The organism is Cognatiluteimonas lumbrici, from assembly GCF_006476065.1.
Classification (GTDB): Bacteria; Pseudomonadota; Gammaproteobacteria; order Xanthomonadales; family Xanthomonadaceae; genus Cognatiluteimonas; species Cognatiluteimonas lumbrici.
This window is the reverse complement of record NZ_ML636798.1, coordinates 591,385-647,443: the sequence shown is the minus strand read 5'-3', so window position 1 is coordinate 647,443 and position 56,059 is coordinate 591,385. Positions and strand designations below refer to the sequence as shown.

Below are 56,059 nucleotides of genomic sequence, written 5' to 3'. Positions count from 1 at the left end.
TCGCCGGCATCGGCGATCCCGAGCGCTTCTTCTCGATGCTGCGCGAACTGGGCATCGCGGTGGTCCCGCACGCCTTCCCGGACCACCATCGCTACCAGGCCGGGGACTTCGCCTTCGGCAGTGACCTACCGGTGCTGATGACCGAGAAGGACGCGGTCAAGTGCATCCCCCTCGCGACCGACCGTTTCCACAGCATCCCGGTCAGCGCGGAACTCCCCGAAGCCTTCTGGGTCGCGCTGCTCGACCGCATCCGCCCGGGTTGATCAGGACGCCGGCGCCTCCGCCATCAAGCGCTCCACGATCCCCGCGGCGGCACGGTCCACCAGCTCCCACGCGTGCTCGAACGCGTCCATGTCGAGCGTGTACGGATCGGGCACCTCGATCCCGCCGAGGCCGGCCCACTCGAGCAGCAGGCGCGCCTCGGCGGTAGCGCCGCCCGGGGAGCCCGTGCGCACGGCATCGAGCACGTCCGCGTCGGCGCACAGCAGGACGTCGAAGGCGGCATGGTCCGCTTCGGTGACCTGGCGCGCGCGGAGCGTCGAAATGTCCACGCCATGGCCGGCGGCGCACGCGATAGCGCGCCGGTCGGGCGGGAGGCCAACGTGCCATTCGCCGAGCCCGGCCGAATCCACCTCGACTCGGTCCCCGAGGCCCGCCGCCTGCAGGCGCGCGCGCAGCGCGCCTTCCGCCATCGGCGAGCGGCAGATGTTCCCAAGGCATACGACCAGCAGGCGCAAGCTCCGGTCCCGGCTCAACGTCGCGCCTCCGCCAGGTGGCGCTCGGCGCGCTCCAGGTCCTCGGGCGTGTCCACGCCGGGCGGGAACGCCGAGGGCGCGATGCCGACCGCGATGCGGTGTCCGGCCTCGAGCACCCGCAACTGCTCCAACGATTCGATCCGTTCCAGGCGTCCCTGCGGCAGCGTGGTGAAGCGCTGCAGGAAGCCGGCGCGGTAGGCATAGATGCCGATGTGGCGGAGCCAGGCGTTGTCGCCGACGGGCAGGGTGTCGCGGTCGCTTGCGAAGGCGTCGCGGGCCCAGGGCAGCGGCGCGCGGCTGAAGTAGAGCGCGTCGCCGTCGTCGCGGCGCACGAGCTTGACCACGTTCGGGTCGAACAGCGAAGCCGCATCGGTCACCGGGGTGGCGAGCGTGGCCATCTCGGCCCCGGACTCCAGCAGCGTCTGCGCGACCGCACGGATGCCCTCGGGCGGCGCGAACGGCTCGTCGCCCTGCAGGTTCACCACCACGGTGTCGTCGCTCCAGCCGGCGATGCGCGCGCACTCGGCGAGGCGGTCGCTGCCGGAGGCGTGGTCGGGCGAGGTCATCGCGACGCGCACGCCGCTGCCGTCCAGCGCGTCGGCGATGCGCGCGTCGTCGGTGGCGATCCAGACGGCGTCGGCACCGGCTTCCAGCGCGCGGCGCGCCACGTGCAGGATCATGGGTTCGCCGGCGAGCAGGCGCAGCGGCTTGCCCGGCAGCCGCGTCGAGGCGTGGCGGGCGGGAATGGCGACGACGAAGCCTGTCATGCCCGGATTATTACCGAAACGGGGATAATCGGGGCATGGCGGAGCAGGCCCCACAATTCGACGGCAAGGCATTCGTCAAGGGACTGAGCACGGCCCCCGGGGTGTACCGGATGTACGCGGCCGACGACAGCGTGCTGTACGTCGGCAAGGCCGGCGCCCTGAAGAAGCGGGTGGCCAGCTACTTCAGCGGCGCACCCAAGACCGCGCGCACCATGGCGATGCTGGCGCAGGTCGCGCGGATGGAGGTCACGGTTACCCGCACCGAGACCGAGGCGCTGCTGCTCGAGAACCAGCTCATCAAGTCGCTCAAGCCGCGCTACAACGTGATGCTGCGCGACGACAAGAGCTACCCGTACGTGCTGCTCACGCAGGAGGAGTGGCCGCGGCTGGCGCTGCACCGCGGCGCGCGCGCGATCCCGGGACGCTACTTCGGGCCCTATGCCAGCGTCGGCGCGGTGCGCGAGACCCTGAACCTGCTGCACAAGCTGTTCCGGCTGCGCAGCTGCGAGGACAGCGTGTTCCGCAACCGCTCGCGGCCGTGCCTGCAGTACCAGATCGGCCGCTGCAGCGCGCCCTGCGTCGGGCTGGTGTCGGCGGAGGACTACGCGAAGGCGGTGCGCCGGGTCGAGCTGTTCCTCGAGGGCCGCAGCGGCGAGCTCGGCGCCGAACTCGAGCGCAACATGGCCGAGGCGTCGGACCGGCTGGACTTCGAGGAGGCCGCGCGCGTGCGCGACCTGATCCAGATGATCCGCAAGCTGCAGGCCCGGCAGTACGTGGACGGCCGGGTCGCCGACCTGGACGTGCTCGCCTGCGCGATGGAAGGCACCCACGCCTGCGTGATGCTGCTGGCATTCCGCGACGGCCGCAACCTCGGCACCCGCGCCTTCTTCCCGCGCACCAACGGCGCCGAACGCTGCGAGGAAGTGCTGTCGGCGTTCGTGTCGCAGTACTACGGCGAACAGCCGGCCCCGGCCGAGATCGTGCTCGACCGCGACATCGACGACCGCGAGCTGCTGCAACAGGCCCTGTCCGAGGCCGCGGGCCACAAGGTGCGGCTCAAGTGCAACGTGCGCGGCGACCGCGCCGGCTACCTCGACCTCGCCAAGCGCAACGCGGAACTGGCGCTGGCCACCGAGCTCGGCAGCCAGGCCACCCAGCGCGCGCGGCTGGAGTCGCTGCAGGAACTGCTCGGCCTGGCCGAGCCGCCGCAGCGGATCGAGTGCTTCGACATCAGCCACACCATGGGCGAGGCGACGGTGGCCTCGCAGGTGGTGTTCAACCAGGACGGCCCGGTGCGCAGCCAGTACCGGCGCTACAACATCGCCGGCATCGAACCTGGCGACGACTACGCCGCCATGCACCAGGCGCTCGAGCGCCGCTTCCGGCGCGCGGTGGACGAGGGCGGGGTGCTGCCCGACGTCCTGCTGATCGACGGCGGCGCCGGCCAGGTGGCGCAGGCCCGCGGCGTGCTGGCCGAGCTGGGCATCGCCGAGCGCATCGTATTGGTCGGCGTGGCCAAGGGCCCCGAGCGGCGCGCCGGGCACGAGGCGCTCCTGCTGCCTGACGGCCGCGAGATCCGCCCGGGCCCGGAATCGCCGGGCCTGCAGCTGGTGCAGCAGGTACGCGACGAGTCCCACCGCTTCGCCATCACCGGCCACCGCGGGCGCCGCGCCAAGGCGCGCAACACCAGCCGGCTGGAGGACATCCCCGGCATCGGACCCCGTCGTCGCGCTAACCTGTTGCGGCATTTCGGCGGGCTGGGCGGGCTCAAGGCCGCGGGCGCGGAGGAGATCGCCCGGGTCGAAGGCATCAACGCCGCTCTCGCCGAGCGGATCTGGGCCAGCCTGCACGGGCTGCCCGAGGCTGGAGCCAGCGAGGACGCCATGGAGCGCAGACAAGGATGACCCTGACCCTGCCGACGATCCTGACCCTGATGCGGATCGCTCTGATCCCGGTGCTGGCGGCGGTCTACTTCCTGCCCTACGGCTGGACCAACTTCGCCGCCGCCGCGGTGTTCGCCTTCGCCTCGGCCACCGACTGGCTGGACGGCTGGATCGCGCGCCGCTTCGGCATGTCCTCGCCGTTCGGCGCGTTCCTGGACCCGGTGGCCGACAAGCTGATGGTATCCACCGCGCTGTTCCTGATCGTGCAGGGCCACCCGACCGCCTGGATGGCGCTGTGGGCGGCGGTCATCGTCGGCCGCGAGATCGCGGTCTCGGCGCTGCGCGAATGGATGGCGGAAGTGGGGCAGCGCGGCAAGGTCGCGGTCGCCGCCATCGGCAAGATCAAGACCATCGCGCAGATGGTGGCGCTGACCTGCCTGCTGTATTCGGTGACGCCGGCGGTCCCGCCGCACCCGACGCCGTGGATGGGCAACCTGATCTTCCACGTCGGCGACTGGCTGCTGGCCGGCGCGGCAATCCTCACCCTGTGGTCCGGCCTCGGCTACCTGCGCGCCGCCTGGCCGAGCCTGAGCGGTCGCGAAGGCTGAGCCCGGGGCGCCGGCGCAGCGTTCACCATCCGTATTGACAGACCTGCGGCCTCCCGTAAAATGGCGGGCTCCGCGGGAATAGCTCAGTTGGTAGAGCACGACCTTGCCAAGGTCGGGGTCGCGAGTTCGAGTCTCGTTTCCCGCTCCAGATCCAGACGAACCCCGGCTTGCCGGGGTTCGTCGTATTGGGAACAATCGAAAGTCCATCCGGCCGGGTGGCAGAGTGGTTATGCAGCGGACTGCAAATCCGCGTACGCCGGTTCAATTCCGACCCCGGCCTCCAGTCCAAAGAGCCCCGCCTCGCGCGGGGCTTTTTCGTTGTGGGATCATCGGCCCGCCGCCCGGGTGGCGAAACTGGTAGACGCAGCGGACTTAAAATCCGCAGGCCGCGAGGCCATGTGGGTTCGATTCCCACCCCGGGCACCAGTCGCGGCGCCAACGCCGCTCCTACAGGAGAAGGGATTGCGCTATAGCGCCTACATCATCAGCCTGGTCCTGACCGCGGTCGCCGCGGGGCTGGTGTTCGCGGGATACCGGGAATGGTGGTGGGTGCTGGCGGTCGCCGGCGCACTCGCGGCACTCGGCACCTGGGACCTGCTGCAGCGCCGGAGCACGCTGCGCCGCAACTACCCGCTGCTCGCGCACTTCCGCTACGGGCTCGAGTCCATCGGCCCCGAGATCCGCCAGTACTTCATCGAGTCCGACACCGAGGAAGCGCCGTTCTCGCGCGCCCAGCGCGCCCTGGTCTACCAGCGCTCCAAGGGCGTGATGGACGTGGTGCCGTTCGGCACCGAGCGCAATGTCTACGACGTGGCCTACGAGTGGATCAACCACTCGCTGGTACCGACCTACATCCCGTCGCACGATTTCCGCGTGCGCATCGGCAGCGGCGCCGAGACCACGCAGCCCTACGACGCCAGCGTGTTCAACATCTCGGCGATGAGCTTCGGCTCGCTCAGCGCGAATGCCATCCGCGCGCTCAACAAGGGCGCGAAACTGGGCGGCTTCTACCACGACACCGGCGAGGGCTCGATCTCGCCGTACCACCGCGAGCACGGCGGCGACCTGGTGTGGGAGATCGGCTCGGGCTACTTCGGTTGCCGCGATAGCGACGGCCGCTTCAGCGAGGAGCGCTTCGTCGCCAACGCGACCGACCCGCAGGTGCGGATGATCGAGGTCAAGCTGTCGCAGGGCGCCAAGCCCGGCCACGGCGGCATGCTGCCCGCCGCCAAGGTCAGCCCGGAGATCGCCGTCACCCGCGGCGTGCTCGAGGGGGTCGACTGCATCTCGCCGGCGCGGCACACGGAGTTCGCCACGCCGGTGGAATTGCTGCAGTTCGTCGCCCGGTTGCGCAGGCTTTCGGGCGGCAAGCCCACCGGCTTCAAGCTGGCCATCGGCCATCCCTGGGAATGGTTCGGGGTCGCCAAGGCGATGCACGAGACCGGGCTGCTGCCCGACTTCATCGTGGTCGACGGCGCCGAGGGCGGCACCGGCGCGGCGCCGGCGGAGTTCGTCGAGCACGTCGGCGTGCCCATGCACGAGGCGCTGATGCTGGTGCACAACACCCTGGTCGGGCTGGGCCTGCGCGACAAGGTCAGGATCGGCGCCGCCGGCAAGGTGGTCAGCGCCTTCGACATCGCGCGCACCCTCGCCATGGGCGCGGACTGGTGCAACGCCGGTCGCGGCTTCATGTTCGCGCTGGGCTGCATCCAGTCGCAGAGTTGCCACACCGACCGCTGCCCGACCGGCATCGCCACCCAGGACCCGCGGCGATGGCGCCAGCTCGACGTGGCGGACAAGGGGGTCCGGGTCCACCGCTTCCACCAGAACACCCTGCACGCGCTGCGCGACCTGCTGTGCGCCTGCGGCCTGGGCGGGCCGGAGGAGCTGGGTCCCGAGCACATCCTGCGCCGGGTCTCCCCGGTGGAAGTCCGCTCGCTGGCCGCCCTGTACCGGTTCCTGGCCCCCGGCGAACTGCTCGGCGGGGTTCCGGAGCACGCCGTGTTCCAGCAGTTCTGGGCCTCGGCCCGCAGCGACAGTTTCGCTCCCCCCGCCGGGGTCGCGGCGCTGCGCAGGGTCAAGGCGTTGTAGCGGACGCTACAGCAGTTCGAGGACGCGCTCGGGCGGACGGCCGATCACGGCGCGATCCCCGGCGACGAGGATCGGGCGCTCGATCAGCCGCGGATGACGGCTCATGGCTTCGACCAGCGCGTCCTCGCCAAGCGCCTCGTCCGCCAGTCCGAGCTCGGCGTATTCGGCTTCGCCCGTGCGCAGCAGCGCGCGGGCAGGGAGGCCGAGCTTGCGCAGCAGCGTCTTCAACTCGACGGGCGACGGCGGCTGCTCCAGGTACGCGACGATCTCCGGTTCGATCCCGCGTTCGCGCAGGAGTTCGAGCGCCCCGCGGGACTTGGAGCAACGGGGGTTGTGGTACAGCTGCATGGCGGCTCTCCCGGGTGCACTGGGGCAGATGGTACCCGTCGCCGCGGCGGCGGTCCCTTATGATTGCACCATGAAGGTCCTGGTCACCGGTTCCGCCGGCTTCATCGGCTCCGAGGTCGCGCTCTCGCTGCTCGCGCGCGGGCACGAGGTCGTCGGGGTGGACAACCTCAACGACTACTACGACGTCGGGCTCAAGCAGGCGCGGCTCGCGCGCGTCGCGGCGGCGGGCGGCTACACGCACGTGCACGGCGACATCGGCGACCGTGCCCTGGTGGAAGCGCTGTTCGCCGAGCACGGTCCGGCACGCGTCGTGCACCTGGCCGCGCAACCAGGGGTGCGCTATGCCGCGGTCAATCCGCATGCGTACATCCACGCCAACGTGGCCGGATTCCTGCACGTGCTGGAAGGCTGCCGCCGACACCCGGTGGAGCACCTGGTGTTCGCGTCCACGAGTTCGGTCTACGGCGCCGGGACCGCGATGCCGTATTCGGAACACCAGTCGACCGCGCATCCGCTGAGCCTGTACGCGGCGACCAAGAAGGCCAACGAGATGATGGCGCACAGCTACGCGCATCTCTACGGGATTCCCTGCACCGGCCTGCGTTTCTTCACCGTCTATGGCCCCTGGGGCCGCCCGGACATGGCGCCGATGCTGTTCGCCGGCGCCATCCTGCGCGGCGAGCCGCTGAAAGTGTTCAACCACGGGCGCCACAAGCGCAGCTTCACGTACATCGACGACATCGTGGAGGGCGTGGTGCGGACCCTCGAGCGTCCGGCGACGCGGGACCCGGCCTGGGACCCGCTGCAGCCGGACCCGGCCACCAGCGGCGTCGCGCCGTACCGCCTCTACAACATCGGGCAGGAGCAGCCGGTCGAACTGCTCGACTTCATCCGCGCGCTGGAACGTGCGCTCGGCCGCGAGGCGAAGCTCGAGATGCTCCCGCTGCAGCCCGGCGACGTGCCGGATACCGAGGCGGACACGAGCGAGCTCGTACGCGCCACCGGCTACGCGCCGCGCGTGCAGGTCGCCGAGGGCGTCGAAAGGTTCGCGCGCTGGTACACCGAGTACTACCACCCGGGGAAGCACTGACATGGGAGAGGCATTGCGCTGGAACGGGGAGGAGCCCCGGATCGCGGTGGTCGGGCTCGGCTACGTCGGGTTGCCGCTCGCGGTCGCGTTCGGTCGCCATTTCGACACCCTGGGCCACGACCTGGACGCGGCGCGCGTGGCGGCGTTGCGCTCGGGCCGCGACACCACCGGCGAGATCGGCGCCGACGAGCTCGCGGCCGCCGGGCGCTTGCGCCTGGGCAGCGATCCGGCCGCGCTGGCGGGCTGCAACGTGTTCGTGGTCGCGGTACCGACGCCGGTGGACGAGGCCAACCGCCCGGACCTGTCGCCCCTGGTCGCCGCCAGCGAAACGATCGGCAAGGTGCTGCGCAAGGGCGACCTGGTGGTGTACGAGAGCACCGTCTATCCCGGCACCACGGAGGAGGTCTGCGTCCCCGTGCTGGAGCAGGCCTCCGGGTTGCGTTTCGGCGAGGACTTCAGTTGCGGGTACAGCCCGGAACGCATCAACCCGGGCGACCGCACGCGCCGCCTCGGCGACATCGTCAAGGTGACCTCGGGCTCGTCCCCGGAAGCGGCGGCGTTCGTGGATGCGCTGTACCGCACGATCATTCCCGCCGGAACGCACCGGGCGCCGAGCATCCGCGTGGCCGAGGCGGCCAAGGTCATCGAGAACACCCAGCGCGACGTCAACATCGCGCTGGTCAACGAACTGGCCATGATCTTCAACGCGATGGGCATCGACACGGCCGAGGTGCTGGCGGCCGCCGGCACCAAGTGGAACTTCCTGCCGTTCCGCCCCGGGCTGGTCGGCGGACACTGCATCGGCGTGGATCCGTACTACCTGACGCACAAGGCTACGGTCCTGGGCTACCACCCGGAACTGATCCTGGCGGCGCGGCGGATCAACAGCCGGATGGGGCTGCACGTGGCCCACCAGGTGATGCGCCTGATGGCGCGCGAGCGGCTGCACGTGGTCGGCTCGCGGGTGCTGGTGCTGGGCTTGTCCTTCAAGGAGGATTGCCCCGACCTGCGCAACACGCGCGTGGTCGACATCATCGGCGAACTGCGCGCGGCGAACGCCGCGGTGGACGTGCACGACCCGCTCGCCGACCCGGTGGAGGCGCGCGAGCGGCTGGGCGTGGAGCTGCTGGATGCGCCCGAGCCGGGCGCCTACGACGCGGTGGTGCTGGCGGTGGCGCACGCCGCGTTCCGCGACCTCGACGTGCGCGCGCTGGCGAAACCCGGGGGCGTGGTCTACGACGTCAAGTCCGCGCTGGCGGACGGTGCCGCGGACGCGAGACTCTGAGGCGCGCCCCCTGAAGCGCGAATGGCCACCGCAGGGTGGCCGTTTCGTCGTCGATGGTGGGCGGTGCAGGGATCGAACCTGCGACCCTTGCCGTGTGAAGGCAATGCTCTACCGCTGAGCTAACCGCCCGAAGAGGGTGCCTGCCGGGGCAGGCCGCGTAGTTTACGGGGCGCCCTTGCCGGCGGCAAGCGACACGAACATCTTTGGCCGCAGGGCCTCGTCGCTGTCGGCGCGCGGAGGCCGCACCGCGTCCAGCGCGAAGCCGCGCGCGGCGGCGTCCTCGTCGTCCAGGCCCTCGTACGCCACGAACTCGGCGTCCATCAGCGCGGCGCGGGCGCTGTCCTCGCTGTCGTAGGCGAGGGTGTTGCCGTCGGCGTCGAAGACCTCGGCAGTGCCGGCCTCGCGCACGCGCAGCCGCGCCCACACGATGTGCCGGCCGAGGGTGGCCAGCCACCATTCGCCTTCGGACGCGGGCAGGCCGCTCATGGCGCCACCGACCACAGCCACAGGATCCCGGCCAGCGCGAGCCCGAGCAGGATCACCGAGAGCGCAATCCGCGCCGGGGTGGCCAGGCCGCTGAGCGAGCGGTCGGGGAACGCACGGTAGCCGCCGCGCAGCAGCCACCACAGCGCCGCCGGGCGCAGGAACGCGCCTTCGCCGAGCTGGGCCTTGATCGCCGGGTGGCGGTCGCGGATGTGCACCAGGGTCAGCGGCCAGAAGATCACGAACGCGGTGGCGCCGGCGATCGCCAGGGCCACGAACAGCAGCGCGAAGAACAGGATCAGCTCGGTAGCGACGACGGTCATGCCTAGAACTCGGCGTGGCCGGGCGCGCGCGGGTAGGGGATGGCGTCGCGGATGTTGGACAGGCCGCAGGTGTAGACCACCAGCCGCTCGAAGCCGAGGCCGAAGCCGCTGTGCGGGACGGTGCCGTAGCGGCGGAAGTCGCGGTACCACTGGTAGTGCGCGCGGTCGAGGCCGAACTGGTCCATGCGCTGGTCGAGCACGTCCAGCCGTTCCTCGCGCTGCGAGCCGCCGATGATCTCGCCGATGCCCGGCGCCAGCACGTCCATCGCGGCGACGGTCTTGCCGTCGTCGTTGAGGCGCATGTAGAAGGCCTTGATGTGCTCGGGGTAGTCGGTCACCACCACCGGGCGGCCGACGTGCTCCTCGGTCAGCCAGCGCTCGTGCTCGGTCTGCAGGTCCAGGCCCCATTCCACCGGGAACTCGAACTTCTTCCCCGACTTCTGCAGCAGGGCCACGGCCTCGCTGTAGGTCAGGCGCTCGAACGGCGCGTTGACGAAGGCCTCCAGGCGCGTGATCGCGTCCGGCTGCACGCGCTGGGCGATGAACGCCATGTCGTCGCCGCGCTCGTGCAGCACCGCGCGGAACAGGTACTTGAGGAAGTCCTCGGAGACGCGCGCCGTCTCGAGCAGGTCGGCGAACGCGATCTCCGGCTCCACCATCCAGAACTCGGCCAGGTGGCGGGTGGTGTTCGAGTTCTCGGCGCGGAAGGTCGGGCCGAAGGTGTAGACCTTGCTCAGCGCCAGCGCGTAGCCCTCGACGTTGAGCTGGCCGGACACGGTGAGGAAGGCCTCGCGCCCGAAGAAGTCGTTGCCGAAATCCGGGCGGCCGTCGTCGCCCAGCGGCAGGTTGCACAGGTCCAGGGTCGAGACCCGGAACATCTGCCCCGCGCCCTCGGCGTCGGAGGTGGTGATGATCGGGGTCGAGATCCAGAAGTAGCCCTGCTCGTGGAAGTAGCGGTGCACGGCCTTGGCCAGGCAGTCGCGGATCCGGGTGACGGCGCCGAACAGGTTGGTGCGCGGGCGCAGGTGGGCGACCTCGCGCAGGAACTCGAGCGAGTGCGCCTTGGGCTGGATCGGGTAGGTCTCGGGGTCCTCGACCCAGCCGACGACCTCGATGGATTCGGCCTGGATTTCGAACGCCTGGCCCTGGCCCTGGGAAGGGGCGAGGGTGCCGGTGCAGATCACCGAGCAGCCGGCGGTGAGGCGCTTCACCTCGGACTCGTAGTTGGGCAGCGAGGCGGGGGCCACGACCTGGATCGGGGCGAAGCAGGAGCCATCGCTGACGTTGACGAAGCTCAGCCCGGCCTTGGAGTCGCGGCGGGTGCGCACCCAGCCGCGGACGGTGACTTCGCCGCCGACCGGCAGCTTGCCCGTGAGTGCGTGTTCGACGCTGACTGTGGTCATCCGCGCAGTTTAGCTGAACCTCGGGCCGCTGCCCGGGGGAAGTCATGGTCGCGAGTGGCTACAATGGATGGATGGCCATCCAGCTCGCTCCCGCCGCCCTCGAACGCGTTCGCAGCTACCTTGCCGCCGATCCGTCGGCGCTCGGGCTGCGCTTCGGCGTGCGCCGCACGGGCTGCTCGGGCTGGGGCTACCTGGCCGAGCTGGCCAGGGACCAGCGCGAGGGCGACACCGTGTTCGAGTCCGGCGGGGTCCGCATCTACGTGGACGCCGACAGCCTGGCCCTGGTCGACGGCACCACGATCGACTTCCTCAAGGCCGGCCTGAACGAGCAGTTCACCTTCGCCAACCCCAACGTGGCCGGTGAGTGCGGCTGCGGCGAGTCCTTCACCACCGACGCCGAACGCGCCGCCTGACCCGGTCGCGGCTTCCGCCGCCCTCCAGAAGCCTCGAAATTCCTTTATAATGCCCGGCTCCCTTCGGGGAGACCCTTGCTCCACCGGCGCCGCCGGGGGGCTGCCTGGCCGGGCCACCGGCCGACATCCACAAGGAAACGACAATGCGTCATTACGAGATCGTGTTCCTGGTCCACCCGGACCAGAGCGAGCAGGTGCCCGCGATGATCGAGCGCTACAAGGCGCTGATCGAGGGCGGCAACGGCAAGATCCACCGCCTCGAGGACTGGGGCCGTCGCCAGCTGGCCTACCCGATCGACAACCTGGTCAAGGCCCACTACGTCCTGTTCAACATCGAGACCGACCAGGCCGTGCTCAACGAGCTGGTCGAGACCTTCCGCTTCAACGACGCGATCCTGCGCCACCTGGTCATCCGCCGCGACGAGGCCGTGACCGAGCAGTCGCTGATCATGAAGAACAAGGACGAGAAGGGCGACAAGCCCGAGCGCGGTGAGCGTCGCCCGCGCCGCGACGACGACAGCAGCAGCGACGGTGACGGCGACGCGGACGACAAGTCCGACGACAACGCCGAAGCCGCCTGAGCCCGCCCTTTAGGAGCACACCCATGTCCAAGTTCTTCCGCCGCCGCAAGTACTGCAAGTTCACCGCCGAGGGCGTCAAGGAGATCGATTACAAGGATCTCAACACCCTGCGCCAAAACCTGACCGAGACCGGCAAGATCGTCCCCAGCCGCATCACCGGCACCAAGTCGCGCTACCAGCGCCAGCTCGCCACCGCCGTCAAGCGCGCGCGTTATCTGGCCCTGATTCCGTACACCGACAACCACAACGCCTGATCCGTTCGGACAGCAGCTGTTGCGGCGCCCCGCGCCGCTAACGAATAGGAACCGATAGAAATGGAACTGATCCTCCTGCAGAAAGTGACCAACCTGGGCAACCTGGGCGACAAGGTCACGGTGAAGCCGGGCTACGGCCGCAATTTCCTGGTGCCGCAGGGCAAGGCGGTGCCGGCCACCGCCGCCAACCTGGCCGAGTTCGAGACCCGTCGCGCCGAGTACGAGGCCAAGGCGCAGGCCCTGTTGGGCGAGGCCGAGCAGCGCAAGGCCAGCCTGGGCGAGGAAGCGTCGGTCACGATCTACGCCAACGCCTCGACCGAGGGCAAGCTGTACGGCTCGGTCGGCCCGCGCGAGATCGCCGAGGCGCTGACCAAGCGCGGCACCGAGGTCGGCAAGTCCGAGGTGGTGATGGGCGAGGGCGCGATCCGCCAGGTCGGCGAGTACAACGTCATGCTGCATCTGCACGCGGACGTCGAAGTGCCGGTCAAGGTGATCGTCGAGGCCGAGCCGGCCTGAGTCCCCGCGACATCGCGACACCCGAACGGGCGCCCACGAGGCGCCCGATTCTTTTGGCGTGTTCTTTTGGCGTGAGTCTCAGCCTGTGCAACGGGTCGGGGTTATCCACAGGTTGGCGACAGAGTTATCTGCAACCACTGTGGGGCAGGCCCGACTACGATGACGATCGGCACACAACAACAACAGGATCGCCGCGACGGTCCGGCCAGGGGAGTTGCATCGCTGATGAGCGCACGCCAGGGGTTCCGCGCAGAGTTCCAGGGACACAACGAAAGCCGGGTCGAGCAGCTCCGCCTGCCGCCGCAGTCGGTCGAGGCCGAGCAGGCCGTGCTGGGCGGGCTGATGCTGTCGCCCGATGCCTTCGACCGCATCGCCGACATCGTCACCGACGACGACTTCTACCGCCGCGACCACCAGCTCATCTTCCGCGCCATCCGCGAGCTGGCCGAGAAGAACCGGCCCTACGACGCGGTCACCCTCGGCGAGTGGTTCGAGTCCATGGGCCAGGCCGAGCTGGTCGCCGGCGGCGGCTACCTGGTCGAGCTGGCCAGCACCACGCCCTCTGCCGCCAACATCACCGCCTATGCCGAGATCGTTCGCGACAAGGCGGTGCTGCGGCAGCTGATCGAGGTCGGCACCGGGATCGTCAACGACGGCTTCCAGCCGGACGGGCGCGAGACCCGCGAGATCCTGGACGCGGCCGAGTCCAGCGTGCTCGCCATCGCCGAGCACAGCGCCCGCGGGCGCATGGACTACGTGTCCGTGCACAGCGCGCTGGCCGAGGCCTTCGACGTGCTGCAGAAGCGCTTCGAGAGCGGCGGCAACGTCACCGGCCTGCCGACCGGCTACACCGAGTTCGACGAGATGACCGCCGGCCTGCAGCCGACCGACCTGCTGATCCTCGCGGCCAGGCCGAGCATGGGAAAAACCACGCTGGCGCTGAACATGGCCGAGTACGCGGCCATGAAGTCGAAGCAGCCGGTCGCGATCTTCTCGATGGAAATGTCGGCCAGCCAGCTCGCGCTGCGCCTGATCTCCTCGGTCGGCCGGATCAACGCCACCCGCCTGCGCACCGGCCAGCTCGAGGACGAGGACTGGAGCCGGGTGACTAGCGCCATCCGGCTGCTGCGCGAGGCCAGGATCTTCATCGACGACGAGCCGGCGCTGTCGCCAGAGAAGCTGCGCGCCAAGGCGCGCCGGATCAAGAAGGAGCACGGGCTCGGGCTGATCGTGATCGACTACCTGCAGCTCATGGCCGTCCCCGGCAACAACGAGAACCGCGCCACCGAGATCTCGGAGATCTCGCGCTCGCTCAAGGGCCTGGCCAAGGAGCTCAACGTCCCGGTGATCGCGCTGTCGCAGCTCAACCGCTCGCTGGAGACGCGCACCGACAAGCGCCCGATGATGGCCGACCTGCGCGAGTCCGGCGCCATCGAGCAGGACGCGGACGTGATCGTCTTCATCTACCGCGACGAGTACTACAACAAGGAGAATTCGCCGGACAAGGGACTGGCCGAGATCATCATCGGCAAGCAGCGAAACGGCCCCACGGGCTCGATCAAGCTCAAGTTCTTCGGCGAGTACACCCGCTTCGACAACCTCGCCCACGACTCCATCGGCAGCTTCGAGTAACGCGCGACTCTTCGGGTGGGCGCTTCTTGCCGGGTGGGGTAGCCCTTTGGGCGAATGTCCCCCGGCCTTCGGCCTCCTCCTTGATTTCGCCCAAAGGGCTACCCCACCCGGCAGCGCGTTCACAAGCGGATAGCGTGCCTCCGGCAACAAGAAGCCACAGGCTTCGAGTGCCGGCGGAGCGTAGCGGGAAAGGCGGTGCCCCTGACCGACGACTCAAAACGCTCTGGAGGAGGGCAGGGGCACCGCCTTTCCCGCGGGAGCGCCCACCCCGAAGCCGGCCCTACAATCGTCGGATGAGCCAACGGCCTACCCGGATCCTCGTCGACCTCGACGCCATCGGCCACAACCTCGCCGCGGTCCGCGGCCGGGTGGGGGTTCCGGTCATGGGCATCGTCAAGGCGAATGCCTACGGCCACGGCCTCGTCCCCGTGGCCCTGCACCTGCAGGCGCAAGGCATCGACCAGCTCGGCGTCGCCTTCCTGGAGGAGGGCATCGCCCTGCGCCAGGCCGGCGTGCGCGTCCCGATCCTGGTGCTCGGCGGCCTGTTCGGCCCCCAGCTCACCGGCTTCCTCGAGCACGACCTCGAGATCACCGTGTCCTCGATCGCCAAGCTGCGCCAGGTCGAGGCCGCGGCCGAAGCGCTCGGGCGCAAGGCCGTGGTGCACCTCAAGGTGGACACCGGCATGGAGCGGATCGGCGTGCACAGCTATTCGTGCCGGCCCTTCATCGAGGCGGCCGTGGCCTCGCCCTGGTGCACGATCAAGGGCGTCTACTCGCACCTGGCCTGCGCCGACGATCCGGCCTCGCCGATGACCGCGCTGCAGGTGGAGCGCTTTGCCGAGGCCTGCGCGCACTTCGAGCGCCTGGGCGCGCCGATGCCGCTGCGACACCTGGCCAACTCCGGCGGCGTGCTGCACTTCCCGGAGACCTGGCTGGACCTCGTGCGGCCCGGGATCGCGCTGTACGGGGTGCAGCCCGACCCGGCGAGCGCGCGTCCGCTGGCGTTGCGGCCGGCGCTGTCGCTGGTCTCCCAGGTGGTCTACTTCAAGGTCGTGCGCGCGGGCAGCCCGGTGAGCTATGGCGCGACCTGGGCACCCCGGCGCGACACCCGCGTGGTGACGGTGCCGGTCGGCTACGGCGACGGCTGGCCGCGCGCGCTGTCCTCGCGCGGCGAGGTACTGGTCGGTGGCCGCCGCCGCCCGATCGCCGGGCGCGTGTGCATGGACCAGTTCATGGTGGACATCGGCCAGGACAGCGCGTTCAACGAGGACGAGGTGGTCCTGGTCGGGCGGCAGGGCGGGGAGGCCATCGGTGTCGAGGCCGTGGCCGAGGCGGCGGGGACCATTCCCTACGAGATCCTGACCGGCCTCAACGAGCGGATCCCGCGCATTTACCTGGGCGGCGGTCCGACGGCATGAACCCGACCGGCGGCTAAACACGAGCCCCCTGCCATCACCGCCCGGCGACGCTTCCGTGGTTACCTTGGCGTGCGTATTCAGGTCCGACCCCGGGACCGTTTTCCCACCCAAGGAGAAGCCCATGAACAAGCTCCACACCACCGGCCTGTGCGCCGCGCTCGCGGGCGCCGTCATGCTTGCCGGCTGCGCCACCTACACCGGCCAGACCAGCGATCCCAACGATCCCAACCGCACCCGCACCGGTGCCCTGATCGGCGCGGGCATCGGCGCGGTGGCCGGCCTGCTGACCGGCGACGACGCGGTCGAGCGCCGCCAGCGCGCGATGGTCGGCGCCGGCGTCGGCGCACTGGCCGGCGCGGGCATCGGCGCCTACCAGGACCGCCAGGAGGCCGCGCTGCGCCGCGAGCTCGCCGGCACCGGCGTGGACGTGGTCCGCCAGGGCGACAACATCACCCTGAACATGCCGGGCAACATCACCTTCGCGTTCGACAGCTCGAACCTGCAGTCGCAGTTCTATCCGGTGCTGAACAACGTCGCCGACACCCTCAACGAGTACAACCAGACCGTGATCGAGGTGGCCGGCCACACCGACAGCGTCGGCACCGACGCCTACAACCAGACGCTGTCCGAGCAGCGCGCCCGCTCGGTCGCCAACTACCTGTCGAGCCGCGGCGTCAGCATGCAGCGCATGATCGTGGTCGGCGCCGGCGAGTCGCGCCCGATCGCGAGCAACAGCACCGACGCCGGCCGCGCGCAGAACCGCCGCGTGGAGATCACGATCGTCCCGATCACCGGGTAAGTCGTATGCCAGCGTCGCTTCCCTTTGTGGGAGCGGCGGGAGCCGCGATGGCGATATCGCGGCTTCCGCCGCTCCCACATTGGTTTTGGCACATCCGCCTCATGGCCGATCTGGTATGACTATGCGTTCTCCAAGGACAGGGAGCATGCATTGAACGGGGATGGCGAGCGCGCCGGCGACCGGCCCGGCACGGCGTCGGACGCGCTGGTGTTCTTCGGGGCCACCGGCGACCTGGCGCACAAGAAGATCTACCCGGCGCTGCAGGCGCTGTCGCGCGACGGCGCGCTCGACATGCCGGTGATCGGGGTGGCCCGCGCCGGCTGGGACACCGACACCCTGCGCGAGCACGTGCGCAAGGCGCTGATGGAGTCCGATGCGCCGCTCGACGAGGCCGCCTTCGCGCGCCTGGCCGCCAACCTGCGCTACCTCGACGGCGACTACCGCGACCCGGCGACCTTCGCCGCGCTCAGGCGCGAGCTCGACGCCGCCGGCGCCAGGCGCCCGCTGCACTACCTGGCGATCCCGCCGGCGCTGTTCGCCACCGTGGTGGAGGGCCTCGGCGCCTCCGGCTGCGCCGAAGGGGCGCGGGTGGTGGTGGAGAAGCCGTTCGGCCGCGACCTGGCCTCGGCACGCGAGCTCAACCGCGCAATCCATGCGGTGTTCGACGAGGAGGCGATCTTCCGCATCGACCATTACCTGGGCAAGGAAGCGGTGCAGAACCTGCTGTATTTCCGCTTCGCCAACGCCTTCCTCGAGCCGCTCTGGAACCGCAACTACGTGGACAACGTGCAGGTCACGATGGCCGAGGCGTTCGGCGTGCAGGGGCGGGGCAGCTTCTACGACGACGTCGGCGCCATCCGCGACGTGGTCCAGAACCACCTGCTGCAGGTGGTCTCGCTGCTGGCGATGGACGCGCCGATCGACGACGATGCGGCCGCGGTCCAGTCCGAGAAGCTGCGCCTGTTCCGGGCGATGAAGCCGCTCGACCCGCGCCACGTGGTGCGCGGCCAGTTCCGTGGCTACCGCGACGAACCAGGGGTGGCCGGCGACTCGAACGTCGAGACCTACGTCGCGCTCAAGCTCGGGATCGACACCTGGCGCTGGGCCGGGGTGCCGTTCTACATCCGCGCCGGCAAGCGCCTGCCGATCACCGCCACCGAGGTGGTGGTCAACTTCAAGCAGCCGCCGCTGGCGATCTTCGACGAGGACCAGCGGGCGCATGGCGGCGCCCCGTCCGCCAACTACGTGCGCCTGCGCCTGGGACCGGAGGTGGTGATCGCGATCGGCGCACGGGTCAAGCGCAACGGGGAAGCGATGCGCGGCGAGGACGTGGAACTGGTCGCGCGCCACCAGCCGGCGGGCGCCGCGCCGCCGTACGAGCGCCTGCTCGGCGACGCGCTGCGTGGCGACGGCGCGCTGTTCACCCGCGACGCCGCGGTCGAGGCGGCCTGGGAAGTGGTGGACCCGGTGCTTGGCCTGCCAGCGCCGGTGGAACCGTATGAGCCCGGGACCTGGGGGCCACCTTCGGCCCGTGCCCTGGTCCCCGGCGATGCATGGCACGATCCGCGCGAGGAATCGAGCGCGCCGTGCTGAGCAGCATCGAAGGAATCGGAAGAGGATTGCAATGAACCAGAACCTGCAACGACTGCGCGCCATCGGCCAGAGCCTGTGGCTGGACAACATCACCCGGCAAATGCTGGACGACGGGACCCTCGAACGCTGGATCGCCGAGTACGGGCTGACCGGTTTGACCTCTAATCCGTCGATCTTCGACGAGGCCATCGGCAGCTCCGACGCCTACGACGCCGGCATCCGCGAGAAGCACGGCGCCGGCGCCTCCGGCGAGGCGCTGTTCCTGGAGCTGGCGCTGGAGGACCTGCGCCGCGCCGCGGACCTGTTCGCGCCCGTGCACGAAGCCACCGGCGGGGTCGACGGCTGGGTGTCCATGGAGGTCTCGCCGCTGCTGGCTGACGATGCCGCCGGCAGCGTCGAGGCCGCCCGGCGCATCCACGCGCAGGCCGGACGCCGCAACCTGTTCGTCAAGATCCCGGGCACGCCGGCCGGCAACCAGGCGATCGAGGAGGCGATCTACCAGGGCGTGCCGATCAACGTGACCCTGCTGTTCTCGACCGCACAGTACCTGGCCTCGGCCGAGGCCTACCTGCGCGGCATCGAGCGCCGCCTCGCCGATGGCCTGGACCCGGTGGTCGAATCGGTCGCCTCGGTGTTCGTCAGCCGCTGGGACCGCGCGATCGCGGACAGCGCGCCGGAGGAGCTGCGCAACGGCCTCGGGATCGCCATGGGCATGGACAGCTACCGCGCCTATCGCGAGTTACTGGCCTCGCCGCGCTGGAAGGGCCTGGAAGCGCGCGGCGCGCACCCGCAGCGCCTGCTGTGGGCCAGCACCAGCACCAAGGACCCGTCGGCGCCGGACACGCTGTACATCGAGGCGCTCGCGGCACCCGACACCATCAACACGATGCCGCCGAAGACGCTGCAGGCCTTCGCCGAACACGGCGACGCCGGCGCAGTGCTGCCGGTGGACGGCGGTGACGCGCGCGAGCGCCTGCAGCGCTACGCCGACGCCGGCGTGGACACCGCGGCGCTGGCGCAACGCCTTCAAGAGGAGGGCGCCGAGGCCTTCGTCAAGTCCTGGCGCCAGTTGCTCGCGCGGATCGACGAGAAGGCCGGCCGGGTGGAGGGTTGAGCATGCGGCTGGTCGCACGGCCGGAATGGCAGGCGCTGCAGCGCCACGCCGAGGCAAGCGGGGGCCGCACCCTGCGCGGGTTGTTCGACGCCGATCCCGGCCGCGGCGAGCGCCTCGCCGCGGAAGGCGCCGGCCTGTACATGGACTACGCCAAGCAGCGCGTGGACGACGAGACCCTGCGCCTGCTGTTCGCGCTCGCCGAGGCCCGCGGCCTGGAAGCGCGGCGCGAGGCGATGTTCGAGGGCGCCGTGGTCAACGCGACCGAGGACCGCGCCGCGCTGCACGTGGCGCTGCGCGCGCCGGAGGACGCTCGCATCGTCACCGGTGGCGAGGACGTGGTGCCGGCGGTGCATGCGGTGCTGCGGCGCATGGCCGGCTTCAGCGAGCGCGTGCGCGACGGGCGCTGGACCGGCGCAGACGGCCGCCGCATCCGCAACATCGTCAACATCGGCATCGGTGGATCCGACCTCGGGCCGGCGATGGCGTACCAGGCGCTCCGCCACTACAGCCGCCGCGACCTGTGCCTGCGTTTCGTGTCCAACGTGGACCCGGCCGACTTCCACGAGGCGGTGCGCGACCTCGACCCGGGCGAGACGCTGTTCATCGTCTGCTCCAAGACCTTCACCACCCAGGAGACCCTGGCCAACGCACGCGCCGCGCGCGCCTGGTGCGTGGCCGCGCTGGGCGAGGACGCGGTCGCGCGCCATTTCGTCGCGGTCTCCACCAACACCGAGGGCGTGCGCGCGTTCGGCATCGACCCGGACAACATGTTCGGGTTCTGGGACTGGGTCGGCGGGCGCTACTCGATGGACTCCGCGATCGGGCTGTCCACGATGCTCGCGATCGGGCCGGAGCGGTTCCGGGAACTGCTGGACGGCTTCCACGCGATGGACCTGCATTTCCGCAGCGCGCCGATGGCGCGCAACCTGCCGGTGCTGCACGGGCTGCTGGCGATCTGGAACACCAACTTCCTCGGCGCCGGCTCGCACGCGGTGCTGCCCTACGCCGATTACCTGGCGCGCTTCCCGGCCTACCTGCAGCAGCTCGCGATGGAGAGCAACGGCAAGTCGGTCACCGTGGACGGCGAACCGGTGGACTACGCCACCTGTCCGGTGGTCTGGGGCGAGCCGGGCACCAATGGCCAGCACTCGTTCTACCAGTTGCTGCACCAGGGCACGCCGCTGGTCGCCTGCGACTTCATCGGCTTCTGCCAGCCGCTGGCGGGCGAGGCCGGGCAGCACGACCTGCTGATGGCCAACCTGTTCGCGCAGGGCGAGGCGCTCGCGTTCGGGCGCCAGGATCCCGGCTTGCCACCGCATCGCCATTTCGCGGGCAACCGGCCGAGCACCACGCTGCTGGGCGACCGCCTCACGCCGCACGCCCTGGGGGCGCTGGTCGCGCTGTACGAACACAGCGTGTTCGTGCAGGGCACGATCTGGGACATCGACAGCTTCGACCAGTGGGGCGTCGAGCTCGGCAAGCAACTCGCGAAGACGACCGAAGCGGAGCTGGCGGACCCCGGGGCCGCGCTCGGCCACGATTCGTCCACCAACGCGCTGATCCGGCGCTACCGCGAACGCGGCAAGGGTGGCGCTACGAACGCTTGATCGCGTGCCCGCCGAACTCGTTGCGCATGGCGGCGAGCAGGCGGTCGGCGTAGGAGTCGTCGTCGCGCGAGCGCAGCCTCGAGATCAGCGACAGCGCGATCACCGGCGCGGGCACGTCGAGGTCGATCGCCTCCTGCACGGTCCAGCGGCCCTCGCCGGAGTCGTTGACCCACGGCGAGATGCCCTCCATGCCCGGATTCTTCGCCAGCGCGTCCGCGGTCAGGTCCAGCAGCCAGGAGCGCACCACCGAGCCGTGCCGCCAGATCTCCGCGACCTGGTGCAGGTCGAAGCCGAACTCGCGCTTGTGCTGCAGGATCGAGAAGCCCTCGGCGTAGGCCTGCATCATTCCGTACTCGATGCCGTTGTGGACCATCTTGGTGAAGTGGCCCGCGCCGACCGGGCCGACGTGGCCCCAGCCCTGGTCCTTGCCGGGCGCGAGCACCTCGAACAGCGGGCGCAGCCGGGCGACCACCGCGTCGTCGCCGCCGACCATCAGGCTGTAGCCCTGTTCCAGGCCCCATACGCCGCCGCTGGTGCCGCAGTCCACGTAGCCGATGCCCTTGCCGCGCAGCGCTTCGGCGCGGCGCAGGGTGTCCTTGTAGTTCGCGTTGCCGCCGTCCACGACCACGTCGCCTTCGGACAGCAGCGCCGACAGCGCCTCGACGGTGGCGTCGGTGATCGCGCCCGCGGGCACCATCATCCACAGCACCCGCGGCGCGGGCAGGGCGGCGACCAGTGTCTCCAGCGAACCGGCCGGGTGGCCGCCGTCGGCGGCGAGCGCGTCGCGCGGTTCCGCCGCCGGGTCGAAGCCGTGCACCCGGTGCCCGCCGCGCAACAGGCGGCGGGCCATGTTGCCGCCCATCCTGCCGAGGCCGACCATGCCGATGTCCATGCCAACTGCCATTGCCTGCTCCCTGCGTGCCTGCCTGCCGCCATGATGCAACAGCGCGCGCAACGACGTCGGCTTCACGCGGCCTTCATACACTGGCGCGACGCCACACGTCCGCGCTCGGCGGGCACGCAGGGGACGGCATTGCAATGAGAGGATCCACGAGGAGGCCGGTGCGCCGGGCGCTGGCCGCGACGCTTGGCATCGGGCTCGCGTTCGCGCAGGGCCAGGCCGTCGCCACGGAGCCCGGCACGGATCCTCCGGAACAGTCGCTGGCCCGCCTGGCGGCGATGAGCCTGGAAGAGCTGATGCGCACCGAGGTGGTGACCGTGTCCGGCCGCCCGCGCCCGCAGATCGCGACGCCGGCGGCGGTGACCGTGATCACCGGCGAAGACGTGCGCCGCAGCGGGCACCGCAGCATCGTCGAGGCGCTGCGCATGGTCCCGGGGATGTACGTGGGCCGCATCAATTCCGGCAGCTGGGTGGCCGGCGCGCGCGGCCTCACCGGGACCTCGCTGACCTCGAACCGCTACCTGGTGCTCGTGGACGGACGCCTGGTCTACGACCCGCTGGTGTCCACCACTTTCTGGGACACGGTCGACGTGCCGCTACCGGACCTCGACCGCATCGAGGTGGTGCGTGGGCCGGGCGCGACGCTGTGGGGCGTCAACGCCATGAACGGCGTCATCAGCATCATCACCAAGCGCGCCTCCGCCACCGCCGGCACCCTGGTGCAGGCCGGCGGCGGCAGCAACGGCGAACACGGGCTGCTGGTCCGCCACGGCGCCGCCGACGCGGACGGCGGCTGGCGGGTGTGGTTGAAGTACGACGCGCACGGCGATTTCGAGGACCCGGCCGGCGACTCGCTGGACGATGTCTGGTCGGCGCTGCGCGGCGGGTTCCGCCGCGACGGCCAGCTCACCGGCACGGTCGGCTACACGCTGCAGGGCGACGCGTATGCCCATCCGCGCGCCGGCCAACGCGTGCAGCTGCCGGTCCCCGGCGAGAACATGCGCTTCGAGCAGGTGGCCGGGGACGCGACCGTGGAAGGCGCCAACCTGCTGTTCCGCGCGCACAGCGGACGCGATGCCGAGGAAGGCTGGATGCTGCGCGCGTACTGGGACCACACGCGCCGCGACAGCCCGCGCTACGGCGCCAGCCGCCACGCCACCAACCTCGAGTACCGGCGCTGGCTCGGCTGGGGCGAGCGCCATCAGCTGATCTGGGGCGTGCAGTACGACCTCACCGGCGACCGCATCGACAACGGCCCGGTGCTGCGGTTCGATCCCTCGCGGCGGCACTGGGACACGCTCAACGCCTTCGTCCAGAACACCACGGAACTGGTGCCGGAACGGTTGTTCCTGATGCTCGGCAGCAAGTTCACCGAACACAGTTTCGTCGGCTTCCAGGTGCAGCCGAGTGCGCGGCTGTGGTGGACGCCGAGCGAGCACCAGACGCTGTGGGCCGCGGTGTCGCGGCCGGTGCGCGTGCCATCGCGCTTCGAGGAGGACGGGCTGCTGGTGTTCGCCTATGCCGACATCGGCGGGCGCAACGTGCCGATCGGCCTCGCCGGCGACAAGGACCTGCGCCCGGAACGGCTGCTGGCCTGGGAAGCCGGCCACCGGGTGCAACTCGGGCCGCGCTGGGTGCTGGACACCGCGTTGTTCTACAACGACTACCGGCGCCTGATCGGGGTGCCGGAAAGCATCGTCGGCAGCTTCACCGATGCCGCTTCCGGCGCGACCTGGGGCGGCTCGGTCAGCGCCTCGGCGCGGTTCGGCGAGCGCCTGCACGTCGAGGCCTCCTGGAGCGAGCTGCGCACGCGCATCGACGGCCCGGTGTACCCGTACGAAGAGACCGGCACGCCGGAGCGGCTGGCGCAACTGCGCGGTTACCTCGACCTTGGCGACAACGTCGAACTCAACGGCGCGCTGTACCACGCAAGCCGCGTGCCGCTCACCGGGACGCCGGCCTACACGCGCGCCGACCTGGGCCTGGCCTGGCGGCCGCGCCCGGGCCTGGAATTCTCGCTGTGGGGGCGCAACCTGCTGGACGCCTCGCACCCGGAAGCCTCGGGCGCGCAGGTACCGCGCAGCGTTTACGCCCAGGTGGTGTACTCGCTTGCGCCCTGATCGCGCCAGCACCGGAAGGCGCTGGTGGCGCGGCCTGGCCGCGGCGCTGGCGCTGGCTGCTTCCCTGCCGGCACAGGCGCAAGCGCCCACGGCGAGCGAACTGCGGCTGCGGGTCGAGGGCGCGTTCCTGGTCAACTTCGTCCGCTACACCGACTGGCCGGAGCAGCGCTTCACGGAGCCCGGCGCGCCGTACGTCGTGAGCGTGGTGGGCGACGCCGAGGCAACCGATGCCATCGCCGCGGTCGCGACCGCGGCCGGCAGCATCCGCGGCCGCCGGATCGTGGTGCGCCGGGTGCGCTTCGATGCGCGCCTGGATCCGGCCAGCCGTCGCGTCGCCATCCGCCGCCTGCGCGAGAGCCACGTGGTGTTCGTCGCCGGCGGCGACGTCGAGGGTGCGCGCCTGGTGCTGCGCGCCGTGGCCGGCGCGCCGGTGCTGACCGTCAGCGACGTGCCCGGTTTCGCCGCCGCGGGCGGCATGCTGGGCCTGGTGCGCTCGGGCCGCAACCTGGCGATCGAGGCCAATCCGGCCGCGATCCGCGACTCCGAAATGCAGGTCAGCGCCAAGGTGCTGAAACTGGCACGCCTGTGGGGCGCGCCATGAGCCACGCCATGAACCGGGTGATCCCGCACTGGCCGCCGCGCAGCTTCAGCGACAAGCTGGCCTGGCTGGTGGCCGGCACCAGCGCGACCGCAATCCTGCTGGTGGCGGCGCTGCTGGCGGCCGCCAACCATGTCAACCTGCGCAGCGCCGCGTTTGCCGCGCTCGATGCCCAGGTGGCCACCACCGCGCTCAACAGCGGCGCGCCGCTGGTGTTCGGCGACCGTACCACCGCGGGCGAGGTGCTTTCGGCGTTCCGCGCCATGCCGAGCGTGGATTCGGCCACCCTGTACGCGCTCGACGGCACGCCGTTCGCGCGCTACCAGCGCGCCAGTCCCGGCGACGGCCTGCTGCGCACCGGGGCGCGGCTGGTCACGCGCGTGGTCCCGGTGGAGGAGCGCGGCCAGGTGTTGGGGCGGTTGCGCGTGGTCTACGACCTGACCGACCTGCGCGAGCTGCTGTGGCGCAACGCCCTGCTGAGCGCGCTGGTCGCGGGCGTGGCGATCCTGCTGTCGTTCCTGGTGTCGCGCTACCTGGCCGGGCTGGTGACGCGGCCGGTGGCGGAACTCGCGCGCACCGCGCGCCGGGTCTCGGAGAGCCGCGACTACAGCCTCCGCGCGGACACCGTCGGCAGCGGCGTGGACGAGCTCGGCGCGTTCACCGACACCTTCAACGAGATGCTGGCGCGGGTCGAGCGCCAGGACCGCGACGTCAAGGCCTCGCGCGCGGAGGCCGAGGCCGCCAGCCGGCTCAAGGACGAATTCCTGGCCACGCTGTCGCACGAACTGCGCACGCCGATGACCCCGATCCTCGGCTGGGCGCAGATCCTCAAGCGCCTGGTCCACGAGGACGCCAAGCTGCTGCAGGCGGCCGAGGTGATCGAGCGCAACGCGCTGGTGCAGACGCGGATCATCGACGACCTGCTCGACATGAGCCGGATCGTGTCGGGCAAGCTGCGCCTCGACGTGCGCGGCTACGACCTGCGCGAGGTGGTGGAGGCGGCGGTGGAGGCGGTGCAGGCCGCGGCAGCCGCGCGCGAGCTGGTGCTCGAGGCGCGCGTGGACCCCGGGGTGCCGCCGATGCACGGCGATCCCGGGCGCATCCAGCAGGTGCTCTGGAACCTGCTCTCGAACGCGATCAAGTTCACCCGCGAGGGCCGGGTCGCGCTGGTCGCCGAGGTGGTGAACGACACCGTGCGCATCACCGTCACGGACACCGGCCTCGGCATCGCGCCGCAGTTCCTGCCGCACGTGTTCGACCGCTTCCGCCAGGCCGACAGCACCGCCACCCGCGAGCACGGCGGCCTCGGGCTGGGGCTGGCGATCGTGCGCCAGCTGGTCGAGATGCACGGTGGTTCGGTTGCGGTGGACAGCGCGGGCGAAGGGCAGGGCGCGACCTTCACCGTGGTCCTGCCGGTGGTGCGCGGGGCGCGCGTCGCGCATGCCACCCGGCATCCTTCGTCCGGCCCCGGTTTCTCGCCGGGCGGCGGTCGCCCGTTGTCGGGCCTGAGCGTGATGGTGGTGGACGACGAGGCCGACGCGCGCGACTGGATCGGACGGGTGCTGTCCGACGCCGGCGCCCACACCTGCACGCTGGGCTCCGCCGCCGAGGCGCTGGAGCGCATGCCCGCGTTCCGCCCGGACGTGCTGGTGAGCGACATCGGCATGCCGGGCACCGACGGCTACGGCCTGTTGCGCGCGCTGCGGGCGCTGGCCAAGGAGAGCGGTGGCGAGACCCCGGCGATCGCGCTGACCGCGTTCGCGCGCAACGACGACCGCGCACGTGCGCTGGCCGCCGGCTTCCAGATGCACCTGGGCAAGCCGATCGACGAAGAGGAACTGGTGGCCGCGGTGGCCAGCGTCGCGCGCGGCGGCTGACGCGCCAGCCCGGCCGGACCACGCGCTTTGCACATGCCGCGCGCCGCCAGCGCGCCGGCCCGCGCAATCCTGTCCCCGAGCCATAACGGGGGAGTCCTGCCATGCGCCTGGCCGTTCCCGATAGCGCGCCGCCGCTGCAGCTGGTCGACATCCACGGCCGTCCGATCGCGATCGGCGACAGCGGCCGCCGGACGCTGCTGTCGTTCTTCCGCGACGCCGCCTGTCCGTTCTGCAACTTCCGCATCTTCGAGCTGACCCACCACTACCGGGCGCTGTCGGCGCTGGGCCTGGACGTGGTCGCGGTGTTCGGCTCCAGCCGCGAGGACGTGCTGCGCTTCGTGGCGCGGCACCCGCGGCCGTTCCGGATCGCGGCCGACCCGCTCGGCGCCAGCCACTCGCGCTACGGCATCGAGCGTTCGCTGGCCGGCAAGCTGAAGGCGATCGTGCGGCGGGTGCCGACGCTGCTGCGCGGGCTGCGCATCGTCGGCCTGGCCGGGCTCAACACCAACAACCTGATGCCCGCCGATTTCCTGATCGACGAGCACGGGCGGGTGGTGGAGGCGTGGTACGGCAGCGATGCCGGCGACCGGATCCCGCTGGAGCGGGTCGAGCTGTTCCTGGCGCGCGGCCTGCTCGAGCGCGGCGCGAGCCTCGCCGCGGTGGCCGGCCGCGCTCCCGAGGCGGGGGCGGCCGGCACGTGATTGGTGGAGGTGGGCGGAATCGAACCGCCGTCCGAAGGCACTCCATCCCCGGCACTACATGCTTAGTGCGGTGTTCGATCTCGGACCGTGGCAACACACCGCACGAAGCACGCCACGATCCATACCGGCTTTGGTTTCGGCAGCGACTGACCGGTCGCCATCACTGCCTGTTCCCTTGATGATGACCCTACATCCACGAGCAAGGGCACAAGTGGGTTCGGGGCTTACGCCTTAAGCGGCGAGAGCGTAGACGTCGTCGTTGGCGTCTGGTTTTTTGCAGCTGGATTAACGAGGAAAGCTACCCCCTCGGCATGCGCCAGGCAATTTCGCAACCCCCGTCGAAGCCAGTGCACCCCCGGGAATCGTCGACTTTGCCGACCACCCCAGTATAGGCCGCGGGGCGGGCGCGGCAAGGACCCGGGGAATGGCAGGTGCAGCGGGGATTCACGCATGCCGCCCGGAAGCCCGGCTATCCTGCGCCGGATGCCTCCCGCCAAGGTCGACGACACCGCGAACGCCCCGCGCAGTGCCCTTATCGGCCCTGCGCTGGCGCTGCTGGTGCTGGCCGCCTCGCTGCTGCTGGTCTGGCTGTACTGGCGCTCGGCGCACGCGCGCGAGATGGAGGCGGCCCGGGTCGAGTTCGAGGCGCGCGCCGACGAGGCGACCGCGTTGCTCGGGCAGCGCCTGGGCGAGTACGAGCTGGTCGCGCGCGGCGGGGTGTCGCTGTTCGCCTCGGTGGCGCGGCCGAGCGCGCGCCAGTGGCGGGACTATGTCGACGGCCTGAGCCTGGACCGGCGCTACCCGGAGATGGTCGGACTCGGCTTCGCCACCTACGGTACGCCGGGCGAGCTGGCGGCGCTGCAGGAACTGCTGCGCGACAGCGGACAAGGGCTGTTCAGCGTCTGGCCGCGGGGCGTGCGCGAGCACTACGGCGCGATCCTGTACCTGGAGCCGCATTCGCCGGCCAACGTCGGCGCCATCGGCTTCGACATGTTCTCCGATCCGGTCCGCAACGTGGCGATGGAAGCGTCCAGGGACAGCGGGCTGCCGCGGCTTTCCGGCCAGGTCGAACTGGTGCAGGACCGTGGGGTCGCGGTCTCGGGGCCGGCGATGCTGCTGATGTTGCCGGTCTACCGCTTCGGGGACCGCCCCGGCAGCACCGCGGCGCGGCGCGAGTCCCTGCAGGGCTGGGTGTACGCGGCGTTCCGGGTGCGCGGCTGGGTCGACGCCACCTTGCGCACCATGGTGCAGCGGCCGGCGATGCGGATCGAGGACGTGACCGGCGGCGCATCCCGCCCGCTGTACGACGACCTGGCCAGGGAGGCGCCGGCATTCACCACCGAGGGCACCCTCGAGGCCTACGGCAGGACCCTGCGGCTGGAATACCGTTCGCGCCCCGAGTCGGCGATCACCGCCGGCATGACCAACCTGCGCAGCACCGTGGCGGTCGGCGTGCTGGCCTCGCTGCTGCTGTTCGCGGTCGCGCTGGTGCTGGCCCGCACCCACCTGCGCGCGGAGCGGCTGGCCGCGCGCATGACCGAGTCCTACCGGCGCAGCGAGCAGCGCTTCCGCGCGGCGATGGAATACTCGGCGATCGGCAAGGCGCTGCTCGACAACCACGACCGCATCGTCGACGCCAACCCGGCGATGGCGCGGATCCTGGGCCGGCCGCTCGAACAGCTCGTCGGCACCCGCTTCGACGACTGGTTCCTGCAGGGCGAGGACGGCCAGCGCCGCCCCGGCGGCGTCCATCGCAGCACCCGCTCGCTGCTGAGCGAGGGCGGCGGCCTGCGCCAGGTGCAGATGACCTACGCGCCGGTACCGGGCGAGATCGGCGAGGACTTCGCGCGCCTGGTGCAGGTCGAGGACGTGACCGACCGGCTGCGCGCGGAAGCCCAGGTGCTGGCCTTGAACCGGACCCTGGAGGCGCGGGTGCAGGCCCGTACCCGCGAGCTGACCAGCGCCAACCAGGACCTCGAATCCTTCGCCTACAGCGTGTCGCACGACCTGCGCGCGCCGCTGCGCGCGATCGACGGCTTCAGCCGCCTGCTGCTCGAGCGGCACGGCGAGGCGATCGGCGAGGACGGCCGCGAGCACCTGGTGCGGGTGCGCAACGCCGCCGCGCGCATGGGCTCGCTGATCGAGAGCCTGCTGAAGATGGCGCGGCTGGGCCGCGGCGGGCTCAAGCCGGCCGCGCTCGACCTGTCGCGGATGGCGGCCGAAGTGGTCGCCGAGCTGCGCTCCAACGAGCCCGGTCGCGAGGTCGACGTCGTGATCGAGCCGGGGCTGTCCGCCACCGGCGACCCGCACCTGGTGCGCAACCTGCTCGAGAACCTGCTGGCCAACGCCTGGAAGTTCACCCGCGACCAAGTGCAGCCACGCATCGAGGTCGGCCGCGACGGCGAGGAGTTCTTCGTGCGCGACAACGGCGCCGGCTTCCCGGCCGCCTATGCCGACAAGCTGTTCCGCCCGTTCCAGCGCCTGCATGCGCAGGAACAGTTCGCCGGCGACGGCATCGGCCTGGCTTCGGTCAAGCGCATCGTCGAGCGCCACGGCGGCACCATCCGCGCCGAGGGCGCGGAAGGCGAGGGCGCCACATTCCACTTCACCCTGCCGGAAACACCCCAGGAATAGCCTCACCAGGCGGCGAAGCCGCCGCTCACAGGGCGCGAAGCGGCCGCTGACAGCGAGCGCAGCGAGCGACCTAACCGGCCTTGTTGTGCTGCCGCAGCACGCGCGCCTTCTCGCGGTTCCAGTCGCGGTCCTTGGCCGCCTCGCGCTTGTCGTGGGTCTGCTTGCCCTTGGCCAGCGCGATCTCGGCCTTGACCTTGTTGCCCTTCCAGTAGAGCGCGGTCGGCACCAGGGTGTAGCCCTCGCGCTGCACGCGCCCGATCAGGGTGTCGATCTCGCGTCGGTGCAGCAGCAGCTTGCGGGTGCGGCGCTCGTCGGCGACGACGTGGCTGGAGGCCGAGATCAGCGGCGTGATCTGCGCGCCGAACAGGTACAGCTCGCCGTCGCGGATCACCGCGTAGGCTTCGGTGATGTTGGCGCGGCCGGCGCGGATGGCCTTGAGCTCCCAGCCCTGCAACGCCAGCCCCGCCTCGTGCCTGTGCTCGAGGTGGTAGTCGTGGCGCGCGCGCTTGTTCAGCGCGATGGTGCCGCCGCCGTTTGCCTTATCCTTGGATTGCTTCTTCGCCATCGCGTCCATTGTCCAGCCTTCCCATGCCGAGAATCCAGCGCAGCGCCCTCGTCGAGCATTCCGCCGCCCGCATGTTCGAGCTGGTCAACGACATCGAGGCCTACCCGCGCCGCTTCGACTGGTGCGAGGGGGCGCAGGTGCTGGAGTCCGGCCCGGAGCGGGTGGTGGCGCGGCTCGACCTCGGGTTCGGCGCGCTGCGCACCTGGTTCACCACCGAGAACACGCTCTCGCCCCCGCACCGCATCGACATGGACCTGCGCGACGGGCCGTTCAAGCGGCTCAGCGGCCAGTGGACCTTCCACGCCCTGGACGAATCCGCCTGCCGGGTCACGCTCACCCTGGACTTCGAGCCGCGCAGCCGCCTGCTGGGCCCGGCGATGGCGCTCGGCTTCCAGGGCCTGGCCGACCGCATGGTGGACGACTTCGTGAAGGTCGCGGGGTGACTGGCGGCATGGGCCGCCGGACGCTCCGGGTCGAGGTCGTGCGCGCCTGGCCGCGGCGCTTCGAGCGGGTGGCGCTGGAGTTGCCCGAAGGCGCCACCCTGGGCGATGCGCTGGCAGCCAGCGGGCTGCCGCTGGACGGGATCGCCGGCTACGCGCTGCACGGCGAGCGTGCGGGCCCGGAGGTGGCGTTGCACGACGGCGACCGCGTCGAGCTGCTGCGGCCGCTGGTCATGGATCCGAAAGAGGCCCGGAGGAAGCGGGCGGCGAAAGACGGGTAGGGGTCTATTTCTTCTTGTCGTCCGGCGACAGGTTGCCGTAGCGGGCCATGCGTCGCGCCAGCTCCTCGTCCTGCTCGGGGAAGTACTCGCCTTCCCAGCGGGTGACGACGTCGTTCTCGAAGTACACCGTGAAGTTGCGGATCTCGACGTGGCCGAGACGGTCGGTGCGCTCGCTGGCGGTGTAGTCCCAGCGGTCGTGGTGGAACGGGTCGGCGATGGACGGCGAGCCCAGCAGCACCTGGACCTGCTGCTTGCTCATGCCCACCTGGAGCTGGTCGACGGCCTCCTTGTCCATCAGCGTGCCTTGGTAGATGGGCTGCTTGTAGACGATGCCGCAACCGGCGGTGGCGACCGCAACGAGGGCGGCCAGGGCGGCGGCGAGGGGGATCCTGGGCATGCGCGATTCGCGGAAGTGGGGAAACGTGCCGATAATACACGCAAGCCCCAGACGGAGTCGCACCCGCCATGGAATCCCAGGAACTGCGCAAGGCCGGACTCAAGGTGACCCACCCGCGGATGCGGATCCTGTCGCTGATGGACGAGATCCGCCCCCGGCACATGACCGCCGAGGACATCTACCGCCACCTGATCGAGCAGGGCGACGAGATCGGCCTGGCCACGGTGTACCGGGTGCTGACCCAGTTCGAGGCCGCGGGGCTGGTGCTCAAGCACAACTTCGAAGGCGGCCAGGCGGTCTACGAACTGGACCGGGGCGAGCACCACGACCACATGGTGGACGTGGACACGGGCAAGGTCATCGAGTTCCACAACGACGAGATCGAGCGGCTGCAGCACGTGATCGCGGCCCAGCACGGCTACGAGATCGAGGACCACTCGCTGGTCCTGTACGTCAGGAAGAAGAAGCGTCCCTGAGCAACCGGCGCGCGGCGGCGCGCGCCTCCTTGCCGACCTCGACCCCGCCGAGCATGCGCGCCAGCTCCTCCTCGCGCGCGGCGGCGTCCAGGCGCTGCACTGCGCTCTGGGTCATGCCCTCGCGCTCGGCCTTGCTGACCCGGTAGTGGGCGTGGCCCTGCGCGGCGACCTGCGGCAGGTGGGTCACGCACAGCGCCTGGCGCGAGGCGCCGAGCGCGCGCAGCTTCTCGCCGACGATCTGCGCGACCGCGCCGCCGATGCCCGAGTCGACCTCGTCGAACACCATGGTCGGCACCGCGTCCTTGCCCAGCGCGGCCACCTCGATCGCCAGCGAGATGCGCGACAGCTCGCCGCCGGAGGCGACCTTGCGCAGCGGCCGCGGCGGCTGCCCGGCATTCGCCGAGACCAGGAACTCGGCGCGCTCGGCGCCCTGCGGATCGGGCTGGCTGCCGCCGGCGGGCTCCAGTTGCACCTCGAAGCGACCGCCGCCCATGCCCAGTTCGGACAGCAATGCGGTGGTGGCCTTCGAGAGCGCCTTCGCGGCCTTGGCGCGGGCCGCGGACAGGGTTTCGGCCGCCTTGCGCCAGGCGGCCTCCGCGGCGGCGATTTCGCCATCCAGCTTGCGCAGCCGTTCGCCGGCGCCGCGCAGCGCCTCGAGCTCGGCGGCGAGCGCGTCGCGTTGCGCGGCCAGGCCCTCGGGCGGCACCCGGTGCTTGCGCGAGAGTTCGTGCAGGCGCCCGAGCCGCTGGTCGAGCTCCTCCAGCGCGCCCGGGTCGAGGTCGAGGTCGCCGCGCACCTGGTCGAGCAGGGCCAGCGCCTCGTCCACCTGGATCGTGGCCGACTCCAGCATCGCTTCGACCTCGCCCAGGCGCGGCTCGTGCGCGGCCTGGCGCGAGAGTTCGGCGCGCACCGAATGCAGCACGCGCAGCGGCGCGGCCTCGTGCTCGTCGCCCAGGCGCGCCACCGCGGTCTCGCAGGTCCCGATCAGTTCGGCGGCGTGCGCATGCCGGCGGTGGCTGCTGGTGAGCTCCGCGATGTGCTCCGGCTCCAGCGACTCGCGCTGCAGTTCCCCGAGCTGGTGCTCGAGCCAGGCGATGCGGTCGCCGACGTCGCCCTGGCCGGCCAGCTGCTCGCGCTCGCGCAGCAGGGCGCTCCATTCGCGCGCCGCCTGGCGCACCGCGGAGAGCGGCGCCTCGGTGCCGCCGAAGGCATCCAGCAGCGCGAGCTGGCTGGCGCGCGACAGCAGCGCCTGGTGCTCGTGCTGGCCGTGGATCTCGACCAGCAGCGCGGCCAGTTCCGAGAGCTGGGCCATGGTCGCCGGGCGCCCGTTGATCCACGCGCGCGAGCCGCCGTCGGCGCGCAGGGTGCGCCGCAGCTGGCACTCGCCGCCGTCGTCGAACTCGGCCTCGCGCAGCCACGCCAGCGCGTCGGGGGCGTCGTCGAGGGAGAACTCGGCGACCAGCTCGGCGCGCGGGGCGCCGTGGCGGACCATGCCGCTGTCGGCGCGCAGCCCGGACAGGAAGCCGAGGGCGTCCACCAGCAGCGACTTGCCGGCGCCGGTCTCGCCGGAGATCACGGTGAGACCGGACCCGAATTCCAGTTCGGTGACGGCGACGACGGCGAAGTCGCGGATGGCCAGGCGGGTCAGCATGGCAATAGCGTAAGAGATCGGCGTCGCAACCGCTGCGCCTGCGACTTGCGCCGCTACCGGGCTGGGGCTATATCCCGGGCATGGCCAAAGACGACCTGCTGGACCCGCGCGCGCGGCAATTGCTGCGCACGCTGATCTCGCGCCACATCCGCGACGGGGCTCCGGTCGGGTCGCAGACCCTGGCCCGGCACGCGGGCCTGGACGTGAGCCCGGCCACCATCCGCAACATCCTCGCCGACCTCGAGGAGGCCGGCCTGCTCAGCTCCCCGCACACCTCGGCCGGGCGCGTGCCCACCGCGCAGGGCTACCGGGTGTTCGTGGACTCGCTGCTGCAGCCGCGGCCGCTCCCCGAGGCGGAAGTCGCGCGCCTGCGCCAGGAGCTGCCGGCCGGCTCGGGCACGCGCGCGCTGCTCGGCAACGCCTCCGAGCTGCTGTCGGCGATGAGCCGCTTCGTCGGCGTGGTCAGCGTGCCGCGCCGCGGGCACTTCGCGTTCCGCCACATCGACTTCGTGCCGCTGGAGCCGGGCAGGGTGCTGGCGATCCTGGTGTTCGCCGACAACGACGTGCAGAACCGGGTGCTGCAGACCCGGCGCGCCTACGACGCCGGCGAACTGGAGCAGGTGGCCAACTACCTGAACCACCATTTCGCCGGGCGCCCGCTGGCCGAGATCCGGGTGGCGCTGGTGGCCGAGCTCAAGGCCGCGCGCGACGAGATGGAGACGCTGCTGTCGCGCAGCGTCGAGCTGGCCGAGCAGGCGCTGGCCGAGGACGAGGACGGCGCGGTCGCGGACCCGGCCGAGGGCATGGTGCTGGCCGGGCAGACCCGGCTGATCGGCGTCCAGGACCTCGCCGACCTGGAGCGGCTGCGCGAGCTGTTCGAGGCGTTCGCGCGCAAGCGCGAGATCCTGCAGTTGCTGGAGCGGACCATGGCCGCGCCCGGCGTGCGCATCTTCATCGGCGAGGAAACCGGGCTGGCGCCGCTGGAAGGGATGTCGCTGGTGACCGCTCCGTACGCCGCAGGCGACCGCCCGCTGGGCGTGCTCGGCGTGATCGGGCCGTCGCGGATGGCCTACGACCGGGTGATCCCGATGGTGCAGGCCGCCGCCGACGTGCTCGGCGCGGCGCTCGACCGGGGTTGAAGCCGCCCGCGGCGGCCCCCATAGCTCCCCCGGGGCGGCAGTCGGCCGCGAACGGAACCCGAGCATGACCCAGAGACCCGAGACCGACGAGCGCGGCGAGCAGCCGCAGGACGTTGATCGCGACGCCGCGCAGGACCCCGGCCGCGGCGAGGAAGTGGAAGCCCTCCGCGCCGAGAACGAGCAGCTGCGCGCGGACATGCTGCGCGAACGCGCCGACCTCGAGAACCAGCGCAAGCGCATGGCGCGCGAGCTGGACCAGGCCCGCCGCTTCGCCAACGAACGCCTGCTGGCCGACCTGTTGCCGCTGTTCGACGCGATGGAAGCGGGCCTGGCCACGGCCGCGAGCAACGACCCGCTGCGCGCCGGCCTCGAGCTGACCCTGCGCGAGCTGCACCGGATCGCCGCCGCCAACGGCCTGACCGAGGTCGCGCCGGCGCCCGGCGAGGCCTTCGACCCGGAGCGCCACCAGGCCATGAGCATGGCCGCGGCCGAGGGCATCCCCTCGGGCGCGGTGTCGCAGCTGTTCCAGAAGGGCTACGTCCTGAACGAACGCCTGCTGCGCCCGGCCCTGGTCGTGGTCGCGGAGTGACCGCGCCCGGTTGAACCTCCGCGACACGCCCCCAATTCAACAGCATCGGCGCAAGAGCGCCCCCAGACACAGAGATCCAGCAAGGAGCCAGCAATGGGCAAGATCATCGGCATCGACCTCGGCACGACCAACTCGTGCGTCGCGGTCATGGAGGGCGGCAAGGCCCGGGTCATCGAGAACAGCGAGGGCGACCGCACCACGCCGTCGGTGGTCGCCTGGACCAAGGACGGCGAGGTCCTGGTCGGCGCCTCGGCCAAGCGCCAGGCGGTGACCAACCCCAAGAACACCTTCTACGCGGTCAAGCGCCTGATCGGCCGCAAGTTCAGCGACGCCGAGGTGCAGAAGGACATCGGCCTGGTGCCGTACGCGATCGTCGAGCACGACAACGGCGACGCCTGGGTGGCGACCGCCGACGGCAAGCGCATGGCGCCGCAGGAAGTGTCCGCCAAGACCCTGGAGAAGATGAAGAAGACCGCCGAGGACTACCTGGGCGAGAAGGTGACCGAGGCCGTGATCACGGTGCCGGCCTACTTCAACGACTCCCAGCGCCAGGCGACCAAGGACGCCGGCCGCATCGCCGGCCTCGACGTCAAGCGCATCATCAACGAGCCGACCGCGGCCGCGCTGGCCTATGGCATGGACAAGAAGGGTGGCGACCGCAAGGTGGCCGTCTACGACCTGGGCGGCGGCACCTTCGACGTCTCGATCATCGAGATCGCGTCGGTGGACGGCGAGATGCAGGTCGAGGTGCTGTCCACCAACGGCGACACCTTCCTCGGCGGCGAGGACTTCGACAAGCGCGTGATCGACTACCTGGTCGAGGAATTCCAGAAGGACCAGGGCATCGACCTGCGCAAGGATCCGCTCGCGCTGCAGCGCCTGAAGGACGCCGCCGAGCGTGCCAAGATCGAGCTGTCGAGCGCGCAGCAGACCGAGGTCAACCTGCCGTACGTGACCGCCGACGCCAGCGGCCCGAAGCACCTGAACATCAAGCTGACCCGGGCCAAGCTCGAGGCGCTGGTGGACGACCTGGTCAAGAAGACCATCGAGCCCTGCCGCACCGCCCTCAACGACGCCGGCCTGCGTGCCAGCGACATCGGCGAGGTGATCCTGGTCGGCGGCCAGACCCGCATGCCCAAGGTGCAGCAGGCGGTCGGGGAGTTCTTCGGCAAGGAGCCGCGCAAGGACGTGAACCCGGACGAGGCGGTCGCCATCGGCGCCGCGATCCAGGGCGGCGTGCTCGCCGGCGACGTCAAGGACGTGCTGCTGCTCGACGTGACCCCGCTGAGCCTGGGCATCGAGACCCTGGGCGGCGTGTTCACCAAGATCATCGAGAAGAACACCACGATCCCGACCAAGGCTTCGCAGACCTTCAGCACCGCCGAGGACAACCAGTCCGCGGTGACCGTGCACGTGCTGCAGGGCGAGCGCGAGCAGGCCCGCTACAACAAGTCGCTGGCCAAGTTCGACCTCACCGGGATCGAGCCGGCGCCGCGCGGCATGCCGCAGGTGGAGGTGTCCTTCGACATCGACGCCAACGGCATCCTGCACGTCAGCGCCAAGGACAAGAAGACCGGCAAGGAGCAGAAGGTCGAGATCAAGGCCGGCTCGGGCCTGTCCGAGGAAGAGATCCAGCGCATGGTGCAGGACGCCGAGGCGCACCGCGAGGAGGACCGCAAGTTCCAGGAGCTGGTCCAGGCCCGCAACCAGGCCGACGCCCTGATCCACGCCACCCGCACCGCGATCAAGGACAACGGCGACAAGGTCGGCGGCGACGTCATCGGCAACGCCGAGGCCGCGATCGCCGAGCTCGAGACCGCGATGAAGGGCGACGACAAGGCCCAGGTCGAGGCCAAGTCGAAGCAGCTCGAGGAAGCCAGCCAGGCCCTGTTCGCGGCCGTGGCCGCCGCCTCGCAGCAGCAGGACGCCGGCGGCGAAGGTGCCGCGGGTGGCGGCGGTTCCCCGGCCGGGGACGACGTCGTGGACGCGGAATTCACCGAGGTCAAGGACGACGACCGGAAGCAGTAAGGGCACCAGGTGACCGGGGGCATGGCCCCCGGTTCGCCGTCGAGGGGACACGATGTCGAAGCGGGATTACTACGAAGTACTCGGCGTTGCCCGCAACGCCGGCGACGACGAACTGAAGAAGGCCTACCGGCGCTGCGCGATGAAGTACCACCCGGACCGCAACCCGGGGGACGCCGCGGCGCTGGAGTCGTTCAAGGAGTGCAAGGAAGCCTACGAGGTGCTGTCCGACCCGTCGCGGCGCCGGCTGTACGACGCCCACGGGCATGCCGCGTTCGAGCACGGCATGGGCGGCGGCGGTGCCGGCCCGGGTCCCGGCTTCGGCGACATGGGCGACATCTTCGGGGACATCTTCGGCAACATCTTCGGCGGCGGCGGCGGCGCACGCGGCCCGCGCCGCGGCGCCGACATCGGCTACGTCATGGAGCTCGACCTCGAGGAGGCCGTGGCCGGGGTCGAGAAGCGTATCGAGCTGCCCACGCTGGCGGCCTGCGGCAGCTGCGACGGCAGCGGCTCCGAGGACGGTCGGCTGGAGACCTGCGGCACCTGCCACGGGCGCGGCCAGGTGCGCATGCAGCGCGGCATCTTCACCATGCAGCAGCCGTGCCCGCACTGCGGCGGCCGCGGCCAGACTATCGCCAACCCGTGCAAGACCTGCCACGGCAACGGCCGCGTGGAACAGGAGAAGGTGCTGTCGGTGAAGGTCCCCGCGGGCGTGGACAGCGGCGACCGCATCCGGCTGGCGGGCGAGGGCGAGGCCGGGCCCGCCGGCACCCCGCCCGGCGACCTGTACGTCGAGGTGCGAGTGCGCCCGCACCCGATCTTCGTGCGCGACGGCGACGACCTGCACTGCGAGGTGCCGATCCGCATCTCGCAGGCGGCGCTCGGCGACGTCATCCGGGTGCCGACGCTCGACGGCGAGGTCGAACTGCGGATCCCGGCCGAGACCCAGACCGGCAAGCAGTTCCGGCTGCGCGACAAGGGCGTCAAGTCCGTGCGCAGCCGTGCGCCGGGCGACCTGTACTGCAAGGCGGTGGTGGAGACGCCGGTCAACCTGACCGCCGAGCAGCGCGAACTGCTGGAGCTGTTCGAGGCCACCTTCGTCGGCGAGGGCGCGCGCCGGCATTCGCCGAAGGCCAGCACCTTCCTCGACGGCGTCAAGGGCTTCTGGGACCGGATGGTGTCGTAGTGGGAGCGGCGGAAGCCGCGATTCGGCATCGCGGCTTCCGCCGCTCCCACAGTGATAGCCTTTCGCGGATGGACGCCCCCCTCCGCGTGCTGATCCACGGCTCCACCGGCCGCATGGGCCAGGCCCTGCTGCGCCTGTGCGCGGAGCAACCCGCGCGCTTCGCGGTGGCCGGGGCGGTCTCGCAGCAGCCCTCGCAACGCGTGGTGGACGGCGTGCCGCAGTTCTCGGCGCGCGAGCTTTCGGGCGTGCCGGCGTTCGACGCATTGGTGGACTTCAGCCGCCCGGACGCCTTCGACCGCGTCCTGGCGCTGGCGGTCGCGCGCGGCGCGGCCTTCGTGTCCGGCACCACCGGGCTCTCCGAAGCCCAGCGCGATGCGCTGCGGCTGGCCGCGGAGCGGGTGCCGGCGTGCTGGGCATCGAACTTCAGCCTCGGGGTGGCGGTGCTGGCCGGGCTGGTCGCGCGCGCGGCGCATGCGCTCGAGGGCTGGGACTGCGACATCGTCGAGGCGCACCACGCGGGCAAGGTGGACGCGCCCTCGGGCACCGCGCTGACCCTGGGCGCGGCGGCCGAGGAGGGCGGCGCGACACCGCGCTACGCCTCGCTGCGCGCCGGCGACATCGTCGGCGAGCACCTTGTCCAGTTCACCGGGCAAGGCGAGCGCCTCGAACTGGTGCACCGCGCCGGCAACCGCGACGTGTTCGCCCGCGGCGCGCTGCACGTGGCCTCGCGACTGGCGGGTCGCGATCCGGGGCTCTACGGCGTCCGGGACCTGCTGTAGGCGCCGCAGGCGCGCTCGCGCGCGTTTCCACTGGCGGGGCAGGCCACGCGCCGGTATCATTCCCGCTCGCCTGATTCCTTCGCCTCCGGACGGTTCCGCCCGCTCCGGCGGTCTTCTGCAACCCGACGTAGGCGAACCCCCCGTGACCCAGCCCGCAATCCTCGTCCTCGAAGACGGCACCGTGTTCGAGGGGGACTCCGTAGGCGCGCCCGGCCTGTCGGTCGGCGAGGTGGTGTTCAACACCGCCATGACCGGCTACCAGGAGATCGTCACCGATCCCTCGTACGCGCGCCAGCTCGTGACCCTGACCTATCCGCACATCGGCAACACCGGCTGCAACGCGGCCGACGACGAGTCCACGCGCGCGTGGGCCGCGGGGCTGATCGTGCGCGACGTGCCGCGCCGGCCCTCGAGCTGGCGCAGCGAGGTGGCGCTGCCCGACTGGCTGCGCGCGCGCGGGGTGGTCGCGATCAGCGGCATCGACACCCGCCGCCTGACCCGCCTGCTGCGCGACCGCGGCGCCCAGAACGGCGCCGTGATGGCGGGCGACATCGACGCGGACGCCGCGATCGAGGCGGCGCGCAAGTTCCCCGGGCTCAAGGGCATGGACCTGGCGCAGGAGACCTGCACGCGCGAGGCCTACCAGTGGAATGCCGGCGAGCTGGACCTGGACGCCAACGCGTTCGCCGGCGGCGGCGGCAAGTACAAGGTGGTCGCCTACGACTTCGGCACCAAGCTCAACATCCTGCGCATGCTTGCCGCGCGCGGCTGCGACATCACCGTGGTGCCCGCCCGGACCCCGGCGGCCGAGGTGCTGGCCATGCGCCCGGACGGCGTGGTGCTCAGCAACGGCCCCGGCGACCCGGCGGCCTGCGACTACGCCATCGCCGCCACCCGCGAGCTGGTCGCGGCGAAAGTTCCGCTGTACGGCATCTGCCTGGGCCACCAGCTGCTCGGCCTGGCCATGGGCGCGCAGACGGTGAAGATGAAGTTCGGCCACCACGGCGCCAACCACCCCGTCATCGACCTGGACACCGGCCGCGTGCTGATCACCAGCCAGAACCACGGCTTCGCGGTGGACGAGGCGACGCTGCCGTCGAACGTGCGCGTCACCCACCGCTCCCTGTTCGACGGCTCCAACCAGGGCATCGCGCTGACCGACGCCCCGGCGTTCTCGTTCCAGGGACACCCGGAGGCGAGCCCCGGGCCGCACGACGTGGCCTATCTCTTCGATCGCTTCATCGATTCCATGGAGGCGCGCTGACATGCCCAAGCGCACCGACATCAAGACCGTGCTGATCATCGGCGCCGGCCCGATCGTCATCGGCCAGGCCTGCGAGTTCGACTACTCCGGCGCGCAGGCGTGCAAGGCGCTGCGCGACGAGGGCTATCGCGTGGTGCTGGTCAACTCGAACCCGGCCACGATCATGACCGACCCGGGGATGGCCGACGCGGTCTACATCGAGCCGATCAACTGGCAGTCGGTCGAGAAGATCATCGCCAAGGAGAAGCCCGACGCGCTGCTGCCGACCATGGGCGGGCAGACCGCGCTCAACTGCGCACTCGACCTCGCCGACCACGGCGTGCTCGAGGAGCACGGGGTGGAACTGATCGGCGCCTCGCGCGACGCGATCCGCATGGCCGAGGACCGCGAGCTGTTCAAGCAGGCGATGGCCGAGATCGGGCTGGAGTGCCCGATCGCCGAGGTCGCGCGTACCTTCGAGGAGGCGGTCGCCGCGCAGGCCAAGGTGGGGTATCCGACCATCATCCGCCCGAGCTTCACCCTCGGCGGCAGCGGTGGCGGCATCGCCTACAACAAGGAAGAGTTCGAGGAGATCGCCAAGCGCGGCCTCGAGCTGTCGCCGGTGCACGAGATCCTGGTCGAGGAGTCGGTGCTCGGCTGGAAGGAGTTCGAGATGGAGGTGGTCCGCGACAAGGCGGACAACTGCATCATCGTCTGCTCGATCGAGAACCTCGACCCGATGGGCGTGCACACCGGAGATTCGATCACGGTGGCGCCGGCGCAGACGCTGACCGACAAGGAGTACCAGCGCCTGCGCGACGCCTCGATCGCGGTGCTGCGCAAGATCGGCGTGGACACCGGCGGCTCCAACGTGCAGTTCGGGGTCAACGCCGAGACCGGGCGCGTGGTGGTGATCGAGATGAACCCGCGGGTGTCGCGCTCGTCCGCGCTCGCCTCCAAGGCCACCGGCTTCCCGATCGCCAAGGTCGCGGCCAAGCTCGCCGTCGGCTACACCCTCGACGAGCTCAGGAACGAGATCACCGGCGGCAAGACCCCGGCCTCGTTCGAGCCGAGCATCGACTACGTCGTCACCAAGATCCCGCGCTTCGCGTTCGAGAAGTTCCCGGCCGCGGATGCGCGCCTGACCACGCAGATGAAGTCGGTCGGCGAGGTGATGGCGATCGGCCGCACGTTCCAGGAGTCGCTGCAGAAGGCGCTGCGCGGGCTGGAGACGGGCAAGGCGGGCCTCGACCCGACCGGCCTGGACCTGGCCAGCGAGGAGGGCCTGGTCAACCTGCGCCGCGAGGTCAAGGAACCCGGCCCCGAGCGCATCTTCCACCTCGCCGACGCGTTCCGCGCGGGCATGACGGTGGAGGAGGTGTTCGCGCTGTCGTTCGTGGACCCGTGGTTCCTCGACCAGATCGAGGAGCTGGTGGCGATCGAGCGCGAGGTCGCCGAGGCCGGGCTCGACGGGCTCGATGCGCGCCGCCTGCGCCGGCTCAAGCGCAAGGGCTTTTCCGACGCCCGCCTGGCCCAACTCACCGGTACCGGCGAGTCGGCGGTGCGCGCGCTGCGCAAGGCCTTCGGCGTGCGCCCGGTCTACAAGCGGGTGGATTCCTGCGCCGCCGAGTTCGCCACCACCACCGCCTACATGTACTCGACCTACGAGGACGAGTGCGAGGCGCAGCCGAGCGACCGCCGCAAGATCATGGTGCTCGGCGGCGGCCCCAACCGCATCGGCCAGGGCATCGAGTTCGACTACTGCTGCGTGCACGCGGCGCTGGCGCTGCGCGAGGACGGGTTCGAGACCATCATGGTCAACTGCAACCCGGAGACCGTGTCCACCGACTACGACACGTCCGACCGCCTCTACTTCGAGTCGCTGACCCTCGAGGACGTGCTCGAGATCGTCGAGCTGGAGAAGCCCGAGGGCGTGATCGTTCAGTACGGCGGGCAGACCCCGCTGAAGCTGGCGCAGGCGCTGGAGGCCAACGGCGTGCCGGTGATCGGCACCTCGCCCGACTCGATCGACCTGGCCGAGGACCGCGAGCGCTTCCAGAAGCTGGTGGACGACCTCGGCCTGCTGCAGCCGCCGAACCGGATCGCGCGCAACGCCGACGAGGCGCTGGCCCTGGCGCGCGAGGTCGGCTACCCGCTGGTGGTGCGTCCGAGCTACGTGCTCGGCGGGCGCGCGATGGAGGTGGTGCACTCCGATGTCGAGCTGTCGCGCTACATCCGCGACGCGGTCAAGGTCTCCGACAAGTCGCCGGTGCTGCTGGACCGCTTCCTCGACAACGCGGTCGAGGTGGACGTGGACGTGATCGCCGACCGCACTGGCCAGGTGCTGATCGGCGGGGTGATGGAGCACATCGAGGAGGCCGGCGTGCACTCCGGCGACTCGTCGTGCTCGCTGCCGCCATACTCGCTGCCGCGCGCGGTCCAGGACCGGCTGCGCGAGCAGGTGGTGGCGCTGGCGCGCGCGCTGGACGTGGTCGGGCTGATGAACACGCAGTTCGCCGTCCAGCACGACGGCGACGGGGAGGCCACCATCTACCTGCTCGAGGTCAACCCGCGCGCCTCGCGCACGGTGCCGTTCGTGTCCAAGGCCACCGGCGTGCCGCTGGCGGCGATCGCCGCGCGCTGCATGGCCGGGCGCACCTTGGCCGAGCAGGGCGCCACCGCGGAGGTCGTGCCCGACTACTTTTCGGTCAAGGAAGCGATCTTCCCGTTCGCCAAGTTCCAGGGCGTGGACCCGATCCTCGGGCCCGAGATGCGCTCCACCGGCGAGGTGATGGGCGTGGGCCGCAGCTTCGGGGCCGCCTTTGCGCGCGCGGAGGAAGCCGCCAGCATCCGCGCGCCCTCGGCCGGCAAGGTCTTCGTCTCGGTGCGCGACCCGGACAAGCAGCGCGTGCTGCCGGTCGCCCGCGACCTGATCGCCCGCGGCAACACCCTGGTCGCCACCCGCGGCACCGCCGCCTTCCTGCAGGCCAACGGGCTGGCGTGCGAGGTGGTGAACAAGGTGATCGAGGGCCGGCCGCACATCGTGGACCTAATCAAGAACGGCGAGATCGCCTACATCGTCAACACGACGGAGGGACGGCAAGCCATCGCCGATTCATTCTCGATCCGCCGCGAGGCGCTCCAGGCGCGGGTCACGTACTCGACCACCGTCGCCGGCGCCAAGGCGCTGCTGCACTCTCTGGACTTCCGCGACAGCGGGCCGGTATGGTCGCTGCAGGAACTCCACGCTGGAACAGGGCACGCCGGAGCAGGGCACGCCGGAGCCGGCGGCTGAAACCCCACAGGAACGACATGCAAGCACCATTGACCACCAAGGGCGCGCAGCGCCTGCGCGCCGAACTCGACGACCTCAAGTCGAACAAGCGGCCGGCGGTGATCCAGGCGATCGCCGAGGCGCGCGCCCACGGCGACCTCAAGGAGAACGCCGAGTACCACGCCGCGCGCGAGCAGCAGGGCTTCATCGAGGGCCGCATCAAGCAGCTCGAGGGCGAGCTCTCGAACGCGCAGGTCATCGACGTCTCAAGGCTCGACGCCGGCGACAAGGTCGTGTTCGGCGCCACCGTCGTGCTCGCCGACGCCGAGACCGGCGAAGAGAAGACCTACCAGATCGTCGGCGACCTCGAGGCCGACATCAAGCTCGGCATGATCGCGATCTCGTCGCCGGTGGCGCGCGCGCTGATCGGCAAGCACGAGGGCGACGAAGTCACCATCGACGCGCCTGCCGGGCAGCGCGAGTACGAGATCGTCTCGGTCAGCTACGTAGGCTGAGCGCCGGCCCGCGATGGCTCCCGCCGCCATCCTGCTGCTGCCCGCGCGCCGCCGCGTCGCGGGCGCGTCGCTGTCGCCGTCGCTCGCGCGCGCGATCGGGCGCGCCGACGCGCTGCCGCCCGGCGAGCCCGGCGAACGCGCGCAGTTGCAACGGCACTTCGAACTGCTGCCGCGCGGCTGGCCCGCGGCGGCGCTGACCCGTGGCGTGGACGCGCCCGGCGATGCCGGCGGCCGCTGGCTGCGCGCCGACCCGGCCTGGGTGCGTCCGGACATCAATGGTGCGCGCCTGTTCGCGGTGGGCGAGGGCCTGCGGCTCGCGCGCGAGGATGCCGAAGCCCTGCTGCCCGCGCTGCGCATGCTGTTCGGCGATGCCGGCTTCCCGATCGACGCGCCGGATCCCTCGCGCTGGTACCTGCGCCTGCCGGAAGGCACCGCGCTGCCGTCGTTTCCGGATCCGGAGGAGGCGCTCGGCAGCGACCTGTTCGACACCCTGGTCGGCACCGATCCCGCCCGCGACGCGGCGGTGCGACGCTGGCGCACGCTGATCAGCGAAGCGCAGGTGGTCCTGCACACCCATCCGTGGAACGAGCGGCGGGTGGCAGCCGGCCAGCCGCCGGTGAACTCGCTGTGGTTCTGGGGCGGGGGCGTGCTCCCGGACCGGGTCGCCGCGTCCGTGGCGCGAGTGCGCGGTGGCGACGCGCTGTTGCGGGCGCTGGCACTGCGCGCCGGGCTGCGACAGGAGCCACGCGGCAACGGCTTCGAGCCGCCGGAGGAGGACGTGCTCGTGGACCTGCGCGACGCGCGCGACACCGATGCCCTGCATGCGCGATGGCTGGCGCCAGCGGCCGAGGCCCTGCGCGGCGGGGCATTGCGCGAATTGCGACTGGATTTCCAGGATGGGGCGGGGTGCTTGTTGCTTCGCAAGCATCGTTGGCGGGTCTGGCGTGCGCCGGCTTCGGATTTTGGGCGGCTTCCGCCGCTCCCACGGGAACCAGCGGCGCGGTGATCAGGCGGCGGGAAGCGGTCGCCTGCGATGGCGGCGACTGGGGCGACCTGCCGCCGCTGTTGCGGCGCCTGCACGCGGCCCGCGGCGCGACCTGCCTCGCGGACGCGCATCCGCGGCTCGCGCAGCTGCACGCGCCCGACGCGCTGTCCGGACTCGCGGACGCGGTGGCGCTGCTGGCGTCCGCCATGGAGCAGGGCCGCCGCATCCTGGTCGTCGGCGACTTCGACTGCGACGGCGCCACCGCCTGCGCGGTGGCCGTGCGCGGCCTGCGCCTGCTCGGCGCCGGCAACGTGCTGCATGCGGTGCCCAACCGCGCCGTGCACGGCTACGGCCTGTCGCCGGCGCTGGTCGACGAACTCGCGTCGCTGCAGCCGTCGCTGCTGCTCACGGTGGACCACGGCATCGCCTGCCATGCCGGCATCGCCGCCGCCAGGGCACGCGGCTGGCAGGTGCTGGTCACCGACCACCACCTTCCCGGCGCCACGTTGCCGCCCGCCGACGCGATCGTGAACCCGAACCTGCCCGGCGACGGCTTCCCGAGCAAGGCGCTGGCCGGGGTCGGGGTGGTGTTCTACCTGCTGCTCGCGCTGCGCGCGTGGTTCCGGCGGGCCGGCGATCCGCGCGGCGCCGCCGACCTGTCGTCGCTCCTGGACCTGGTGGCGGTCGGCACGGTCGCCGACCTGGTGCCGCTGGATGCCAACAACCGCGCGCTGGTCGCCGCTGGACTGCGGCGGCTGCGCGCCGGCCAGGCCTGCGCCGGCCTGCGTGCCCTTGTCGAGGTCGCCGGCCGCGACGAGCGCACGCTCACTGCCTCCGACATCGGATTCGCGATCGCGCCGCGCATCAACGCCGCCGGTCGCCTCGAGGACATGGCCGTCGGCATCGAGTGCCTGCTCAGCGACGACCCCCGGCACGCGCGCACGCTGGCCTCGGCGCTGCATGCGATCAACGTCGAGCGCCGCGGCCTGCAGCAGCAGATGGTCGACCAGGCCGAGCGGGCGCTGGCGCGGCTCGACCTCGCCGGCGAGCTGCCGATGGTGCCCTGCCTGTTCGACGACGACTGGCATCCGGGCGTGGTCGGCCTGGTCGCCTCGCGGATCAAGGAGCGCGTGCACCGCCCGGCACTCGCGTTCGCCCCGGCCGAGCCCGGCGCCGCGATGCTGCGCGGCTCGGCGCGCTCGGTCGCCGGCGTGCACGTGCGCGACCTGCTGGCCGCGGTGGACGCGGCCAACCCCGGCCTGGTCGCGCGCTTCGGCGGCCACGCCATGGCCGCGGGGCTGACGCTCGCGCGCGAGGACCTGCCGGCGTTCCGCGAGGCGCTGGCGCGCGAGGCCGCGCGCCTGGTGGATCCGGCGCTGTTCGCGCCGGAGATCCTGAGCGACGGCGAACTGCAGCCGCACGAGTTCGATGCCCACCACGCGTGCCTGTTGCGCGACGGCGGGCCGTGGGGGCAGGGCTATCCGGAGCCGCTGTTCGACGGCGAGTTCGAGGTCGTGCGCACGCGCGTGGTCGGCGAACGCCATCTCAAGCTGGAGTTGTCCGCGCACGGCCGCCGCCTCGACGCGATCCACTTCGGCGGCGCCGGCGAACCGGCGCAGGGCCGCGTGCGCATCGCCTTCCGCCTGGAGCCCGACGGCTACCGCGGCGGCGACGCCTTCCAGCTCGTGGTCGTCCACCGCGAAGGCGCGCCGGCCACCACCCCCGCCTGATAGAATCGCGGGCCTTTCAACGCATTACCGCACACCTATGGAACTGAATCCCGTGCGCCAGCGCATCGCCGACCTCCGGGAACGGCTGGATGCGCTCAGGGGGTATCTTTGACTACGAGGCACGCGTAGAGCGCCTCGAGGAAGTCAACCGGGAACTCGAGAACCCGGACATCTGGAACGACGCCGAACGCGCGCAGGCGCTGGGCCGCGAGCGCTCGACCCTGGACAAGACCGTCACCGGCATCCGCGAACTGACCGAGGGTCTGGCGGGGGCCGCCGAACTGCTCGACCTGGCCGAGGCCGAGGACGACCAGGAGACCGCCGACGCGGTCGCCGCCGACGTCGAGCGCTACGCGCGCGGCGTGGACCAGCTCGAGTTCCATCGCATGTTCTCCGGCGAGATGGACGCGCGCCCCGCGTTCGTGGACATCCAGGCCGGCGCCGGCGGCACCGAGGCCCAGGACTGGGCCGAGATGCTGCTGCGCATGTACCTGCGCTGGGCCGAGTCCCGCGGCTGGAAGACCGAGCTGCTGGAAGTCAGCGGCGGCGACGTCGCCGGGATCAAGTCGGCGACCTTCCGCGTGGACGGCGATTACGCCTACGGCTGGCTCAAGACCGAGATCGGGGTGCACCGGCTGGTGCGCAAGTCGCCGTTCGACTCGGACAACCGCCGGCACACCAGCTTCACCTCGGTGTTCGTGTCGCCGGAGGTGGACGACAGCATCGAGATCGACATCAACCCGGCCGACCTCAAGACCGACGTCTACCGCTCGTCCGGCGCCGGCGGCCAGCACGTCAACAAGACCGAGTCGGCGGTGCGCATCACCCACGTGCCGACCGGCGTGGTCGTCGCCTGCCAGACCGAGCGCAGCCAGCACGCCAACCGCGACCGCGCGATGAAGATGCTTGCGGCCAAGCTGTACGAGCTGGAAGTACAGAAGCGCAACGCCGAGAAGAACGCGTTGGAGGCCACCAAGTCCGACATCGGCTGGGGCAGCCAGATCCGCAACTACGTGCTCGACCAGTCGCGGATCAAGGACCTGCGCACCGGGGTCGAGCGCTCCGACACGCAGAACGTGCTCGACGGCGACCTCGACGAGTTCATCGAGGCCAGCCTGAAGGCCGGGCTGGAAGCGGGCGCGAAGCGGGTGGATGCGTGATCGCGGCTTGCGCCGCTCCCACGATCGGGGACCAGACATGACCGAAGGCGACGAGAACCACCTGATTGCCGAACGCCGCGCCAAGCTGGCGGCGCTGCGCGGGCAGGGCATCGCGTTCCCGAACGACTTCCGGCGGGTAGACCATGCCGGCGACCTGCAGGCCGAGTACGCCGACGCGGAACGCTGGACCGGCGAGGCGCTGGAGGCCGAGGGCCGCACCGTCGCCCTGGCCGGGCGGCTGATGGCCAAGCGGGTCATGGGCAAGGCCGCGTTCGCACAGGTGCAGGACGTGAGCGGGCGCATCCAGTTGTTCCTGCAGCGCGACGCGCTCGGCGACGCCTACCAGGCGTTCAAGGGCTGGGACATCGGCGACATCGTCGCCGCCACCGGCACCCTGATGCGCACCAAGACAGGCGAGCTGTCGGTCAAGGCCGACAGCCTGCGCCTGCTGGTCAAGTCGCTGCGGCCGCTGCCGGACAAGTGGCACGGCCTGGCCGACGTCGAGCAGCGCTACCGCCAGCGCTACGTGGACCTGATCGTGAGCCCCGAGGCGCGCGAGGTGTTCGTGCAACGTTCGCGGATCGTGGCGGCGATCCGGCGCTGGCTCGACGCGCGGCGCTTCCTCGAGGTCGAAACGCCGATGATGCATTACCTCGCCGGCGGCGCCACCGCGAAGCCTTTCACCACCCACCACAACGCGCTCGACCTGGACCTGTTCCTGCGCGTGGCGCCGGAGCTGTACCTCAAGCGGCTGGTGGTCGGCGGCTTCGAGCGCGTCTACGAGATCAACCGCAACTTCCGCAACGAAGGCGTCAGCACCCGCCACAACCCCGAGTTCACCATGCTCGAGCTGTACGAGGCCTACGCCACGTACGAGGACGTCATGGACCTGACCGAAGGACTGATCCGGGACGTGGCCAGGGAAGTGCTCGGTACCACGTCGCTGCAGTGGGAAGGCCGCGCCATCGACCTGGGCCCGCGCTTCCGCCGCTGGAAGCTGGAGGAAGCGGTGCGCGAGCTTAACCCGGGGATCACCGCCGCCGACTGCCGCGACCGCGACGCGCTCGCCGCGCATTGCGTGAAGCTCGGCATCCACGTGAAGCCGGGGTACGGATGGGGCAAGCTGCTGCTGGAGATCTTCGAGAAGACGGTCGAGCACACGCTGGTGCAGCCGACTTTCATCACCCACTACCCGGTGGAGGTCTCGCCGCTGGCGCGCGAGTCCGACACCGAGCCGGGCATCACCGACCGCTTCGAACTGTTCATCGGCGGCAAGGAGATGGCCAACGGCTTCTCCGAGCTCAACGATCCCGAGGACCAGGCCGCGCGCTTCCGGGCCCAGGCCGAGGCCAAGGCGGGCGGCGACGACGAGGCCATGCACTACGACGCCGACTACATCCGCGCGCTGGAGGTCGGCATGCCGCCCACCGGCGGCCTGGGCGTGGGCATCGACCGGCTGGTGATGCTGCTGACCGGCTCCGCCTCGATCCGGGACGTCCTGCTGTTCCCGTACATGCGCCCGGAGCAGGCCGGCTAGGGCAGGCCTGCCGGGAACGGGCTGGCTGAACCCCCGCCGGCGCGGCAAGGCGGGGGGCTTGCCCCTCGCCGGGGCAGCAGCGACCATGGCGGCCGGGCCGCGCAGGGATGGCGGGGCGACCGCCACGGGGACAGGGGGCCGACCTTGAACATCGTCATCGTCGATGACCAGACATCCGCGCGCGCGATGCTGCGCCACATCCTCGAGGACATCGGTCCGGAGCTGCAGGTGCACGACTTCGAGGCGGCACAGGCGGCGCTGGACTGGTGCGAGGACAACCGCCCGGACCTGCTGCTGCTCGACTACCGCATGCCCGGCATGGACGGGCTCGAGTTCGCGCGCCGCTTCCGCAAGCCGCTGATCCACCGCGACGTGCCGATCGTGCTGGTCACGGTGGTCGGCGACGAACCGGTGCGCCAGGCGGCGCTGGACGCCGGGGTCATCGACTTCCTGGTCAAGCCGATCCGCCCGCGCGAGCTGCGCGCCCGCTGCCGCAACCTGCTGCAGCTGCGCCAGCAGTCCGAATCGGTGAAGCAGCGCGCGCTGTCGCTGGAGCAGCGGCTGCTGTCGAGCATGCACGAGGTCGAGGAGCGCGAGCGCGAGACGCTGTCGCGGCTGGCGCGCGCCATCGAGTACCGCGATGCGGGCACCAGCGCCTTCCTCGAGCGCATGGCCCACTTCGCCGGCCTGATCGCCGAGGAACTCGGCATGTTCGAGGACGAGGTGCGGATGATCGAGCTGGCGGCGCCGCTGCACGACATCGGCAAGATCGCCATCCCCGACGCCGTGCTGATGAAGCCGGGCCCGCTCGACGAGGACGAGGTCGCGGTGATGCGCCGGCATCCGCGCATCGGCCACGAACTGCTCAGCGGCAGCCAGAACCGGTTCGTGCAGATGGGCGCGACCATCGCGCTGCGCCACCACGAGCGCTACGACGGCAGCGGCTACCCCGATGGTCTCAAGGGCGATGAGATTCCGCTCGAGGCGCGCATCGTGGCAGTGGCCGACGTGCTCGACGCGCTGCTCTCCAGCCGGCCGTACAAGGCGCCCTGGAGCCTGGACGAGGCCCTGGAATGGCTGCAGGGGCAGAGCGGCAAGCTGTTCGACCCGCGCTGCGTCGACGCGCTGGCGCGCAACCGTCCACGCCTCGAGGAGATCTGCCGGCGTTATTCTTCGGTCCGGACCAAGCCGGGACTGGACGCGTGAAGGCAACCGAGCTCGTCGCACTGGTGCGGCAGCGCTTCTCCGGGCGGCCCGACAGCGAGCATGGGCAGGCGCTGGTGCGGCTGGCGGTGCTGGCCGTGGTGCTCGCCTACATGCTGCTGCACGGCCCGCGCGGCATGGAGGAGGCGTACCACGACGTGCTGCTGATGGTGGCGGCGGGCTTCCTGGTCGGCACCTCGCTGGTCACCGCGATCTTCCTGCGCCCGGGAGTGTCGCGCGTGCGCCGCATCGTCGGCATGGTCTCGGACTACGGCCTGATGGCCGCGGCCATGATCCGGATCGGCGAGCCGCTGGCCTGGGTGTACGTGATCATCATGTGGGTCACGGTCGGCAACGGCCTGCGCTTCGGCAACCGCTGGCTGGTCGGAGCGGTGGCGATGGCCAGCGCCAGCTTCGGACTGGTGCTGCAGGCGAGCCCCTACTGGCAGCAGAACATGGCGCTCGGGCTGGGCCTGCTGGTCGGCCTGGTCGCGGTGCCGATGTACCTGTCGCGGCTGCTGCGCGCGTTGACCCGCGCCACCGAGGAGGCGCGCCGCGCCAACGAGGCCAAGAGCCGCTTCCTGGCCAACATGAGCCACGAGTTCCGGACCCCGCTCAACGGCCTGGTCGGCATGTCCGAACTGCTGGCGACGACCCGGCTCGACGCCGAGCAGCGCGAGTGCCTGGAGACCATCCAGGCATCGGCGCGCTCGCTGCTGGCGCTGGTGCAGGACGTGCTCGACATCTCCGCGATCGAGGCCGGCAAGCTGCGCATGGACCATGCCGAGTTCTCGCTCGGCGAGCTGGTGCGCGGCGTCGGCCTGATCCTGCAGCCGTCGGTGCGCGCCAAGGGCATCGACTACGACGTGTCGGTCGCGGCCGACGTGCCCGACCGGCTCCGCGGCGACGTCGGCCACCTGCAGCAGGTGCTGCTCAACCTCGCCGGCAACGCGGTCAAGTTCACCGACCAGGGCTCCGTGCGGCTGGAGGTCGCCCGCGTGGCCACCGACGCGCGCGGGCGCGTGCGGCTGCGCTTCACCATCGTGGACACCGGCATCGGGATCCCGGCATCGGCCCGCGCCAAGCTGTTCGAGGCGTTCGAACAGGCCGACGCCAGCCTGTCGCGGCGCCATGGCGGGACCGGGCTGGGCACCACCATCGCCAAGGGCCTGACCGAGGCCATGGGCGGCAGCATCGGCTTCGAAAGCTCCGAGAACGCCGGCAGCCGCTTCTGGGTGGAACTGCCGGTCGAGCCGGTGGAAGCCGAGGACGCCGGGGCGGACGGCGCCGCGCCCGCGGCCGCGCCGGCCACCGCCGCGGCCGGCGCACCCAACGTGATCGCGTTCGGGGATCCGTTCCTGCGCCATCGCGCGCGCGTGCGCCCGCTCACCGTCCTGGTGGCGGATGACCACGCGGCCAACCGCATGGTGCTGCAACGGCTGCTGCAGAAGGCCGGGCACAAGGTGGTCAGCGTCGAGACCGGGGAGGGCGTGCTCGACGCGCTCGAGGTCAGCGCCTACGACCTGGTGATCTGCGACCTGCACATGCCCGGCCTGAGCGGCCTGGACCTGCTCAAGCAACTGCGGGTGATGGAGGCCGGCAGCGGACAGCGCACCCCGGTGGTGGTGCTCAGCGCGGACGTCACCCCGGAAGCCATCCACCGCTGCAACCAGGCCGGGGCCAAGGCCTTCCTGGCCAAGCCGGTGGTTGCCGCGACCTTGCTGGACACCGTGGCCGGCATCGCCACCGGGAGCGGTGCCCCGACTACGGCGCCGCAGCCGGCCGCGACCCAGGCCTTCCCGCAGGCGCCCGGCTCCGTGCTCGACGCACGGGTGCTGGACGACCTGGCGGCCATGGGCATGGGGAGCAGCTTCGAGCAGCAGTTCGTGGTCCAGTGCCTGCGCGATGCCGAGGCCTGCCTGCAGGCGATGGACCTGGCCTGCCAGCGCGGGCAGTGGGACGCGGCCCGGGACCAGGCGCACGCGCTCAAGGGCGTGGCCGGCAACCTCGGCCTGGTGCGGGTGGTGGAGGCCAGCAGCGAGGTGCTGCACCTGCCGCAGTGGCAGCTCAGCCGCGAGTGGCGCCGCTGCGCGACGGCCCTGCGCGAGCGCATGGCCGAGGGACGCGCGGCGCTGGACGCGCGCGCCCGTGGCAAGGGCACCCGGGACGAAAGCGAGAGCGGTTAGTCCCCATCCCCCGGTTCGCGGAGTCCCCTAGGCAGCAGCCGCGGCGCGGCGCTTCTGCGCGTTGACGATGCGCTCCATGGTCCGCAGCGAGCGGTCCCCCAGGGCCAGCGCGGCGTCCACCCAGACCTCGGTGATCCCCATCAGCTCGTCGTAGCCGACCGGCTGCGCGATCTGCCGGACCTGGTTGAGCGCCAGGTGCGCCACCGGGCTGCGCTGCTGCTGGCGGATCAGGTCGCGCACCGCGGCCTCGCCCTGGCCCCTGGGCACGAGCACGTCCACGACGCCCATCGCGTGCATCTCCTCGGCGGTGAACATGTTGCCCTCGAGGATGATCTTCTCGGCCAGCTGTGCGGGCACGCGCTTGCACAGGAACGAGTAGGCGCCCATGCCCGGGAACAGGCCGAACAGCACCTCCGGCAGGCCCATGGTCGCGCCTTCCTCGGCGACGATGGTCTGGCAGGCCAGCGCCAGCTCGAGGCCGCCGCCCAGTGCGTCGCCCTGGACCAGCGCGATGGTGCGCACGTCGCCCCCGAGCGAGCCGTGGATCGCGTGCACGCCCTCGATGCAGCGGCGCGCGTAGGCCAGCAGCTGCTCGCGGTTCCCGGCACGGATCAGGCGCGCGAACAGTTCCAGGTCGCCGCCCAGGTTGAAGGCGTCGGCGTCGGACGCCAGCACCACGTGGCGCAGCTGCCCCGGGCGCCGCTGCGACTCGCGCAGGGTGATGGAGGTCAGGTAGCTCCACATGTCGTCCATCAGCGTGGTGCGGAAGCACGGCCGGGCGCCGCTGGCGGCGTCGGCGTGCATGTACAGCCAGTGCTCGGTGCCGGCGGGGTCGGCCTCCACCCGGATGGTGGGGAAGGAGTGGGTGCGCTGGAGCTTCTCGATGTTGTTCATTTCTCGAATCCTCGATAGGTCGCCGCCGGACGAGGCATGGACCGCGGCGGAAACGGTTCCACGCGCGGATGCTACACCCGCGGGGCGGGTGGGGCTCCAGGAAGGGAAAACCCGGGCAAGGTCGCCCGGAAGCGGAACGGGGCGCGCCGCGGGGCGCGCCGGGGCTCAGCCGGCGGCTTCGTCGCGCAGCTCGCGGCGCAGGATCTTGCCGACGTTGGTCTTGGGCAGCTCGTTGCGGAACTCCACCACGTGCGGCCGCTTGTAGCCGGTGAGCTGCTCGCGCGCGTAGGCCTTGACCTGCTCGGCGGTGAGGCTGGGGTCCTTGCGCACGACCACGACCTTGACCACCTCGCCGGACTTCTCGTCGGGCACGCCGACGGCGGCGACCTCGAGGATCCCGGGCATGCCGGCGAGCACGTCCTCGATCTCGTTCGGGTACACGTTGAAGCCCGACACCAGGATCATGTCCTTCTTGCGGTCGACGATGTAGAAGTAGCCCTTCTCGTCCATGCGCGCCATGTCGCCGGTGTGCAGCCAGCCATCGGCGTCGATCGCCTCGGCGGTTTCCTCCGGGCGGTTCCAGTAGCCCTTCATCACCTGCGGGCCCTTGATGCACAGCTCGCCGACTTCGCCGACCGGCAGCATGTTGCCGTCCTCGTCCTTGATGCAGGCGTCGGTGGACGGGATCGGCAGGCCGATCGAACCGTTGTACTCGGCCAGGTCCATCGGGTTGATGCAGGCCGCTGGCGAAGTCTCGGTCAGGCCATAGGCCTCGACCAGGGTGCAGCCGGTGGTCTTCTTCCAGCGTTCGGCGACCGCGCGCTGCACCGCCATGCCGCCGCCCAGCGTCAGGCGCAGCGAGGAGAAGTCCACCTGGTCGAAGCCCGGGGTGTTGAGCAGGCCGTTGAACAGGGTGTTGACGCCGGTGATCGCGGTGAACCTGGTCTTCGAGAGCTCCTTGACGAAGCCCTTCATGTCGCGCGGGTTGGTGATCAGGTGGTTGAGGCCGCCGAACTTGGTGAACACCAGGCCGTTCGCCGTCAACGAGAAGATGTGGTACAGCGGCAGCGCGGTGATGATGACCTCTTCGCCCGGGCGCAGGTTGCCGCCGACCCAGGCCGCGGCCTGCTCCATGTTGGCGACCAGGTTGCGGTGGGTGAGCATCGCGCCCTTGGCGGTGCCGGTGGTGCCGCCGGTGTACTGCAGGAAGGCGGTGTCCTCGGCGTCGATGCGGACCTCGGGGCGCGGCTGCATCGCGCCGATCGCCAGCGCCTCGCCGAAGCGGACCGCGCCCGGCAGCTCGTAGCGCGGCACCATCTTCTTCACGTGCTTGAGCACGAAGTTCATGATCGCGCCCTTGGCGCCGCCGACCATGTCGCCCAGCCCGGTGGTGATGGCCTGGCGCACGCGGGTACGGCCGATCACCTGCTGCACGGTGTGGCCGAAGTTGTCGAGCACCACGATCGCGCTGGTGCCCGAGTCCACCAGCTGGTGCTCGAGCTCGCGCGCGGTGTACAGCGGGTTGACGTTCACCACGGTCAGGCCGGCGCGCAGGATGCCGTGGGTCGCGATCGGGTGCTGCAGGCAGTTCGGCATCATGATCGCGACGCGGTCGCCGCGCTTGAGCTCGAGCTCGCCGAGCAGGTAGGCGGCGAAGCGCGCGCTGAGCTCGTCGAGCTCGGCATAGGTGATCACCTTGCCGAAGCTGGAGAACGCCGGGCGGTCGCGGAAGCGCTGGATGGCATCCTCGAGCACCGCCACCACGGACGGATACGCGTCGGGATCGATCTCCGCGGGGACGCCGGCCGGGTACTGGGCCAGCCAGGGGCGTTCGTGCTGCATGCGTTCCCTCCAGGACACGGTGCGTCCGGCACCGTACGGTCTTCACCGATTGGACCATAGCGCCATGGCGCCGGCAAGGCGCGCAGGCGCGCCGGTTTGCGCTTAGTCTGGGGCCATGGGGACATGGATCGCGAAGCGCGTGGCGCTTGCCGCCTGTGCCGGCCT

At 71.0% G+C, this 56,059-nt stretch carries 51 protein-coding genes, 4 tRNA genes and 1 other RNA gene (2 of these 56 running past the window's edge); 42 read left to right on the top strand and 14 right to left on the bottom strand.

All coding sequences use genetic code 11. The features are described 5' to 3' along the window. A protein-coding gene (gene lpxK, locus E4F25_RS03165) for a tetraacyldisaccharide 4'-kinase (protein ID WP_140908789.1) crosses the window boundary here: on the top strand, window positions 1–263 show its 3' portion. The gene continues 736 nt to the left of window position 1, outside the view; the window shows 263 of its 999 coding nt (coding positions 737–999); its start codon lies off the left edge, out of view; it ends in the stop codon at window positions 261–263. Here lpxK and E4F25_RS03160 read toward each other — a convergent pair whose 3' ends face one another. Beyond that, entirely contained in the window at window positions 264–737 is a 474-nt protein-coding gene (locus tag E4F25_RS03160; protein WP_140910295.1) for a low molecular weight protein-tyrosine-phosphatase, read from the bottom strand. A gap of 14 nt (window positions 738–751) precedes the next feature. Further along, window positions 752–1,522: a 3-deoxy-manno-octulosonate cytidylyltransferase gene (gene kdsB / locus E4F25_RS03155; RefSeq protein ID WP_140908788.1), complete on the bottom strand. Its 771-nt coding sequence runs from the start codon at window positions 1,520–1,522 to the stop codon at window positions 752–754. 35 nt (window positions 1,523–1,557) lie between these two features. Between kdsB and uvrC the strand changes: the two genes are divergently transcribed. The 6 genes from uvrC to E4F25_RS03125 all read left to right on the top strand — a co-directional run bounded on the left by uvrC (window position 1,558) and on the right by E4F25_RS03125 (window position 6,104). Continuing rightward, window positions 1,558–3,426 (top strand): excinuclease ABC subunit UvrC, encoded by a 1,869-nt coding sequence (gene uvrC, locus E4F25_RS03150; RefSeq protein WP_140908787.1) that lies wholly within the window; start codon window positions 1,558–1,560, stop codon window positions 3,424–3,426. Further along, the gene (gene pgsA / locus E4F25_RS03145) at window positions 3,423–4,013 is read left to right on the top strand and encodes a CDP-diacylglycerol--glycerol-3-phosphate 3-phosphatidyltransferase (RefSeq protein ID WP_140908786.1); all 591 of its coding nucleotides are present in this window, start codon (window positions 3,423–3,425) and stop codon (window positions 4,011–4,013) included. The genes uvrC and pgsA overlap by 4 nt, the downstream gene beginning before the upstream one ends. Before the next feature lie 72 nt (window positions 4,014–4,085). Next, a tRNA-Gly gene (locus E4F25_RS03140) sits at window positions 4,086–4,161 on the top strand. Window positions 4,162–4,222: 61 nt separating this feature from the next. Then, window positions 4,223–4,296: transfer RNA gene (locus E4F25_RS03135), tRNA-Cys, on the top strand. A gap of 56 nt (window positions 4,297–4,352) precedes the next feature. Further along, a tRNA-Leu gene (locus tag E4F25_RS03130) sits at window positions 4,353–4,439 on the top strand. A 36-nt stretch (window positions 4,440–4,475) separates the two neighbouring features. Continuing rightward, window positions 4,476–6,104, top strand: coding sequence for an FMN-binding glutamate synthase family protein (locus E4F25_RS03125; protein WP_181168188.1), 1,629 nt, complete (start codon window positions 4,476–4,478; stop codon window positions 6,102–6,104). 6 nt (window positions 6,105–6,110) lie between these two features. On the opposite strand, the gene arsC is transcribed toward E4F25_RS03125, so the two are convergent. After that, window positions 6,111–6,452, bottom strand: coding sequence for an arsenate reductase (glutaredoxin) (gene arsC, locus E4F25_RS03120; RefSeq protein WP_140908784.1), 342 nt, complete (start codon window positions 6,450–6,452; stop codon window positions 6,111–6,113). 70 nt (window positions 6,453–6,522) lie between these two features. Between arsC and E4F25_RS03115 the strand changes: the two genes are divergently transcribed. Continuing rightward, window positions 6,523–7,542 carry an NAD-dependent epimerase gene (locus tag E4F25_RS03115; protein WP_140908783.1) on the top strand — a complete coding sequence of 340 codons (1,020 nt, stop codon included), beginning with the start codon at window positions 6,523–6,525 and terminating at the stop codon, window positions 7,540–7,542. Window position 7,543: 1 nt separating this feature from the next. Beyond that, window positions 7,544–8,827 (top strand): nucleotide sugar dehydrogenase, encoded by a 1,284-nt coding sequence (locus E4F25_RS03110; protein WP_140908782.1) that lies wholly within the window; start codon window positions 7,544–7,546, stop codon window positions 8,825–8,827. Window positions 8,828–8,881: 54 nt separating this feature from the next. On the opposite strand, the gene E4F25_RS03105 is transcribed toward E4F25_RS03110, so the two are convergent. From E4F25_RS03105 to asnS, 4 genes are all read right to left on the bottom strand, one after another. Further along, window positions 8,882–8,956: transfer RNA gene (locus E4F25_RS03105), tRNA-Val, on the bottom strand. Window positions 8,957–8,989: 33 nt separating this feature from the next. Then, window positions 8,990–9,313, bottom strand: a complete 324-nt coding sequence (locus tag E4F25_RS03100; RefSeq protein ID WP_140908781.1) for a hypothetical protein — start codon at window positions 9,311–9,313, stop codon at window positions 8,990–8,992. Continuing rightward, window positions 9,310–9,612, bottom strand: coding sequence for a hypothetical protein (locus E4F25_RS03095; RefSeq protein WP_140910294.1), 303 nt, complete (start codon window positions 9,610–9,612; stop codon window positions 9,310–9,312). Before E4F25_RS03095 ends, E4F25_RS03100 begins: the two co-directional genes overlap by 4 nt. Window positions 9,613–9,635: 23 nt before the next feature. Beyond that, a complete protein-coding gene (gene asnS, locus E4F25_RS03090) occupies window positions 9,636–11,036 on the bottom strand; it encodes an asparagine--tRNA ligase (RefSeq protein ID WP_140908780.1) in 1,401 nt (466 codons plus the stop codon). A 71-nt stretch (window positions 11,037–11,107) separates the two neighbouring features. On the opposite strand from asnS, the gene E4F25_RS03085 reads away from it, so the two are divergent. From E4F25_RS03085 to pgi, 10 genes are all read left to right on the top strand, one after another. Then, window positions 11,108–11,449 (top strand): HesB/IscA family protein, encoded by a 342-nt coding sequence (locus E4F25_RS03085; RefSeq protein ID WP_140908779.1) that lies wholly within the window; start codon window positions 11,108–11,110, stop codon window positions 11,447–11,449. A 143-nt stretch (window positions 11,450–11,592) separates the two neighbouring features. Next, window positions 11,593–12,030 carry a 30S ribosomal protein S6 gene (gene rpsF, locus E4F25_RS03080; protein ID WP_140908778.1) on the top strand — a complete coding sequence of 146 codons (438 nt, stop codon included), beginning with the start codon at window positions 11,593–11,595 and terminating at the stop codon, window positions 12,028–12,030. Between the two features lie 23 nt (window positions 12,031–12,053). Further along, complete coding sequence (gene rpsR, locus E4F25_RS03075) at window positions 12,054–12,284, top strand: 30S ribosomal protein S18 (protein WP_140908777.1); 231 nt, start codon at window positions 12,054–12,056, stop codon at window positions 12,282–12,284. Between the two features lie 60 nt (window positions 12,285–12,344). After that, complete coding sequence (gene rplI, locus E4F25_RS03070; protein WP_140908776.1) at window positions 12,345–12,800, top strand: 50S ribosomal protein L9; 456 nt, start codon at window positions 12,345–12,347, stop codon at window positions 12,798–12,800. 225 nt (window positions 12,801–13,025) lie between these two features. Further along, window positions 13,026–14,432: a replicative DNA helicase gene (locus tag E4F25_RS03065; RefSeq protein ID WP_140908775.1), complete on the top strand. Its 1,407-nt coding sequence runs from the start codon at window positions 13,026–13,028 to the stop codon at window positions 14,430–14,432. A 293-nt stretch (window positions 14,433–14,725) separates the two neighbouring features. Further along, the gene (alr, locus tag E4F25_RS03060; protein ID WP_140908774.1) at window positions 14,726–15,850 is read left to right on the top strand and encodes an alanine racemase; all 1,125 of its coding nucleotides are present in this window, start codon (window positions 14,726–14,728) and stop codon (window positions 15,848–15,850) included. Window positions 15,851–15,971: 121 nt separating this feature from the next. Beyond that, a complete protein-coding gene (locus E4F25_RS03055) occupies window positions 15,972–16,649 on the top strand; it encodes a YiaD family glycine zipper/OmpA-like lipoprotein (protein WP_140908773.1) in 678 nt (225 codons plus the stop codon). 150 nt (window positions 16,650–16,799) lie between these two features. Further along, window positions 16,800–18,242 carry a glucose-6-phosphate dehydrogenase gene (gene zwf, locus E4F25_RS03050; RefSeq protein WP_140908772.1) on the top strand — a complete coding sequence of 481 codons (1,443 nt, stop codon included), beginning with the start codon at window positions 16,800–16,802 and terminating at the stop codon, window positions 18,240–18,242. A gap of 31 nt (window positions 18,243–18,273) precedes the next feature. After that, window positions 18,274–19,356, top strand: coding sequence for a transaldolase (tal, locus tag E4F25_RS03045; protein ID WP_140908771.1), 1,083 nt, complete (start codon window positions 18,274–18,276; stop codon window positions 19,354–19,356). A gap of 2 nt (window positions 19,357–19,358) precedes the next feature. Beyond that, on the top strand, window positions 19,359–20,963 hold the full coding sequence (gene pgi, locus E4F25_RS03040) for a glucose-6-phosphate isomerase (RefSeq protein WP_140908770.1): 1,605 nt from the start codon (window positions 19,359–19,361) through the stop codon (window positions 20,961–20,963). Here the strand turns inward: pgi and gnd are convergent. Then, window positions 20,950–21,855: a phosphogluconate dehydrogenase (NAD(+)-dependent, decarboxylating) gene (gene gnd, locus E4F25_RS03035; protein WP_140910293.1), complete on the bottom strand. Its 906-nt coding sequence runs from the start codon at window positions 21,853–21,855 to the stop codon at window positions 20,950–20,952. The two genes, pgi and gnd, sit on opposite strands and share 14 nt — an antisense overlap. Before the next feature lie 146 nt (window positions 21,856–22,001). Here gnd and E4F25_RS03030 point away from each other — a divergent pair, with 146 nt between their 5' ends. The 4 genes from E4F25_RS03030 to E4F25_RS03015 all read left to right on the top strand — a co-directional run bounded on the left by E4F25_RS03030 (window position 22,002) and on the right by E4F25_RS03015 (window position 27,160). Further along, window positions 22,002–23,984, top strand: a complete 1,983-nt coding sequence (locus tag E4F25_RS03030) for a TonB-dependent receptor plug domain-containing protein (protein WP_140908769.1) — start codon at window positions 22,002–22,004, stop codon at window positions 23,982–23,984. Next, on the top strand, window positions 23,974–24,585 hold the full coding sequence (locus E4F25_RS11430; RefSeq protein WP_181168186.1) for a YfiR family protein: 612 nt from the start codon (window positions 23,974–23,976) through the stop codon (window positions 24,583–24,585). Before E4F25_RS03030 ends, E4F25_RS11430 begins: the two co-directional genes overlap by 11 nt. Next, window positions 24,582–26,459 (top strand): hybrid sensor histidine kinase/response regulator, encoded by a 1,878-nt coding sequence (locus tag E4F25_RS03020; RefSeq protein WP_140908767.1) that lies wholly within the window; start codon window positions 24,582–24,584, stop codon window positions 26,457–26,459. Before E4F25_RS11430 ends, E4F25_RS03020 begins: the two co-directional genes overlap by 4 nt. A gap of 101 nt (window positions 26,460–26,560) precedes the next feature. After that, window positions 26,561–27,160, top strand: a complete 600-nt coding sequence (locus tag E4F25_RS03015; protein ID WP_140908766.1) for a peroxiredoxin family protein — start codon at window positions 26,561–26,563, stop codon at window positions 27,158–27,160. A gap of 1 nt (window position 27,161) precedes the next feature. On the opposite strand, the gene ssrA is transcribed toward E4F25_RS03015, so the two are convergent. Next, window positions 27,162–27,517: a transfer-messenger RNA gene (gene ssrA / locus E4F25_RS03010) on the bottom strand. Between the two features lie 126 nt (window positions 27,518–27,643). On the opposite strand from ssrA, the gene E4F25_RS03005 reads away from it, so the two are divergent. Next, window positions 27,644–29,794, top strand: a complete 2,151-nt coding sequence (locus E4F25_RS03005) for a CHASE domain-containing protein (protein ID WP_181168185.1) — start codon at window positions 27,644–27,646, stop codon at window positions 29,792–29,794. A 70-nt stretch (window positions 29,795–29,864) separates the two neighbouring features. Here the strand turns inward: E4F25_RS03005 and smpB are convergent, their stop codons facing one another. Then, entirely contained in the window at window positions 29,865–30,359 is a 495-nt protein-coding gene (gene smpB / locus E4F25_RS03000) for an SsrA-binding protein SmpB (RefSeq protein WP_140908764.1), read from the bottom strand. Window positions 30,360–30,382: 23 nt separating this feature from the next. Between smpB and E4F25_RS02995 the strand changes: the two genes are divergently transcribed. Next, the gene (locus E4F25_RS02995) at window positions 30,383–30,802 is read left to right on the top strand and encodes a type II toxin-antitoxin system RatA family toxin (protein WP_140908763.1); all 420 of its coding nucleotides are present in this window, start codon (window positions 30,383–30,385) and stop codon (window positions 30,800–30,802) included. 8 nt (window positions 30,803–30,810) lie between these two features. Continuing rightward, the gene (locus E4F25_RS02990) at window positions 30,811–31,080 is read left to right on the top strand and encodes an RnfH family protein (protein ID WP_140908762.1); all 270 of its coding nucleotides are present in this window, start codon (window positions 30,811–30,813) and stop codon (window positions 31,078–31,080) included. Window positions 31,081–31,084: 4 nt separating this feature from the next. Here E4F25_RS02990 and E4F25_RS02985 read toward each other — a convergent pair whose 3' ends face one another. Then, the gene (locus tag E4F25_RS02985) at window positions 31,085–31,477 is read right to left on the bottom strand and encodes an outer membrane protein assembly factor BamE (protein WP_140908761.1); all 393 of its coding nucleotides are present in this window, start codon (window positions 31,475–31,477) and stop codon (window positions 31,085–31,087) included. A 68-nt stretch (window positions 31,478–31,545) separates the two neighbouring features. Here E4F25_RS02985 and fur point away from each other — a divergent pair, with 68 nt between their 5' ends. Next, window positions 31,546–31,953, top strand: coding sequence for a ferric iron uptake transcriptional regulator (gene fur, locus E4F25_RS02980; protein WP_140908760.1), 408 nt, complete (start codon window positions 31,546–31,548; stop codon window positions 31,951–31,953). Here fur and recN read toward each other — a convergent pair. After that, window positions 31,931–33,604, bottom strand: a complete 1,674-nt coding sequence (gene recN, locus E4F25_RS02975; RefSeq protein WP_140908759.1) for a DNA repair protein RecN — start codon at window positions 33,602–33,604, stop codon at window positions 31,931–31,933. The two genes, fur and recN, sit on opposite strands and share 23 nt — an antisense overlap. Window positions 33,605–33,699: 95 nt before the next feature. Between recN and hrcA the strand changes: the two genes are divergently transcribed. From hrcA to E4F25_RS02905, 14 genes are all read left to right on the top strand, one after another. Then, window positions 33,700–34,743, top strand: coding sequence for a heat-inducible transcriptional repressor HrcA (gene hrcA / locus E4F25_RS02970; RefSeq protein WP_140910292.1), 1,044 nt, complete (start codon window positions 33,700–33,702; stop codon window positions 34,741–34,743). A gap of 64 nt (window positions 34,744–34,807) precedes the next feature. After that, window positions 34,808–35,332: a nucleotide exchange factor GrpE gene (gene grpE / locus E4F25_RS02965; protein ID WP_140908758.1), complete on the top strand. Its 525-nt coding sequence runs from the start codon at window positions 34,808–34,810 to the stop codon at window positions 35,330–35,332. Between the two features lie 93 nt (window positions 35,333–35,425). After that, on the top strand, window positions 35,426–37,360 hold the full coding sequence (dnaK, locus tag E4F25_RS02960; protein ID WP_140908757.1) for a molecular chaperone DnaK: 1,935 nt from the start codon (window positions 35,426–35,428) through the stop codon (window positions 37,358–37,360). A gap of 52 nt (window positions 37,361–37,412) precedes the next feature. Beyond that, the gene (gene dnaJ, locus E4F25_RS02955) at window positions 37,413–38,546 is read left to right on the top strand and encodes a molecular chaperone DnaJ (RefSeq protein ID WP_140908756.1); all 1,134 of its coding nucleotides are present in this window, start codon (window positions 37,413–37,415) and stop codon (window positions 38,544–38,546) included. A 68-nt stretch (window positions 38,547–38,614) separates the two neighbouring features. Continuing rightward, entirely contained in the window at window positions 38,615–39,325 is a 711-nt protein-coding gene (locus E4F25_RS02950; protein ID WP_140908755.1) for a 4-hydroxy-tetrahydrodipicolinate reductase, read from the top strand. Window positions 39,326–39,467: 142 nt separating this feature from the next. Next, window positions 39,468–40,589 (top strand): glutamine-hydrolyzing carbamoyl-phosphate synthase small subunit, encoded by a 1,122-nt coding sequence (carA, locus tag E4F25_RS02945; RefSeq protein WP_140908754.1) that lies wholly within the window; start codon window positions 39,468–39,470, stop codon window positions 40,587–40,589. Between the two features lies 1 nt (window position 40,590). Beyond that, window positions 40,591–43,863, top strand: coding sequence for a carbamoyl-phosphate synthase large subunit (carB, locus tag E4F25_RS02940; protein WP_140908753.1), 3,273 nt, complete (start codon window positions 40,591–40,593; stop codon window positions 43,861–43,863). A gap of 29 nt (window positions 43,864–43,892) precedes the next feature. Further along, complete coding sequence (gene greA, locus E4F25_RS02935; protein ID WP_181168277.1) at window positions 43,893–44,357, top strand: transcription elongation factor GreA; 465 nt, start codon at window positions 43,893–43,895, stop codon at window positions 44,355–44,357. A 13-nt stretch (window positions 44,358–44,370) separates the two neighbouring features. Next, entirely contained in the window at window positions 44,371–45,363 is a 993-nt protein-coding gene (locus E4F25_RS02930; RefSeq protein WP_140908751.1) for a phosphoglycerate mutase, read from the top strand. Then, window positions 45,360–47,072 (top strand): single-stranded-DNA-specific exonuclease RecJ, encoded by a 1,713-nt coding sequence (gene recJ / locus E4F25_RS02925; RefSeq protein ID WP_140908750.1) that lies wholly within the window; start codon window positions 45,360–45,362, stop codon window positions 47,070–47,072. Before E4F25_RS02930 ends, recJ begins: the two co-directional genes overlap by 4 nt. Window positions 47,073–47,109: 37 nt before the next feature. Beyond that, window positions 47,110–48,232, top strand: a protein-coding gene (gene prfB / locus E4F25_RS02920; RefSeq protein WP_140908749.1) for a peptide chain release factor 2 whose coding sequence is annotated in 2 segments (ribosomal slippage) — window positions 47,110–47,181 and window positions 47,183–48,232 — 1,122 coding nt in all. Because the reading frame shifts where the segments join, the coding sequence is not laid out codon by codon here. 37 nt (window positions 48,233–48,269) lie between these two features. Continuing rightward, window positions 48,270–49,769, top strand: coding sequence for a lysine--tRNA ligase (gene lysS / locus E4F25_RS02915; RefSeq protein ID WP_140908748.1), 1,500 nt, complete (start codon window positions 48,270–48,272; stop codon window positions 49,767–49,769). Window positions 49,770–49,913: 144 nt separating this feature from the next. Beyond that, window positions 49,914–50,975, top strand: a complete 1,062-nt coding sequence (locus E4F25_RS02910; protein WP_140908747.1) for a response regulator — start codon at window positions 49,914–49,916, stop codon at window positions 50,973–50,975. After that, window positions 50,972–53,158, top strand: a complete 2,187-nt coding sequence (locus tag E4F25_RS02905; RefSeq protein ID WP_246069719.1) for an ATP-binding protein — start codon at window positions 50,972–50,974, stop codon at window positions 53,156–53,158. Before E4F25_RS02910 ends, E4F25_RS02905 begins: the two co-directional genes overlap by 4 nt. A gap of 27 nt (window positions 53,159–53,185) precedes the next feature. Here the strand turns inward: E4F25_RS02905 and E4F25_RS02900 are convergent, their stop codons facing one another. Both E4F25_RS02900 and E4F25_RS02895 read right to left on the bottom strand, forming a co-directional pair. Continuing rightward, on the bottom strand, window positions 53,186–54,052 hold the full coding sequence (locus E4F25_RS02900) for a crotonase/enoyl-CoA hydratase family protein (protein WP_140908746.1): 867 nt from the start codon (window positions 54,050–54,052) through the stop codon (window positions 53,186–53,188). Window positions 54,053–54,217: 165 nt separating this feature from the next. Further along, a complete protein-coding gene (locus E4F25_RS02895; protein WP_140908745.1) occupies window positions 54,218–55,894 on the bottom strand; it encodes a long-chain fatty acid--CoA ligase in 1,677 nt (558 codons plus the stop codon). Between the two features lie 115 nt (window positions 55,895–56,009). Between E4F25_RS02895 and E4F25_RS02890 the strand changes: the two genes are divergently transcribed. After that, window positions 56,010–56,059, top strand: the beginning of a protein-coding gene (locus E4F25_RS02890) for a nuclear transport factor 2 family protein (RefSeq protein ID WP_140908744.1). Its footprint extends 394 nt past the window's final position; 50 of the gene's 444 nt are visible here — the first part of the coding sequence; its start codon is at window positions 56,010–56,012; its stop codon lies off the right edge, out of view.

Excerpts from the sequence above, each read along its gene's own strand:
- kdsB (WP_140908788.1), bottom strand. The coding sequence starts at position 1,522 with ATGACAGGCTTCGTCGTCGCCATTCCCGCCCGCCACGCCTCGACGCGG.
- uvrC (WP_140908787.1), top strand. The coding sequence starts at position 1,558 with ATGGCGGAGCAGGCCCCACAATTCGACGGCAAGGCATTCGTCAAGGGA.
- pgsA (WP_140908786.1), top strand. The coding sequence starts at position 3,423 with ATGACCCTGACCCTGCCGACGATCCTGACCCTGATGCGGATCGCTCTG.
- arsC (WP_140908784.1), bottom strand. The coding sequence starts at position 6,452 with ATGCAGCTGTACCACAACCCCCGTTGCTCCAAGTCCCGCGGGGCGCTC.
- E4F25_RS03115 (WP_140908783.1), top strand. The coding sequence starts at position 6,523 with ATGAAGGTCCTGGTCACCGGTTCCGCCGGCTTCATCGGCTCCGAGGTC.
- E4F25_RS03110 (WP_140908782.1), top strand. The coding sequence starts at position 7,544 with ATGGGAGAGGCATTGCGCTGGAACGGGGAGGAGCCCCGGATCGCGGTG.
- E4F25_RS03100 (WP_140908781.1), bottom strand. The coding sequence starts at position 9,313 with ATGAGCGGCCTGCCCGCGTCCGAAGGCGAATGGTGGCTGGCCACCCTC.
- asnS (WP_140908780.1), bottom strand. The coding sequence starts at position 11,036 with ATGACCACAGTCAGCGTCGAACACGCACTCACGGGCAAGCTGCCGGTC.
- E4F25_RS03085 (WP_140908779.1), top strand. The coding sequence starts at position 11,108 with ATGGCCATCCAGCTCGCTCCCGCCGCCCTCGAACGCGTTCGCAGCTAC.
- rpsF (WP_140908778.1), top strand. The coding sequence starts at position 11,593 with ATGCGTCATTACGAGATCGTGTTCCTGGTCCACCCGGACCAGAGCGAG.
- rpsR (WP_140908777.1), top strand. The coding sequence starts at position 12,054 with ATGTCCAAGTTCTTCCGCCGCCGCAAGTACTGCAAGTTCACCGCCGAG.
- rplI (WP_140908776.1), top strand. The coding sequence starts at position 12,345 with ATGGAACTGATCCTCCTGCAGAAAGTGACCAACCTGGGCAACCTGGGC.
- E4F25_RS03065 (WP_140908775.1), top strand. The coding sequence starts at position 13,026 with ATGAGCGCACGCCAGGGGTTCCGCGCAGAGTTCCAGGGACACAACGAA.
- alr (WP_140908774.1), top strand. The coding sequence starts at position 14,726 with ATGAGCCAACGGCCTACCCGGATCCTCGTCGACCTCGACGCCATCGGC.
- E4F25_RS03055 (WP_140908773.1), top strand. The coding sequence starts at position 15,972 with ATGAACAAGCTCCACACCACCGGCCTGTGCGCCGCGCTCGCGGGCGCC.
- tal (WP_140908771.1), top strand. The coding sequence starts at position 18,274 with ATGAACCAGAACCTGCAACGACTGCGCGCCATCGGCCAGAGCCTGTGG.
- pgi (WP_140908770.1), top strand. The coding sequence starts at position 19,359 with ATGCGGCTGGTCGCACGGCCGGAATGGCAGGCGCTGCAGCGCCACGCC.
- gnd (WP_140910293.1), bottom strand. The coding sequence starts at position 21,855 with ATGGACATCGGCATGGTCGGCCTCGGCAGGATGGGCGGCAACATGGCC.
- E4F25_RS03030 (WP_140908769.1), top strand. The coding sequence starts at position 22,002 with ATGAGAGGATCCACGAGGAGGCCGGTGCGCCGGGCGCTGGCCGCGACG.
- E4F25_RS03020 (WP_140908767.1), top strand. The coding sequence starts at position 24,582 with ATGAGCCACGCCATGAACCGGGTGATCCCGCACTGGCCGCCGCGCAGC.
- E4F25_RS03015 (WP_140908766.1), top strand. The coding sequence starts at position 26,561 with ATGCGCCTGGCCGTTCCCGATAGCGCGCCGCCGCTGCAGCTGGTCGAC.
- E4F25_RS03005 (WP_181168185.1), top strand. The coding sequence starts at position 27,644 with ATGCCTCCCGCCAAGGTCGACGACACCGCGAACGCCCCGCGCAGTGCC.
- smpB (WP_140908764.1), bottom strand. The coding sequence starts at position 30,359 with ATGGCGAAGAAGCAATCCAAGGATAAGGCAAACGGCGGCGGCACCATC.
- E4F25_RS02995 (WP_140908763.1), top strand. The coding sequence starts at position 30,383 with ATGCCGAGAATCCAGCGCAGCGCCCTCGTCGAGCATTCCGCCGCCCGC.
- E4F25_RS02990 (WP_140908762.1), top strand. The coding sequence starts at position 30,811 with ATGGGCCGCCGGACGCTCCGGGTCGAGGTCGTGCGCGCCTGGCCGCGG.
- E4F25_RS02985 (WP_140908761.1), bottom strand. The coding sequence starts at position 31,477 with ATGCCCAGGATCCCCCTCGCCGCCGCCCTGGCCGCCCTCGTTGCGGTC.
- fur (WP_140908760.1), top strand. The coding sequence starts at position 31,546 with ATGGAATCCCAGGAACTGCGCAAGGCCGGACTCAAGGTGACCCACCCG.
- recN (WP_140908759.1), bottom strand. The coding sequence starts at position 33,604 with ATGCTGACCCGCCTGGCCATCCGCGACTTCGCCGTCGTCGCCGTCACC.
- grpE (WP_140908758.1), top strand. The coding sequence starts at position 34,808 with ATGACCCAGAGACCCGAGACCGACGAGCGCGGCGAGCAGCCGCAGGAC.
- dnaK (WP_140908757.1), top strand. The coding sequence starts at position 35,426 with ATGGGCAAGATCATCGGCATCGACCTCGGCACGACCAACTCGTGCGTC.
- dnaJ (WP_140908756.1), top strand. The coding sequence starts at position 37,413 with ATGTCGAAGCGGGATTACTACGAAGTACTCGGCGTTGCCCGCAACGCC.
- E4F25_RS02950 (WP_140908755.1), top strand. The coding sequence starts at position 38,615 with ATGGACGCCCCCCTCCGCGTGCTGATCCACGGCTCCACCGGCCGCATG.
- carB (WP_140908753.1), top strand. The coding sequence starts at position 40,591 with ATGCCCAAGCGCACCGACATCAAGACCGTGCTGATCATCGGCGCCGGC.
- E4F25_RS02930 (WP_140908751.1), top strand. The coding sequence starts at position 44,371 with ATGGCTCCCGCCGCCATCCTGCTGCTGCCCGCGCGCCGCCGCGTCGCG.
- lysS (WP_140908748.1), top strand. The coding sequence starts at position 48,270 with ATGACCGAAGGCGACGAGAACCACCTGATTGCCGAACGCCGCGCCAAG.
- E4F25_RS02900 (WP_140908746.1), bottom strand. The coding sequence starts at position 54,052 with ATGAACAACATCGAGAAGCTCCAGCGCACCCACTCCTTCCCCACCATC.
- E4F25_RS02895 (WP_140908745.1), bottom strand. The coding sequence starts at position 55,894 with ATGCAGCACGAACGCCCCTGGCTGGCCCAGTACCCGGCCGGCGTCCCC.